This is a genomic window from Anabaena sp. FACHB-1237, from assembly GCF_014696225.1.
GTDB lineage: Bacteria > Cyanobacteriota > Cyanobacteriia > Cyanobacteriales > Nostocaceae > FACHB-1237.
In genome coordinates this window covers 1-57,671 of the sequence record NZ_JACJPV010000012.1, presented here as the reverse complement: position 1 = coordinate 57,671, position 57,671 = coordinate 1, and the positions used below count along the sequence as shown (strand labels likewise).

The 57,671-nt window shown below is 35.2% G+C and carries 59 protein-coding genes (1 of these 59 running past the window's edge); 22 read left to right on the top strand and 37 right to left on the bottom strand.

Annotated elements, in window-relative coordinates; translation table 11 throughout:
- Positions 1-232, bottom strand: the 5' end (the start) of a protein-coding gene (locus tag H6F32_RS08670; protein ID WP_190368927.1) for a serine/threonine-protein kinase. It extends 1,487 nt beyond the left edge of the window; 232 of the gene's 1,719 nt are visible here — the first part of the coding sequence; its start codon is at positions 230-232; its stop codon lies beyond the left edge, outside the window.
- Positions 233-315: 83 nt separating this feature from the next.
- Positions 316-1,170, bottom strand: a complete 855-nt coding sequence (locus H6F32_RS08665; RefSeq protein ID WP_190368926.1) for an alpha/beta fold hydrolase — start codon at positions 1,168-1,170, stop codon at positions 316-318.
- A 199-nt stretch (positions 1,171-1,369) separates the two neighbouring features.
- Between H6F32_RS08665 and H6F32_RS08660 the strand changes: the two genes are divergently transcribed.
- On the top strand, positions 1,370-2,902 hold the full coding sequence (locus H6F32_RS08660; RefSeq protein WP_190368925.1) for a SagB/ThcOx family dehydrogenase: 1,533 nt from the start codon (positions 1,370-1,372) through the stop codon (positions 2,900-2,902).
- Between the two features lie 299 nt (positions 2,903-3,201).
- Here H6F32_RS08660 and H6F32_RS08655 read toward each other — a convergent pair whose 3' ends face one another.
- From H6F32_RS08655 to H6F32_RS08615, 9 genes are all read right to left on the bottom strand, one after another.
- Positions 3,202-3,669, bottom strand: coding sequence for an EVE domain-containing protein (locus tag H6F32_RS08655; protein ID WP_242031086.1), 468 nt, complete (start codon positions 3,667-3,669; stop codon positions 3,202-3,204).
- Between the two features lie 25 nt (positions 3,670-3,694).
- A complete protein-coding gene (locus tag H6F32_RS08650; protein ID WP_190368924.1) occupies positions 3,695-4,150 on the bottom strand; it encodes a DUF1499 domain-containing protein in 456 nt (151 codons plus the stop codon).
- Positions 4,151-4,266: 116 nt separating this feature from the next.
- Positions 4,267-5,778: a threonine ammonia-lyase, biosynthetic gene (gene ilvA, locus H6F32_RS08645; protein WP_190368923.1), complete on the bottom strand. Its 1,512-nt coding sequence runs from the start codon at positions 5,776-5,778 to the stop codon at positions 4,267-4,269.
- A 306-nt stretch (positions 5,779-6,084) separates the two neighbouring features.
- Complete coding sequence (locus H6F32_RS08640) at positions 6,085-7,368, bottom strand: ankyrin repeat domain-containing protein (protein ID WP_190368922.1); 1,284 nt, start codon at positions 7,366-7,368, stop codon at positions 6,085-6,087.
- A 716-nt stretch (positions 7,369-8,084) separates the two neighbouring features.
- A complete protein-coding gene (locus H6F32_RS08635) occupies positions 8,085-8,573 on the bottom strand; it encodes a hypothetical protein (RefSeq protein WP_190368921.1) in 489 nt (162 codons plus the stop codon).
- Positions 8,574-9,338: 765 nt separating this feature from the next.
- Entirely contained in the window at positions 9,339-10,412 is a 1,074-nt protein-coding gene (gene fba, locus H6F32_RS08630) for a class II fructose-bisphosphate aldolase (RefSeq protein ID WP_190368920.1), read from the bottom strand.
- A 175-nt stretch (positions 10,413-10,587) separates the two neighbouring features.
- Positions 10,588-11,244, bottom strand: coding sequence for a peptide-methionine (S)-S-oxide reductase MsrA (gene msrA / locus H6F32_RS08625; RefSeq protein WP_190368919.1), 657 nt, complete (start codon positions 11,242-11,244; stop codon positions 10,588-10,590).
- A gap of 408 nt (positions 11,245-11,652) precedes the next feature.
- A complete protein-coding gene (locus tag H6F32_RS08620) occupies positions 11,653-12,141 on the bottom strand; it encodes a DUF29 domain-containing protein (RefSeq protein WP_190368918.1) in 489 nt (162 codons plus the stop codon).
- A gap of 577 nt (positions 12,142-12,718) precedes the next feature.
- Positions 12,719-14,449: a lipoxygenase family protein gene (locus H6F32_RS08615; protein WP_190368917.1), complete on the bottom strand. Its 1,731-nt coding sequence runs from the start codon at positions 14,447-14,449 to the stop codon at positions 12,719-12,721.
- Positions 14,450-14,648: 199 nt separating this feature from the next.
- Between H6F32_RS08615 and H6F32_RS08610 the strand changes: the two genes are divergently transcribed.
- A complete protein-coding gene (locus tag H6F32_RS08610; protein ID WP_190368916.1) occupies positions 14,649-15,602 on the top strand; it encodes an NAD(P)-dependent oxidoreductase in 954 nt (317 codons plus the stop codon).
- Between the two features lie 617 nt (positions 15,603-16,219).
- Here H6F32_RS08610 and H6F32_RS08605 read toward each other — a convergent pair.
- The 5 genes from H6F32_RS08605 to H6F32_RS08585 all read right to left on the bottom strand — a co-directional run bounded on the left by H6F32_RS08605 (position 16,220) and on the right by H6F32_RS08585 (position 23,058).
- On the bottom strand, positions 16,220-18,451 hold the full coding sequence (locus H6F32_RS08605) for a glycoside hydrolase (protein WP_190368915.1): 2,232 nt from the start codon (positions 18,449-18,451) through the stop codon (positions 16,220-16,222).
- Positions 18,452-18,576: 125 nt separating this feature from the next.
- Positions 18,577-18,807: a NifU family protein gene (locus H6F32_RS08600; RefSeq protein WP_190368914.1), complete on the bottom strand. Its 231-nt coding sequence runs from the start codon at positions 18,805-18,807 to the stop codon at positions 18,577-18,579.
- A 474-nt stretch (positions 18,808-19,281) separates the two neighbouring features.
- Positions 19,282-20,619, bottom strand: a complete 1,338-nt coding sequence (locus tag H6F32_RS08595; protein ID WP_190368980.1) for a TIGR03279 family radical SAM protein — start codon at positions 20,617-20,619, stop codon at positions 19,282-19,284.
- 327 nt (positions 20,620-20,946) lie between these two features.
- A complete protein-coding gene (locus H6F32_RS08590) occupies positions 20,947-21,642 on the bottom strand; it encodes a TrkA family potassium uptake protein (protein ID WP_190368913.1) in 696 nt (231 codons plus the stop codon).
- 81 nt (positions 21,643-21,723) lie between these two features.
- Entirely contained in the window at positions 21,724-23,058 is a 1,335-nt protein-coding gene (locus H6F32_RS08585; RefSeq protein WP_190368912.1) for a TrkH family potassium uptake protein, read from the bottom strand.
- 845 nt (positions 23,059-23,903) lie between these two features.
- On the opposite strand from H6F32_RS08585, the gene H6F32_RS08580 reads away from it, so the two are divergent.
- From H6F32_RS08580 to coaE, 5 genes are all read left to right on the top strand, one after another.
- Entirely contained in the window at positions 23,904-24,845 is a 942-nt protein-coding gene (locus tag H6F32_RS08580; protein WP_190368911.1) for a homogentisate phytyltransferase, read from the top strand.
- A 29-nt stretch (positions 24,846-24,874) separates the two neighbouring features.
- Entirely contained in the window at positions 24,875-25,336 is a 462-nt protein-coding gene (locus tag H6F32_RS08575; RefSeq protein ID WP_190368910.1) for a tetratricopeptide repeat protein, read from the top strand.
- 75 nt (positions 25,337-25,411) lie between these two features.
- Positions 25,412-26,134: a uroporphyrinogen-III C-methyltransferase gene (gene cobA / locus H6F32_RS08570; RefSeq protein ID WP_190368909.1), complete on the top strand. Its 723-nt coding sequence runs from the start codon at positions 25,412-25,414 to the stop codon at positions 26,132-26,134.
- A 67-nt stretch (positions 26,135-26,201) separates the two neighbouring features.
- A complete protein-coding gene (locus tag H6F32_RS08565; RefSeq protein ID WP_190368908.1) occupies positions 26,202-26,990 on the top strand; it encodes a uroporphyrinogen-III synthase in 789 nt (262 codons plus the stop codon).
- A gap of 265 nt (positions 26,991-27,255) precedes the next feature.
- Positions 27,256-27,873 (top strand): dephospho-CoA kinase, encoded by a 618-nt coding sequence (gene coaE, locus H6F32_RS08560; protein WP_190368907.1) that lies wholly within the window; start codon positions 27,256-27,258, stop codon positions 27,871-27,873.
- A gap of 135 nt (positions 27,874-28,008) precedes the next feature.
- Here the strand turns inward: coaE and H6F32_RS08555 are convergent, their stop codons facing one another.
- Both H6F32_RS08555 and H6F32_RS08550 read right to left on the bottom strand, forming a co-directional pair.
- Positions 28,009-29,409 (bottom strand): TldD/PmbA family protein, encoded by a 1,401-nt coding sequence (locus tag H6F32_RS08555; protein ID WP_190368906.1) that lies wholly within the window; start codon positions 29,407-29,409, stop codon positions 28,009-28,011.
- Between the two features lie 313 nt (positions 29,410-29,722).
- Entirely contained in the window at positions 29,723-31,144 is a 1,422-nt protein-coding gene (locus tag H6F32_RS08550) for an NADP-dependent isocitrate dehydrogenase (protein WP_190368905.1), read from the bottom strand.
- A gap of 392 nt (positions 31,145-31,536) precedes the next feature.
- Between H6F32_RS08550 and H6F32_RS08545 the strand changes: the two genes are divergently transcribed.
- Positions 31,537-31,896 carry an IS630 transposase-related protein gene (locus H6F32_RS08545; RefSeq protein ID WP_190368904.1) on the top strand — a complete coding sequence of 120 codons (360 nt, stop codon included), beginning with the start codon at positions 31,537-31,539 and terminating at the stop codon, positions 31,894-31,896.
- A 25-nt stretch (positions 31,897-31,921) separates the two neighbouring features.
- Entirely contained in the window at positions 31,922-32,164 is a 243-nt protein-coding gene (locus tag H6F32_RS08540; protein WP_190368903.1) for a transposase, read from the top strand.
- Between the two features lie 319 nt (positions 32,165-32,483).
- On the opposite strand, the gene H6F32_RS08535 is transcribed toward H6F32_RS08540, so the two are convergent.
- Positions 32,484-33,590: a peptidylprolyl isomerase gene (locus H6F32_RS08535; RefSeq protein ID WP_190368979.1), complete on the bottom strand. Its 1,107-nt coding sequence runs from the start codon at positions 33,588-33,590 to the stop codon at positions 32,484-32,486.
- Positions 33,591-33,740: 150 nt separating this feature from the next.
- Here H6F32_RS08535 and efp point away from each other — a divergent pair, with 150 nt between their 5' ends.
- The gene (efp, locus tag H6F32_RS08530) at positions 33,741-34,298 is read left to right on the top strand and encodes an elongation factor P (protein ID WP_190368978.1); all 558 of its coding nucleotides are present in this window, start codon (positions 33,741-33,743) and stop codon (positions 34,296-34,298) included.
- A 123-nt stretch (positions 34,299-34,421) separates the two neighbouring features.
- On the top strand, positions 34,422-34,910 hold the full coding sequence (accB, locus tag H6F32_RS08525; RefSeq protein ID WP_190368902.1) for an acetyl-CoA carboxylase biotin carboxyl carrier protein: 489 nt from the start codon (positions 34,422-34,424) through the stop codon (positions 34,908-34,910).
- 614 nt (positions 34,911-35,524) lie between these two features.
- On the opposite strand, the gene H6F32_RS08520 is transcribed toward accB, so the two are convergent.
- Complete coding sequence (locus tag H6F32_RS08520; RefSeq protein ID WP_190368901.1) at positions 35,525-36,034, bottom strand: DUF2808 domain-containing protein; 510 nt, start codon at positions 36,032-36,034, stop codon at positions 35,525-35,527.
- Between the two features lie 830 nt (positions 36,035-36,864).
- Between H6F32_RS08520 and H6F32_RS08515 the strand changes: the two genes are divergently transcribed.
- The 3 genes from H6F32_RS08515 to H6F32_RS08505 all read left to right on the top strand — a co-directional run bounded on the left by H6F32_RS08515 (position 36,865) and on the right by H6F32_RS08505 (position 39,854).
- The gene (locus H6F32_RS08515; protein ID WP_190368900.1) at positions 36,865-38,019 is read left to right on the top strand and encodes a Re/Si-specific NAD(P)(+) transhydrogenase subunit alpha; all 1,155 of its coding nucleotides are present in this window, start codon (positions 36,865-36,867) and stop codon (positions 38,017-38,019) included.
- A gap of 144 nt (positions 38,020-38,163) precedes the next feature.
- Positions 38,164-38,457 carry an NAD(P) transhydrogenase subunit alpha gene (locus H6F32_RS08510; protein WP_190368899.1) on the top strand — a complete coding sequence of 98 codons (294 nt, stop codon included), beginning with the start codon at positions 38,164-38,166 and terminating at the stop codon, positions 38,455-38,457.
- Positions 38,454-39,854, top strand: coding sequence for an NAD(P)(+) transhydrogenase (Re/Si-specific) subunit beta (locus H6F32_RS08505; RefSeq protein WP_190368898.1), 1,401 nt, complete (start codon positions 38,454-38,456; stop codon positions 39,852-39,854). Before H6F32_RS08510 ends, H6F32_RS08505 begins: the two co-directional genes overlap by 4 nt.
- Positions 39,855-40,089: 235 nt before the next feature.
- Here H6F32_RS08505 and H6F32_RS20515 read toward each other — a convergent pair whose 3' ends face one another.
- The 13 genes from H6F32_RS20515 to H6F32_RS08440 all read right to left on the bottom strand — a co-directional run bounded on the left by H6F32_RS20515 (position 40,090) and on the right by H6F32_RS08440 (position 45,239).
- Entirely contained in the window at positions 40,090-40,356 is a 267-nt protein-coding gene (locus H6F32_RS20515; protein WP_313926619.1) for a hypothetical protein, read from the bottom strand.
- A 131-nt stretch (positions 40,357-40,487) separates the two neighbouring features.
- Positions 40,488-40,628, bottom strand: coding sequence for a hypothetical protein (locus H6F32_RS08495; protein WP_190368983.1), 141 nt, complete (start codon positions 40,626-40,628; stop codon positions 40,488-40,490).
- 200 nt (positions 40,629-40,828) lie between these two features.
- Entirely contained in the window at positions 40,829-41,188 is a 360-nt protein-coding gene (locus H6F32_RS08490) for a type II toxin-antitoxin system PemK/MazF family toxin (protein ID WP_028082683.1), read from the bottom strand.
- The gene (locus tag H6F32_RS08485; protein ID WP_190368897.1) at positions 41,175-41,405 is read right to left on the bottom strand and encodes a CopG family transcriptional regulator; all 231 of its coding nucleotides are present in this window, start codon (positions 41,403-41,405) and stop codon (positions 41,175-41,177) included. The genes H6F32_RS08490 and H6F32_RS08485 overlap by 14 nt, the downstream gene beginning before the upstream one ends.
- Before the next feature lie 438 nt (positions 41,406-41,843).
- Positions 41,844-42,074, bottom strand: a complete 231-nt coding sequence (locus H6F32_RS08480) for a type II toxin-antitoxin system HicA family toxin (protein ID WP_190368896.1) — start codon at positions 42,072-42,074, stop codon at positions 41,844-41,846.
- The gene (locus H6F32_RS08475) at positions 42,052-42,324 is read right to left on the bottom strand and encodes a type II toxin-antitoxin system HicB family antitoxin (RefSeq protein ID WP_174782686.1); all 273 of its coding nucleotides are present in this window, start codon (positions 42,322-42,324) and stop codon (positions 42,052-42,054) included. The genes H6F32_RS08480 and H6F32_RS08475 overlap by 23 nt, the downstream gene beginning before the upstream one ends.
- Positions 42,325-42,594: 270 nt before the next feature.
- On the bottom strand, positions 42,595-42,939 hold the full coding sequence (locus tag H6F32_RS08470; RefSeq protein ID WP_190368895.1) for a type II toxin-antitoxin system PemK/MazF family toxin: 345 nt from the start codon (positions 42,937-42,939) through the stop codon (positions 42,595-42,597).
- Positions 42,940-42,956: 17 nt separating this feature from the next.
- Complete coding sequence (locus H6F32_RS08465) at positions 42,957-43,199, bottom strand: hypothetical protein (RefSeq protein ID WP_190368894.1); 243 nt, start codon at positions 43,197-43,199, stop codon at positions 42,957-42,959.
- Positions 43,200-43,268: 69 nt separating this feature from the next.
- Positions 43,269-43,439: a type II toxin-antitoxin system HicB family antitoxin gene (locus H6F32_RS08460; RefSeq protein WP_190368893.1), complete on the bottom strand. Its 171-nt coding sequence runs from the start codon at positions 43,437-43,439 to the stop codon at positions 43,269-43,271.
- A 262-nt stretch (positions 43,440-43,701) separates the two neighbouring features.
- Complete coding sequence (locus H6F32_RS08455) at positions 43,702-44,061, bottom strand: type II toxin-antitoxin system PemK/MazF family toxin (protein ID WP_028082683.1); 360 nt, start codon at positions 44,059-44,061, stop codon at positions 43,702-43,704.
- Positions 44,048-44,278 (bottom strand): CopG family transcriptional regulator, encoded by a 231-nt coding sequence (locus H6F32_RS08450; RefSeq protein WP_190368892.1) that lies wholly within the window; start codon positions 44,276-44,278, stop codon positions 44,048-44,050. Before H6F32_RS08450 ends, H6F32_RS08455 begins: the two co-directional genes overlap by 14 nt.
- Positions 44,279-44,510: 232 nt before the next feature.
- Positions 44,511-44,912, bottom strand: a complete 402-nt coding sequence (locus H6F32_RS08445) for a type II toxin-antitoxin system VapC family toxin (RefSeq protein WP_190368891.1) — start codon at positions 44,910-44,912, stop codon at positions 44,511-44,513.
- Between the two features lie 12 nt (positions 44,913-44,924).
- Complete coding sequence (locus H6F32_RS08440) at positions 44,925-45,239, bottom strand: hypothetical protein (protein WP_190368890.1); 315 nt, start codon at positions 45,237-45,239, stop codon at positions 44,925-44,927.
- A gap of 300 nt (positions 45,240-45,539) precedes the next feature.
- Here H6F32_RS08440 and H6F32_RS08435 point away from each other — a divergent pair, with 300 nt between their 5' ends.
- Both H6F32_RS08435 and H6F32_RS08430 read left to right on the top strand, forming a co-directional pair.
- Positions 45,540-45,791: a type II toxin-antitoxin system Phd/YefM family antitoxin gene (locus H6F32_RS08435; protein ID WP_028082685.1), complete on the top strand. Its 252-nt coding sequence runs from the start codon at positions 45,540-45,542 to the stop codon at positions 45,789-45,791.
- Positions 45,784-46,059: a type II toxin-antitoxin system RelE/ParE family toxin gene (locus tag H6F32_RS08430; protein WP_190368889.1), complete on the top strand. Its 276-nt coding sequence runs from the start codon at positions 45,784-45,786 to the stop codon at positions 46,057-46,059. Before H6F32_RS08435 ends, H6F32_RS08430 begins: the two co-directional genes overlap by 8 nt.
- A 224-nt stretch (positions 46,060-46,283) precedes the next feature.
- Here the strand turns inward: H6F32_RS08430 and H6F32_RS08425 are convergent, their stop codons facing one another.
- The 3 genes from H6F32_RS08425 to H6F32_RS08415 all read right to left on the bottom strand — a co-directional run bounded on the left by H6F32_RS08425 (position 46,284) and on the right by H6F32_RS08415 (position 48,582).
- Positions 46,284-47,009, bottom strand: coding sequence for an ABC transporter ATP-binding protein (locus H6F32_RS08425; RefSeq protein ID WP_190368888.1), 726 nt, complete (start codon positions 47,007-47,009; stop codon positions 46,284-46,286).
- Between the two features lie 110 nt (positions 47,010-47,119).
- A complete protein-coding gene (locus tag H6F32_RS08420) occupies positions 47,120-47,347 on the bottom strand; it encodes a ferredoxin family protein (protein WP_190368887.1) in 228 nt (75 codons plus the stop codon).
- Between the two features lie 26 nt (positions 47,348-47,373).
- Complete coding sequence (locus H6F32_RS08415) at positions 47,374-48,582, bottom strand: ATP phosphoribosyltransferase regulatory subunit (protein ID WP_190368886.1); 1,209 nt, start codon at positions 48,580-48,582, stop codon at positions 47,374-47,376.
- A gap of 708 nt (positions 48,583-49,290) precedes the next feature.
- On the opposite strand from H6F32_RS08415, the gene H6F32_RS08410 reads away from it, so the two are divergent.
- The 6 genes from H6F32_RS08410 (at position 49,291) to H6F32_RS08385 (ending at position 54,658) form a co-directional block, all read left to right on the top strand.
- Complete coding sequence (locus H6F32_RS08410; RefSeq protein ID WP_190368885.1) at positions 49,291-49,587, top strand: RNA-binding protein; 297 nt, start codon at positions 49,291-49,293, stop codon at positions 49,585-49,587.
- A 170-nt stretch (positions 49,588-49,757) separates the two neighbouring features.
- Positions 49,758-50,672 carry a ribonuclease D gene (locus H6F32_RS08405; protein ID WP_190368884.1) on the top strand — a complete coding sequence of 305 codons (915 nt, stop codon included), beginning with the start codon at positions 49,758-49,760 and terminating at the stop codon, positions 50,670-50,672.
- Positions 50,673-51,088: 416 nt separating this feature from the next.
- Complete coding sequence (locus H6F32_RS08400; protein WP_190368883.1) at positions 51,089-51,940, top strand: tetratricopeptide repeat protein; 852 nt, start codon at positions 51,089-51,091, stop codon at positions 51,938-51,940.
- 95 nt (positions 51,941-52,035) lie between these two features.
- Positions 52,036-52,386: a histidine triad nucleotide-binding protein gene (locus H6F32_RS08395; protein ID WP_190368882.1), complete on the top strand. Its 351-nt coding sequence runs from the start codon at positions 52,036-52,038 to the stop codon at positions 52,384-52,386.
- A 191-nt stretch (positions 52,387-52,577) separates the two neighbouring features.
- Entirely contained in the window at positions 52,578-54,092 is a 1,515-nt protein-coding gene (locus H6F32_RS08390) for an AAA family ATPase (RefSeq protein WP_190368881.1), read from the top strand.
- 38 nt (positions 54,093-54,130) lie between these two features.
- A complete protein-coding gene (locus H6F32_RS08385) occupies positions 54,131-54,658 on the top strand; it encodes a hypothetical protein (protein WP_190368880.1) in 528 nt (175 codons plus the stop codon).
- A gap of 59 nt (positions 54,659-54,717) precedes the next feature.
- Here the strand turns inward: H6F32_RS08385 and glgB are convergent, their stop codons facing one another.
- The gene (glgB, locus tag H6F32_RS08380; RefSeq protein WP_190368879.1) at positions 54,718-57,012 is read right to left on the bottom strand and encodes a 1,4-alpha-glucan branching enzyme; all 2,295 of its coding nucleotides are present in this window, start codon (positions 57,010-57,012) and stop codon (positions 54,718-54,720) included.
- Positions 57,013-57,671 lie beyond the last annotated feature (659 nt).

Sequence of the window (57,671 nt, the reverse complement as noted above, 5' to 3'; positions counted from 1 at the left end):
ATAGGGCTTTACTATTATTATTTAATTCTTCTTTGAGAACTTTTAATATTTTTGGTTGATCCTGTTGATAGGCTTCATATACATTACCAAATCCTGTTTTATCGCTTAATAACCGCAAGACTCGATAACGTTTTATTAATTCTAGTTCTGAACCACAACTTTGACAAAAACGGTTTTCATCATTATCAGGATGGTTAGGTTGAGAACAGTTGGGGTTAATACAAAGACTCATAAAAGACTCATAAATAATTGATAATTCTAAATCTTGAAGGTAATTATTCAACGCATACAAACGCAGATGCACGAGGTTATATGTTAATATTTGTGTAAGTTCTCTATTGTCATTTTGAGAAAATTAGCAACGGTTTGATTAAATTCTGTAGGGTTGGTTAAGAATGGCCAATGGTTGCCAGGAACTTTTTTGATGGTAAGATTCTTTAAGTTGGTTTTATAAGGCTGAATTTGCCAATTTTGACGGTTTACTCCTTTTTCTGGTTGTATCAATAAAGCGGGTATCTCCACAGGATGAATAAAACCTGCTACGTCTAACACCTCATCAAAAATACCATCACGGGCAGCAATGGTAAATTTACTACCCCAAGTTCCATCGGGTTTTTGTTCTATTCCTCCTTGAAAAACCTGTTGTTGTAAATTTGTCCAGGTTTGATAGTGACTGAGTCGTTTAATCTTGCTTTCTGCTTCTTCATAACTACTAAATGGTCCCATAATTTTAAGAGAGGGCAATACTTTATATAAAAGCGGAAAAGTGATTTTCAACAAGCTGGGCATTTTCCAGATGAAAATGGGATCTACAAGTGTAATACTTTTTAAACGTGATGGATTTTCTCTAGCCCAAATTGCAGCGAGTTTTCCAGTCCATGAGTGACTGACTATATGGGCATTATCCCATTGTAAATGATCCATGAGAGATTCTAGGTCAGCGATCGCGCTGGCAAAACTATAATCTTTCATGGGTTTACTACTTTCACCATGGCCACGCATATCTGGTGCAACTATGTGATAATTAGATGCTAAGTAATCTCCTAGACTTGACCATACTAAGGCATGATCACCCATACCATGTAATAGTAGTAATGGTTCTTGACCTATATTCCATTCTAGGTAAGAAATGTTTACATCACTAGTAGATAGAGTATTACGTACATTCATAATTGCAGTTAGTTAGGAGAAAATAGTTTCACAACCAATTTGTACAAGAACATCGTCCAAATTCAACAATTTTTAATGTTAAATTTTCAAGTTAAATTTTCTAGTTGAATTTTTCAGATTGTACCGATCAACACGAAATAATATATCTCAACAATGTCAAGATCAAAAATATCACTAACTTTAGGATCAAACAAATATTATGCCAGAACTACATCAATCTATAGCCCAACATTATCACGATCGCACTAAATACGATCCCCAAACCCTAGCCACTAAAACTCATCAAATAGACTGGGCTAAACAACCTGTACCCTTTAAAGAGTATAAAATCGGTACTAATATTGATCTAAAACCATATTTAGAACAACCATCAGCCACGATCAAAAATAACCCCCAGTCTCAATGGTGGTCAAGACTATCTCAATTATTATTTCACAGTTACGGCTTAACCGCAAGAATGCCATCTATGGGTAGCGCAGTTTACCTACGTTCTGCCCCTAGTGCTGGGGGTTTATACCCAGCAGAATTGTATATAGTGTCTCGTGGTACGCCGTTATTACCACCGGGATTATATAATTATCAATGTCGCACTCATTCTTTAGTGTACTATTGGGAAAGTGATGTTTGGCCTTCATTACAAGCTGCTACTTTTTGGCATCCTTCCCTAGAAAATACCCAATTAGCTATTATTACAACTGGCATTTTTTACCGTTCTGCTTGGCGTTATGAAGACCGCGCTTATCGGCGTATTCTATTAGATACTGGTCATCTTTTAGGCAATATTCAATTAGCAGCTAATATTAGTGATTATCGTTCCCATTTAATTGCTGGTTTTGTAGATGAAGCTATTAATGATTTATTGTATATTGATCCAGAAAATGAAGGAGCAACAGCCATAATTACTTTAGCTGATTTATTAGATGTGCGACAAAATCTACCTCTTAAACCTGCTGCTTTACCCTCCACTACAGAAACTACTTATCCCTTTATTCCTGATGGCCAATTATTAAAATATTTTCATAAAAATACCCAAATTGCTCCGACTACCAATGTAAATTGGAATTTATTACAAGTAGAACCAACTGTTGGTTTAAGCGATAAATATAACTTCCCCTTTTGTGATAAAATATCTACAAAAACTAAACCAATTAATTGGGGAGAAAATTTATCAGAATTATCAAATACCATTTATAAACGACGTTCTACTAGGGCTTATAGTGGAGAAAATTTAACTTTTGCCGAACTTAAAGCCTTATTAGATTTTACTTATCAACCCCAAAATTATATTGATCAAAATTTAGATCCTCATCCTGACTATCTGGACTTGAATTTAATTGAAACTTTTATTGCTGTTTCTGGAGTAGAGGGTTTAGATTCCGGTTGTTATTATTATGCCCCAAATGCTCAAGAATTACGGCAAATTCGCTTTAAAAATTTCCGTCGAGAATTGCATTTTCTCTGTTTGGGACAAGAATTAGGCCGAGATGCGGCTGTGGTATTATTTCATACGGCAGATTTAAAAACTGCCATTGCGAAATATGGCGATCGCGTATATCGTTATTTACATTTAGATGCTGGCATTCTCGGTCAAAGACTGAATTTGGCCGCTATTCGGATGAATTTAGGTGTTAGTGGTATTGGAGGTTTCTTTGATGATCAAGTTAATGAAGTTTTAGGTATTCCCATTGATGAAGCAGTATTATACATCACTACTTTGGGCAGACCTAGATAAGTTAATCAGGGTTTAGCAAGACTAAACCCCTAAATTTTTGATCCCACATTCCGCACCCTGGGGTGTCACATGGTATTATCACTTAATTTTCTCTTGATTTTTGGATATAAATTATGCCTTGCTGCCATCCTACCTCCGTTAATTTTTTGAGAATTAGTATACAATACAACCTCATGTTATCATAAAAAACGGTAAAAACCGATTGTGACAGTTGAGGGTGCGGAAGATAGGTTGTATCCCAGATTTTTGGTCAAGATATCAATTCTAAGTTATTTATCCAAAAAATATTTCAGTAATAATCAGCGATAAACTAATATTCTATTAGCTACATCCACACAGATAGGCATCACAGATAAACGATTTCCTGGCCTGACTAAAAGTAAATCATCAGCAGTAAATTGTTCTTTGAGAGTAGCTAAAGAAATAATCTCAGGAAAAGCCTCCACAAACTGCACAGTCACAGTGTGCCATCTAGGAGAATCAGAAGTGGATTTAGGATCATAATATTTACTAGTAGGTTCAAATTGTGTAAGATCAACCACATCAGTTTTAACTATCTTCATTAATCCCACAATTCCCGGAGGTGTACTATTAGAATGATAGAAAAAAGCTAAATCTCCTAATTTCATTTGTCTCAAGAAATTACGAGCTTGATAATTTCGCACACCATCCCAAATAGTATCATGTTCTCGTTGTAAATCAAGAATACTATAAACATCTGGTTCTGATTTCATTAACCAATAATTTGCCGATTTTACAGAGTTCATAGCTATCCTAACTTAGATTTCTACCTTAGATTTTCAAATCCTGCAAAGCGAGACGGATTTGTTCTAAACGTCTGCGGTTAACACCAAAATCAGACTCTCCTACACGAGAAGCAGAGCGAATATGAATCACTGACTCATTAGCAGGAAAATAAAATTCCACATCATCTACAAACTTAAAAATGCGACTTTTAGAAATAGCATGAATATAATTATCAGCTTGCTCTATTACTTCAGTACGGGGAACAACAGAAAGAACCTTTAATAAAGTGTCTTTAGCGGTTTTTTGATCAACATGATAAATTATAGGATCAATAGCATGATCCGGATCTGGATTTTGACTAACAGCACAATTAGGAGAAACGGGACAAGGTGCCAAACTTTGTATAGCATAACTGTTATTTACAGGAATAAAAAACATTAAACCTGTGAAAATAACAGCAACTAACAACTGTGATAACCGAGGAAAAACTAGAAACCGCATATAATTATCTTGATGAATTGACATATTAAAGCAAAAAATCTCACCTCTGAAACTCTTACTCTCCGTAACTCTTACTCTCTGTAACTTTGCGCCTCTGCGTGAGATAAACTATTAGTTCATCCTAAAAACAGTTTATAGGCAGGGTTATTACTTTCATCCCAATATTGATAACCTAAAGAGTGCAGAAATGATTGCCATTCTTGCATTTCATGAGGTGGAACTTGTATTCCCACTACGATTCTGCCATAATCAGAACCATTATTGCGATAATGAAATAAACTAATATTCCAATCAGGAGACATGGAAGTTACAAACTGCATTAAAGCACCCGGACGTTCAGGAAATTCAAATCTATATAATAGTTCATTGTGGGCTAAAAGTGAATGTCCTCCTACTGTATGTCTCAGATGAAGTTTTGTTAATTCATCATCGCTTAAGTCTAGGGTTTTTAAACCTTGAGATTGAAATTTATCCACCATTTTAGCCGCATCAGCACGATTTTCTATTTGTACTCCTACGAAAATATGAGCTTCTTTTTCATCCGCTATGCGATAGTTAAATTCTGTGAGGTTACGTTTACCAATACATTCGCAAAATTTTCTTAAACTTCCTCTTTCTTCAGGAATAGTTACAGCAAATATCGCTTCTCGACATTCTCCAAATTCTGCTCTTTCTGCTACAAATCGTAATCTATCAAAGTTCATATTTGCGCCACAGGCTACAGCTATTAAGGTTTGATTTGTGATTTGTTCTCTTTGGGCATAAAGTTTTGCGCCAGCGATCGCTAATGCTCCCGCAGGCTCTAAAATAGAACGAGTATCTTCAAAAACATCTTTAATTGCAGCACAAGTAGCATCGGTATCTACTAAAATAATGTCATCTACATATTGCTGACACAGGCGAAAAGTTTCTTCACCTACTTCTCTAACCGCTACACCATCAGCAAATAAACCTACTTGAGATAGTCGTATTCTTCTGCCTGCTTTTAAGGATTGGTACATGGCGTTAGCATCTACAGGTTCAACCCCGATAATTTTAATCTCAGGGCGTAACCTTTTTACATAGGCTGCAATACCCGCGATTAGTCCACCTCCTCCAATAGCCACGAATATAGCATGAATAGGTTGTTGATATTGGCGTAATATTTCCATACCTATAGTACCCTGTCCGGCTATGACATCAGGATCATCAAAGGGATGAATAAAGGTTAACCCTTTTTCTGCTTCTAGTTGACGCGCATGGGTATAAGCATCATCATAAGTATTACCGTATAAAACTACTTCTCCGCTTCGTGCTTTAACGGCATTTATTTTGACTAAAGGAGTGGTTGTAGGCATAACAATAATTGCTTTTGTGCCTAAGCAACTAGCAGCTAAAGCGACACCTTGAGCATGATTTCCAGCAGAAGCAGCAATTACACCTTGATTAAGTAAATCTGCGGGTAGGTTAGCCATTTTATTATATGCACCTCTTAGTTTAAAGGAAAACACAGATTGCATATCTTCTCGTTTGAGAAACAGCTTATTATTGATGCGGTTAGAGAGATTGGGAGCGTATTCTAATGGTGTTTCTTGGGCTACATCATAAACGCGGGCTGTCAGTATTTGTACTAGATAATCACAAAGCATGGGAGTAGGGAGTGGGGAATAAGGGAGTGTGGGGTGTTTCGGGTTTAGTAGTGTTTATTGGTGTCAATTTAAGCTATGGATGGCTTATTTGTTTGGCTGACACTCGCGCCTGGAAATTCCAGGCTAATCACTAAAGTTTACTAAAGTAAACTAAACAATTTAAAAAATGTTCTGGTTATTTAGTCATCTTGTTTATGAATTTTGCTATTAGACATAGGAATTTATTCCCAGTCAGGCTATGGGTTGTACCTTAAGTTAACACCAATGAGCACTGCTAAACCTCTACTGACGACTGACGGTTGATAGCTAATCAATAGATCCAGCTTGTCGTAAAATATTGGCAATACCTCGATAATTGTGCAATTCTGCAATCATTAAGGCTGTATAACCACCACGATTTTTGGCGTTTACATTCGCTCCGGCTTGTAATAAGGTAACTACAGCCTGAGCAAATCCTTGGGAAACTGCCCACATTAATGGTGTTGCACCATTATAATCTGGATAGTTGACATCCACTCCTTTGGTTAATAACATTTTGAATATTTCTGGATGATTACCTGTGAGTGATTTAATTAATGGTGTTGCTCCATCATCTGCTAACTTGTTCATATTAGCACCATGATCTAATAATACTTTTACTGTGTCTTGATGTCCTTGGGATATGGCTAATGTTAATGGTACTTCTCCCAAATTTTTCTCTTCTATATTTGCCCCTGCTTTAATTAATATGACTACAACATTTGCATATCCTTGAAATGCTGCTATTAATAATGGTGTATCTCCTAAGTTATTTCTGATTTCACAGTTTGCACCTCTTTGTAATAAGATTGTCACTACATCAATGTATTCTTCTACTACTGCAATGTGTAATGCTGTTTCTCCATCTTGATCTTGATGATTTATTTCTGCACCTGCATCTAATAAATTAATTACTATGTCTGTGTTTCCTGTGGCTACTGCTGCTAATAATGCTGTTTCTCCATCGCTGTTTTTTAGGTTGACATCTGCCCCTAATGATATCAATATTTGCACGATTTCTGTATATCCTAAATCGGCTGCTATCATTAAGGCTGTTTCACCTTCTTGATTTTGCTGATTCACTATATCATGATTTTCTAATAGTGCTTTGACTATTTCTGTTTGTTGATGCTTAATTGCTAATTTTAAGGCTGTGTCCTCGTCATGATCAGCAATTTCTACATCCGCACCAGCCGCTAATAAAATATTTACTATCTCAATATGCCCTTTCACAACTGCTGCCATTAATGCTGTACTACCATCTTCATTCATAGCATTAATATCTGCTCCTTGAGCAATTAATAGTTTTACTATGTCTTTTTGATTAGCTGTAGCTGCAAGCATTAAAGCTGTTAAACTATAAGTTCTCCTTTTTAAATTAATATTAGCACCTGCGTGAACGAGCGATCGCACAACTTCTGTATAACCTAAGTTAGCTGCAAACATTAACGCTGTTGTACCATGTGTATCACAAGCATCTACTTTCACACCAGTAGCCAATATTTGAGATAATTGCTGGATATTACCAGCCTTTGCTGCATTTAACAGCAAAATATCATTATTTTCAGTCATCTTGTCTATCCTAATGAAACCGATTTTTTGTGTTAATTAGCCTTGGGAAATAATGGAAAATAAATTATGAGACATTTTAAGTTCTATAATTATCGCTAACTTATGTAATTATCATGATGATATAAGGAGATAATTATCATTATCATGGGCAAGATACCCCATTACAAGATTTTTCTCTATTGAGAAATATAAATTAAAAGTTTATGCAACAGTTAATTTATACATATACGTCTTTTAGCTAAATATTAACATACTGGTGCGAAAGTTGCTGAATTTTTTTTAGGTTTAGGTATTGACATGATGGTAAAAATCTGTTGACATCAGTTTTATAAGCAAGAACTATTTTAATCGTATAAGCAGAGTTATATAACCCACATTCCGCACCCTGAACTGGCACAGATCAAAAAAGCCGAAGAAGTAGTACATAAAAACTAAAAATAAATTAAATAGAAAGAGTCTTAATGAGAAGAAGTAGCATTAAAAGGAGAGTGATGTGAGAAAGTAAAGTTTCCTAAAGATGCCGAAAGAAAAAGAAAATTCAAGATGATTAAAAAATTCATTATTTAGAAAGCAAGAAATGAGAGAATCACAATAGACAAGTAGAGGAAACTGTTGTGAAATTAAAACCTCAAGAAATAGAAATTCAGAACATAGACCATCTAGGGATAGTAGTGTCAACTATCAACTGTCCACTGTCAACTCTCAACTGTCCACTATCAACTGTCAACTGTCAACTGTCCTTTTAATGCTTGATCTAAAATTTCCCTAGCTTGTTCAGCTTTTCCTCGTGCTTCTTGATAACGTATATTAGCTTGAGCGAAATTTTTTAAAACTTTAAAACCTTCTTTTAGTTGGGTAATCTCTTCCTCAGTTACACACTGATCAGAAAATAATATATCAATAGCTTTACGCACTTCTAAAGCCTCAGTTCTTGATTCTTGTACTTTTAATTTTAAAGTTGCTAAGTTACTCAAAATTTGTACAGATTGAGTAATCTCATCTTCTTTACTACTAACATCTATTACAGGTTCTTTTACCTCAATTAATTCTTGAGGACTAAAACCTGATTCTAATTCTGTTGATAGTTTACCACTTTCCATCAACTCCATTAATTGATCCATAGCTTTATCACGAGCTTTACTAGAATCTTTCCCCGGAACTGTAATGATTAATTCTGGATTTGCTGTAAGAGTATATTGCACCATAATAGATAATCAATAAATTAACTAAACTAATTATAACACTTAGGTGAAGAAGATCCCTGAATTATTCCAGAAATCGGTGAGGGCATCTGAATAGCTACATCTTAGGTAAGCTAATGTGCAGCACTCACTGTATAATTAAAAAACCTAAAGTTACAGTAGCACAAGCATCTTGCTTGTATTAATTATTCAAGTTAAAAGCACAACAGCTTATTTGCTAAATTATTGGGATTAATTCCTTGAGAAACTAAGTAAGCTATGAATTTCTCTTTTTTCTACTCTTTCTTTAGCAATTTGTTATAAAACCCAAACTAACAAATTACCATCTTTATCCTACCATAACCAATAACTTGCCATTGAGATTACCTGTACTTGATTTCTTTAGTTCAGCAATACCAATTTTCACCCCTATGTCTAATCAAAAGACGGTCAATTGTGTTTAGTTATGGGCACAACTAAACACAAAAAACTGGGAAACTCTAACATCTCCCAGCTGATATTGGTAGGGATATAGCCTAACTCATTAGTGTCAAATATGGTTTATTTGTTTAACTTCCACATCCACCCAGAAATAAATTTCTACAGTTACTAAACTTTACTCAAGTAAACTCAAGAATTTAAAAAATATTCTGGTTATTTAGTCATTTTTAAGATGACTTTTGCTATAAGACTGGGAATTAATTCCCAGTCGGACTATGGGCTTTACATTAAGTAGACATTTATCAGTCTAGCTACACCCTAATTTATGGCTGAAAAAGATAGAGAAAATTAAACCTTAGCAGCAGCCTTCATTACCAATTCACCCTTAGCATACTTAGCAGCAAAATCTTCTAAAGAAACTTGCTTAATCTTGCTTGCATTACCAGCAGTACCAAACTGTTGATAACGATCAGCACAAACCTTTTGCATATATTTAATAGAAGGCTTGAGGAAGTGACGAGGATCAAACTCCTTGGGATTAGCAGCTAACGCTTCACGAACAGCAGCAGTAATAGCTAAACGATTATCAGTGTCAATATTGACCTTACGTACACCACTCTTAATACCTTTTTGGATTTCTTCCACAGGTACACCGTAGGTTTCAGGAATAGCACCACCAAACTGGTTAATTAACGCAATTAAATCTTCAGGAACAGAAGAAGAACCGTGCATTACCAAGTGAGTATTAGGTAAACGGCGGTGAATTTCTTCAATACGGCTAATAGCCAAAATTTCGCCTGTGGGCTTACGAGTAAACTTATAAGCACCATGACTAGTACCGATAGCCACAGCTAAAGCATCCACTTGAGTAGCTTCTACAAAGCTAACAGCTTCATCAGGATCAGTTAACAATTGAGAATGGTCTAGAGTACCTTCAAAACCGTGACCATCTTCAGCTTCACCAGCACCAGTTTCTAAAGAACCCAAACAACCTAATTCACCTTCAACGCTGACACCTAAAGAGTGGGCTACATTAACAACTTCTTTGGTAACTGCAACATTATATTCAAAACTTGCAGGAGTTTTAGCATCAGCTTGTAAAGAACCATCCATCATCACACTAGTGAAATTGTTCTTAATCGCTGAATAGCAGGTAGAAGGAGCATTACCATGATCTTGGTGCATGACAATGGGAATATGAGGATATGTTTCTACTGCTGCCAAAATCAGGTGGCGCAAGAAATTTTCCCCAGCATAATTACGAGCACCGCGAGAAGCCTGTAAAATTACCGGGCTATCAGTTTCATCCGCAGCTTTCATGATTGCTTGAATCTGCTCTAAGTTATTAACATTAAAAGCGGGAATGCCGTAACCGTGTTCAGCAGCGTGATCTAAAAGTAGCCGCATAGGTACAAGCGCCATATATCATCCTCCTAATTTGGGTATCAGCTAATCAATTTAATAGAAGCGTAATATTCATTGTAACGTAATTGTTACTTCAATCTTAAGAGTTTTTTCAACTTCTGGAAAATTATCCTAGCCAGTAGGGTGCGTTAGCGCTAGTATCACGCACCAAAGTTTATCCCAATATCTATGATTAGCTAATTGTCACACCAATAGGACAAGCCACATTAGTACCACCTAAACCACAATAACCACCGGGGTTTTTTGCTAAATATTGCTGATGATAATCTTCAGCATAGTAAAATTCAGGGGCATCTAAAATTTCTGTGGTAATTTTTCCATAACCAGCAGCAGTTAAAGCCTCTTGATAAGCAGATAAAGAACTTATTGCTAACTGCTTTTGAACATCAGAATACACATAAATACCTGAACGGTATTGAGTACCCGTATCATTACCCTGACGCATACCTTGAGTTGGGTTATGACTTTCCCAAAATACTTTTAAAAGTTGGGCATAACTAATTACTTTTGGATCAAATACAACTAATACAACCTCATTGTGACCTGTTAAACCAGTACAAACTTCGTGATAAGTCGGATTAGGAGTGTAACCAGCCGCATAACCTACAGCAGTGGTATAAACTCCTTCTTGTTGCCAAAATTTGCGTTCTGCACCCCAAAAACAACCTAAACCAAACATGGCAGTTTCTAAACCATCATTAAAAGGTGGTTGTAGAGGGTTTTTATTAACATAGTGTTTGGCAGGTACAGGCATTTTTGTAGCTCGTCCTGGTAATGCTTGTTCAGGAGTAGGCATTGTTGCTTTTTTACCAAATCCGAATAATCCCATTGTTATTGCTCTTAATTAATGATTTGTTAACTTTTATAACATTATATAGTAATAAGTTAAGAATTTGGTTATGGCAGGGAACAGAGTTAAAAGTCCTGTATGATTTCTTAGCTAAATTCTGTATATTATTCAAATGCATATCGCTATATCAGAATTAAGATATCTAGGATTTGAGGATTTAAAAGAATTAGAGAATATAGCGTTTCCCAGTCTAATGAAGTACAAAATTATCTGCGTTTATATGCGTCCATCTGCGTTCAATTATTGCTGCTTGTAACTGACTTGAATAGGAATGGTTATATATAAGATTTTATTGAAAATCAATTCACTATTAAAATTGAGGAAACTAATTTTCATCGTAGTTGAAATTTAGCTAATAAATGCGCTGAAGTGCAACTACAGCTTTTACTAACAAACCACAGGAAACCAATTTTCATCAAGAATTTGTTCTAAAGAACCAATGGGGATAATAGGAAATATATCAAGGGGTAATTGAGAGCGATAACTAACCTGTTTTCTAGCATCTTGATAACATTCATCAAAGATATCTAAAATATAAGGTTTTAAACTAGGACTATCTTGAATATATCTTTTAATTTGTCTCCGAAATTCTATAATTTCACCTTGCCAATGTCCTTGATTTCTTTCTCTTTCACTTTCCCAACATTGAAGTTTTAAAAGATGTTCAAGCAGTTTAATTAATAAACTTTCAATTGCCCTTTTTTCACTTCTACCCATAATTTCTAATTCTTCCAATAAATTATCTAAATCAACAGCAGTAAATTGTCTAGTACGCAATTGATTAATAGTAGTTTTTAACCATAGGTAATAATCTTGATCATATAGAGTTGGGATTTCTTTAGAAGTTGGTTGTAAAGTGGGTATTTCTGTTTTCATATCTTGGAGAAATTGTAACTAGACTTGCTAATATTATAGCGAAAAACTGAATAAAAATGTAGTTGAGCTTTAGCTCCTAATGGTGCTGAAGTGCAACTGCGGATACAATAAAAAATGTAGTTGAGCTTTAGCTCTTTTGCGCTGAAGCGCAACTGCGGATACAATAAAAAATGTAGTTGAGCTTTAGCTCTTTTGCGCTGAAGCGTAACTGCGAATACAATAAAAAATGTAGTTGAGCTTTAGCTCTTTTGCGCTGAAGCGTAACTGCGAATACAATAAAAAATGTAGTTGAGCTTTAGCTCTTTTGCGCTGAAGCGTAACTAGGGATACAATAAAAAATGTAGTTGAGCTTTAGCTCCTAATGGTGCTGAAATGCAACTACGGATACAATAAAAAATGTAGTTAAGCTTTAGCTCCTAATGGTGCTGAAATGCAACTACGGATACAATAAAAAATGTAGTTGAGCTTTAGCTCCTAATGGTGCTGAAATGCAACTACGGATACAATAAAAAATGTAGTTGAGCTTTAGCTCTTTTGCGGTGAAGCGCAACTACGGATATCCGCAGGAGTCAATTACCTATATTGCAATGCTTTGAGGAATAAGAGAAGGTAATAAATAGGTGTAAGGTTTCTTGATAGAACTATTGCGAATATTAATTTGATCTTCAATATCCACTAATTGAGTTTGTAATTTTTGAAATGCTGTTCTTGCTAACCCATCACGAAAAGGATTTTCTAATGTTAATAACGAGTCACTAGAATGGGGAGGAGACATAGTTAGCACCTTAACTAACACAATTTGCTGGATACTTTGGAAACGATTTGGTAATAGTTGAATAGGATCAATTTTTGTCGGACTATCTTGAAAAGTTTGATAAAGAGCAAAAGGATTATTTGGTATCCATGCTGCATAATCATATTGTCCAAAATTAACTGCTGCGTGTTGTGCTGTGGCTGTAAAAATGATATTTGTAACAACTTCAATTAAGTCTTGAATAGTGTTCAATTCATTATTTTTCTCTGGTGGAAGTAACCCCTTAATGTTACCAACGGTAATAATTTCTTGTTTCCAATTTTGGATTTGTTTGTCATGAATTACATCATCATCAGTTTTATATTTAATGTTAATCACTTCAGTAATATACTTTTTAAGAGCATTCCAAAGTAATAAAGCATCATCACGATAATAGTAATTTGGTAAATCTAAAACATCACGAGATGCTAAACTATAGGGTAATGCTAATTGATAGAATTGTAATGGTTGAATTTTATCAGCATAACCGTTATAACCTCTATCAAGTAATTTATTAGATCCTGTATAACCGAGAGAACCAGTTATATCAAAAAATCCACCTCTACCTAAAAATGTACTCCGTGCCATATTATTAATAGCAAAAGTATTAAAATAATGAGGTGTTAATAGTTGATAAATAATGTGATCTGGTGATAATTTGCGATAAGTACTAACTGCAAATGGTTCAATAATTAAATGGGTATAAAGTAGATGGGAAATAATACCTTGATAAGCTGCATCTGCACTAGATACTGCTATTTTAGCTGCTAACCATTCTTGGCGTGTTTTTGGGGTAATAATGCGATTAGTTTTGGTTGTTCTATCTTCACTTTCATACTGTACTTGAATCGCAATAGGGATTAAATCTTTTTGTTCATCTAAATATAGTAAACAAATGGGAGATTGAATATATCTACCTAATTGATCTTCAACTTCACTGTTGAGAATATCATCTAAAATAGGATATTCTAAAATATATAAACACTGGTTTTCTAAAGCTGTTTGCAGATTGACAGTTTTCTTTTGTATTGGATTAACAATTTCGTCTGTAACGGGAAATTTACCTTGAATATCAATGTCTTCAAGTTTACATTTACGGATAGAAATTGGATTTAAACCATTTAATCTTTGTCGTCCAAATTCTATATCATCTTGCCATTCATAGGAAATATCTGGTTCTTTGAAAAATGTCCAAGGTTGAAAAAAATCGTGAAACTCTTGAAAGTTATTCCAGTTATTAAATTCTGCAAAAATTGCTTTTAGTCCTAAATCTGCTGTACCTGTAAGTATTAATTCTCTGTGGGATATTTTATCCCATAAATAAGGAAATATATGCAAAAATTGCGCTGTTAATAATCCTAAAATTCCTTTAATTGTGGTAAATAAAAAAAGTAATAACTTTTGTAAACTAAACCCTTGTCCTTTGGGAACTCCTTTAATGTGTCCAGGCAGATTAGTATATGTTTTTTCCCATTGATAAGCGTTCTCTGGTTTGGTGGTTTTCTGTAAGTTCATAATATGCTATTTTTGCTGTTAAGTTTGTGTTTAAGTTTGTAAGTAATTATCGGGTTTAGGGATGGTTTTTTGGCAAATTTTAGAGATTTTTAAGATTTGGGGATAACCAGAGTCAGATCCCTAATTGATCACAGATATGAGGACATTATGGTATATTATTGTCCAAAGTGACTTAATTTTAACCAAAATTTTTACCTTTATGACTAAAAAACGAGTTTTATTAACAGGTGCAAGTGGCTGTATTGGTCATTATATCAGTGAAGTGTTAATTGCAGATCCTAATTATGAAGTATATTTATTAGTCAGAAACCCGCAAAAATTACAAGTTGATATTCATAAACGTGAGGATGTTCATGTTTTAACTGGAGATATGCAAACTATTGAACAATTTGCAGATTTATTATCAACTATTGATGTGGCTATATTAACTGCTACTGCTTGGGGAGGAGAGGAAACTTTTAATGTTAATGTCACGAAAACTAAGGTTTTAATGAATTTATTAAATCCTGAAAAATGTGAACAGGTAATATATTTTTCTACTGCGAGTGTTTTGGATAGTGAAAATCAACCATTACCGGAAGCGGGAGAAATTGGTACAGATTATATTAGTTCTAAATATAAATGTTTGCAAACTTTAGATCAATTGGCAATTTATCCGAAAATAACTACTGTTTTTCCGACTTTGGTATTAGGAGGAGATCAGCAAAAACCCTACTCTCATTTAACTTCTGGTATTCCTGAAGTCACGAAATATATTAATATTATCAGATTTTTAGCAGCAGATGGTAGTTTTCATTTTATTCATGGTAAAGATATTGCTACTGTAGTTAAACATTTAATAGAACATCCTCTAGCAAGTCAAGAACAACGGAGGTTAGTGTTAGGACAATCTCGATTAACTGCTAATGATGCTATTGCCCAAGTCTGTGAATATTTAGGTAAAAAAATCTATTTTCGTATTCCTTTATCTTTGGGTTTAGCAAATTTAATTATTGCAGTTTTCAAGATTCAAATGGCGGAATGGGATAGATTTTGTATGAATTATCGTCATTTTAGTTATGCTAATGTGGTGAATCCAAGTAAGTTTAATTTGCCTAATTATTGTGCAACGATGAGTGATGTTTTGCGGGTAAGTGGTGTGAATAAAAGATAAGATGATTGAGATATTCATCTTGTTTAAGAAGTTGGGTATCTGAGTCTTTTTAGGATTGTTAAGCTAATGTGCAGCACTCACTGTATAATTAAAAAACCTGAAGTTACAGTAGCACAAGCATCTTGCTTGTATTAATTATTCAAGTTAAAAGCACAACAGCTTATATATCCTCTTATGTTTCAAGACTTCTCATTCTGGTATTGCTGAACTCAGGTATGAAATTAAGAAATTCAAAATTTGAAACTTTGCATCTAACGCAAGTTCTTCGCTTCGCTGATGCGCGAAACCAGAGTCAAAATGTGGTTCATTTACCTGAAATAACGGGAGATTTCAGAACTACCAGTACATCTCTATCTGATCACGGTTCTGTATCACCACGCGCTTGAAAACCAAAGAAGGTACGGTTTTCTAAGCGATCGCTGTTTGGGAAGATAAGCGTGATAGCGTATTTCTGACGAGTCTCGTAGAGATGGCACTCCTTATGAATCGCTCAACTTAAACCCTTGTAGGGACAATTCATGAATTGTCCCTAGTAATTAATTTTGCAATCTTAAAAAAGAATCACCTAAAATTCTCAAATAGCAACCATAATTTTACAAGTGGCGGGTATATGGATATTAAGGAACATCAATGGGAATTAACCCATTTTCCGGTAAATAATTCTGAAAACACCCATCCTCAGATGATACCACAATTAATCTTAACGGATAATCTGGCGGTACTTGCAAATCAGCCCAAGGTACTGCTATCTCTATACAATTATTGAATGCTACTTGAGCCCGAGTTACACGAGGATACCATTGATAATGATCTCCCGCTTCTCGAAATTGTACACATTGTGTCAATAAGTCAATTTCTAAGTGATGATGGTATAAATAATTCGTTGGTGCAATATCTGGAACATCTGCTAAGGGTATGGGACTATTAATCATGGTTCTATCTGGATAATACCATAATAGATTTAATTCTCTGGGTAAGTCTTTTCCTGGGATCACTCCATTTTTTATATCTACTCGTAAGTAAAAATTCAGATGATCTACTCCATACCATAATCGCTGGATAACGCCACTACTGTGCATTGTTCCTCGCGCACCTCCAATTTCAATCCTTCCCGCTCTATCCCAGTCTTGCTCGTCACCGTAGCCGTCTATAGTTGGATGAATAAAACCCTCTGGTCGTCTGTCTGTTTTAGCAATATGCGCTTCTACTGGTTTATATAAGTATGGTGGTATCGGTTCATTCAGTGCTTGATACAGTCCTATGAGATGTTCTCTAAATAGTTTATCAAACATTGCATCTTGATTAGAAGTATGTCCTTCTCCAAACCACCAAAACCAATCTGATCCTTCTGCGGCGTATAATGCTTCCCATGCTGCGGGGTTATTTTCTTCCGTAGCTTCGGGATGATTTGCTAATACTTGTCTTGCTTGGGTTAAATAATCCCAGGCGCGGTTTTTTGCTGGATCTCCGATCCATGTGGTAAAATTGCCGTCTACCCAGGATCCGCTATGGAGTTGTTGACTGGGGATGGTAGCTTGAGGAGGGTATTTTTCCAGGTATTCGGAAACTGTGACTAGTTGGAGGTTGGGGGTATTGCTCAAGGTTTCATAGAGTGTTTCTAGGAAGTCTTTACCGTCTTGGGGGTAAAATTCCCAGCAGTTTTCTCCATCTAAAGCAATTGTGACTAACCAAGGTTGACTACTAGAACTATTATTTTGCATTTTGGCGATCGCTTGCAAATGTCCAATTAAATTTGACACGGCATTTTTGGTGGACATTGCTCCGTAGGTAAAACCGATTAAATCTGATAATCTGTGATCACGAAATACTATGGATAAATCTCCCGCAGGAGTTTCTAAACGATAGGGACGATATAATAATTCTGGTTGTTCTAGATTTCCCGCACCATCTCGATGGAAGAAATGTTTTAATGACCATCCTAATACAGCTTCATCAGAACATATCCATTTAAAACCTTGTTTAGCAATATAAGGTAATATTTCAGGACTTACAGACTGTTCTGATGGCCATAAACCTTTTGGTTCTTGTCCAAACTTATTTATATATAAATCCCAAGACTTTCGCAAATGTCGGGGAATATCTTCAGACCATTGAAAGCGATGATGGGGTAATGTCATTTGCGGCACTGCTACTCGTCCGGCGTTACTATCTGCTAATAGTGGCAAAATGGGATGGGTATATGGTGTGGTAGTAATTTCCAGTTGTCCTCTGTGTTGCATTTCCCGATGTTGGGGAATAATGCGACTGAGGATTTCTTTTTGTTTGGAATAAATGCGTTGGCGATCGCCTAAACTAAAATTACGACCTTTTTCTAACCACATTGCAATTTCTGGATCATCCCAAAACAACGGATCAATCCATGCTAAATTATGCCAAGCTAGTAAATCACCATAATCTGACAAGTCCCAATTCTGTAAACACCAACCTCGTCCTTGCTGCTGTTTTTGATGATATAGTTGAGCATAACGAGGATGAGGATCAATCAAGGTATGATGATTCGCGTCAAAGAAATGGTCAACAATAAACTCCTTTTGTTCCTGTTTTAACTTTTCCACAGGAGTTAAACTAGCAGTTAAATAGGGATCTAAAGCCGTACCTGCAATATAATCTTCTAACTGCAAAATTAAAGAGGGTACTAAATTTACAGTTTGATGCAGCTTAGGATACTTTGATAACAATAAAACTAAATCCAAATAATCCTTAGTACCATGTAATCTTACCCAAGGTAAACGATATTGTTGACTAATGCTAACAGTACCGTTTTCAGGACACTTATATAAAGGTTGATGTTGATGCCAAATAAATGCAACGTAAAGAGGATAAGACATAAGGTGTTAAAAAATAAAGTAATAGGTGGAAGTTAACAGGTAATAGGTGATAGACTAGGAAGAATTTTACCAATCACCTATCACCAATCACCTATAATCTTATTCCTAAAGCAAGATTAAATCACTTAAACAACTTGTTCTACTTCAGAAATTTCAGGAATCATTTCCTTTAAACGACGTTCTAAACCCATTCTCAAAGTCATGGTGGAACTAGGACAAGAACCACAAGCCCCTTGTAACCGTAGTTTGACAATGGGTCCGTCCAACTCCACCACTTCCACATTACCGCCATCGGACATCAGATAAGGGCGCATTTCGTCTAATACAGTTTCTACATTTTCTAGGGTTAATTCCATGATTTCACACCTACTTGATTCACAACATTTTCTGCTAAAATAACTCACTTTGGGCAAAGAAAACAGTCTGAAAACTTCTTTTTCTGTTTTCCAATCCTCTAATATACTAGACATCTTGTGATAATTAAATATGCGTTTTCTACAACCCCTGTAGAGACCTTCCATAGAACGTTCCTAGATTAATTATCGCACAGGTATACTATCCACTAGCTAGTTTAGTTATTCTTAAATGTAATAGTGTCTATATTAAATTACATAGTTTGTATTTTAATTAATTTGGATGATAGTTAGTTGACAGAGCAATACCGTACAATTCTAAAGAAATTTTAGCAAAACTCGGAAAACCTTTTGACATACTCACCGACCTAAAGGCACGGTGATTCTTGACGCTTCACTGACTGATGCTACCTAAATAGACATCTTGCTGTGTTCATAGTCTACCTCATGTAGATGGAATATGCTGTATTTCTGACTTTATGACCCTGACAAATTCACACAAGTATTAATCAGTTCTTCAACTCCAGTTACAGGGAATATTTGAGTATTTAATTTTCTAGCTACATCCTCAACTTTCAAATCATCTAAAAATACTAATTCTCCATACTTCAACATCACACTAGGTAATAATATTCCATCTCCTAAATCTTGACCAGATAAATGTAATAATAAATCATGTCCTGTAATTAAACCTGTAACACTTATTTTTTGTCCCCAATAGTCACTAGATAATGCGGCCATTTTCACTTCTAAATTGACCACATTATTTAACTGTTGTACTAAAGGTTGAAAAGCGGTTTCTACGGCATTACCTACTACCCAAGTAAATTTACGTTTTTGATGAACTTTTGCTGGTAATAATTCCTGTGCAATTTCGGTAAATTGTTTGATAAATAAACGAATTGAACCCACTCCATTATCAATTTGTGGATATTCTTCATATTCTGCTTCACTGGGTAATTCTTCCCCAGCAATTAAAAACCATTCATCTGCTAACCAAACCACACTAGAACCATATTTTTGTTTGAATTGTCCAATCAAGAATTTCACTTGAGAAATCACTTCCTTAGCTTTTTCTCGTGTTACTGGTATTAACTGATCTTCTACAGGACGGAATTTTGTTAATCCCACAGGTACAACTGCTACAGATGCGACAGTTGGTAGTTGATCATCATAAAAAGATGTTAATTCTCTCAGGGTAGTTTCTAAATATTGATCATCATTTATTCCCGGACAAACTACAACTTGAGCATGAATTTGTAATCTTCGTTCTTGAAACCATTTAATTTGTGATAATATCTCTCCTGCACGGTTATTTTTTAATAGTTTAATTCTAATTTCTGGTACCGTTGCATGAACAGAAACATATAAAGGAGATAACCTCATTTGTTCAATTCTTTCCCATTCTTTAGCACTCAAATTAGTTAATGTTATGTAAGAACCATACAAAAAACTTAATCTGTAATCATCATCTTTCAAATACAAACTTGATCGTTTTCCTGGTGGTTGTTGATCAATAAAACAAAAAGGACAACGGTTATTACATTGAATTAAACCATCAAATAATGCTGTAGAAAATTCTAAACCCAAATCTTCATCTTCGTCTTTTTCTATTTCTATATAATGGGTTTTTCCACTACTGTCTAATACTTCTAATTCCAAAAATTCATCTGCACATAAAAATTGATAGTCTATTAAATCTCGTGGTTTTGTACCATTAATAGCAACAATGGCATCGCCAATATCAAAACCAATTTCGGCAGCAATGGAGTTAGCAAGAACTTTAGTAATTTGTGCAGGTTGAATATTATTGATTGCCATATATAAACTGATAATTTTTCTAATAGTCGCCAAGAATAGATAGGTAATTATAACCCATGAGAGAATATTTGTAAAGCCATAAGCAAAAGCCATAAGTGATTATAGCACTTTTTTTGACTTTTCCCCACTCCGCACCATATCATTTAATGATCTTAAATTGGTGGCGTTGCTAAATCATCCCATTTATGCAACGCCAAATTAATAATAAGCTGTTACGCAGCTAAATCCAATAATCCTGATATTGTTATTTCTTGTGGTGCAGGCATCTTACCTGCAAGAATTATACAAATTAAATGCACAACAGCTAATCATTTAATGATCTTAAATTGGTAAACGATTAATGTCTTTATTACAACCAATTACCACCATAGCAGAGCCTTTTTCTAAACGTTGACTAGGTTCAGGATTAATAGTAAATTTACCATCGTGACTGACAGCTAACATATTTAAACCATAACGATTGCGTAATTGTAACTCAGCGATAGTTTTACCATGAAATTCATCAGGAACAATTATTTCCACAATACTATTCTCAGGATCAAGATCAAATCTTTCTAAAATTGATGGTTTGGTTAAAGTTCTAGCTAACACACAACCAGCTTCATATTCAGGAAATACAACATGATCTGCACCGACTTTTGTAAGTAATTTGCGATGCACATCACTGGAGGCCTTAGCAACTATATGAGGTACTCCAGCTTCTTTTAAATTCAAAGTAGTAATAATACTTTCCTGAATATAATTCCCAATAGCCACAATAACAGTATCAAATTCAAAAATTCCTGCTTCGTTTAATGCTACTGCTTCGGTGGAGTCTAATTGTAAAGCATGATGAACAATTTGTTCTGCTAAAGCCTCAGAAACTCTTTTTTCATCCACATCTGTGGCTAAAACTTGATAACCTAAATTATGTAATGTAGCACAAACAGCACGACCAAAACGACCTAAACCAATTACTGCAAATTGTTTATTTTCTTTGCGTAAACTGCGGAAAAATTTTAATGATGAAAGGTTCATAAGTAAATTGATAATTGATAATTGATAATTGGATAGTAAAGCTATCAATAGCTGATAGCTGACCCCTACTGCTACTGACTACTATCCCACAAGTAAGTTTTCTTCAGGATAGCTAATTCTACTGGGACGAGGATCACCTAATATTGCTGACATTAATAGTAAAACTCCCACTCTTCCTATATACATTGTCAGAATGATAATTAACTTAGCAACTGTAGAAAGATTTCCCGTAATACCTGTAGAAAGTCCCACCGTACCAAAGGCTGATACTACTTCAAATAGGATTTGAATAAACTCAAATTTGCTGTCTGTGAGACTAATAAAAATGGTGGCTATAATCACTGTAATTAATGAACCAAAGACCACTCCTATGGCTTTAAAGACTAAGGAAACTGCTATTTTGCGATCATATAGTAAAACCTCTTCTTTGCCTCTTAAAATTGCCCTAGTACAACTACTTAAAACTCTCACTGTAGTTGTTTTAATTCCTCCTCCTGTACCTCCTGGACTTGCACCAATAAACATTAAAGCAATGGTAATAAATAATCCTGCATCTGTCATTTTGCCAATATCAATACTGTTAAAACCTGCGGTTCTAGGAGTTACAGATTGAAACCAAGCTAATAAAAATTGAGTGGAAAAACTAAAATTACTAAAAGTTTCTGGGTTTCTCTGTTCTATTAGCCAAAATGCAATTGTGCCAATAATTAAGAGTAAAGCTGTTGTACTTGTAGCTACTTGAAAGTCTAGGGAAAATCTGATAGTATTTCTCCTTTTCTTGATTGTATCTCTTAACCAAAGATACATTTCTAATATTACTTGATAACCAATACCTCCAAAGATAATTAAGCCACTAATTGTCATTATGACTATCCAGGAAGATTGATAACCAATTAAGTTATCTGGAAATAGACTAAACCCGGCATTATTCCAAGCACTCACACTATGAAATATGGCTAACCACATTCCTTTTTGCCAACCATGATCAGGTACAAATGCTATCATTAATAAAAATATACCTGTGATTTCAAAAATTAGGGTTGTGGCAATAATGGAACGGATAATTTGGGCACTATCACTCATTCCTTGCCTATCTAATGCTTGCTGGATAGCTATTTTCTCTCTGAGGTCAAATTTGCGGCCAATTAATAATATTAAAAATGTGGTGGTTGTCATATATCCTAAACCACCAATTTGCGCTAATAAGGCAATAAATAATTGCCCTAAAAAGGAAAAATGAGTACCAGTATCAACTACTGCTAAACCTGTAACACAAACTGCTGATGTGGAAGTAAATAGTGCCACAATAATATCATTCCAGTTACCACTAGTAGTAGAAAATGGCATCATTAATAGGATAGTTCCTAATGTGATTACCGCTATAAATCCTAAACAAATTGTCCTAGCAACAGTCATATATTCTTGACAAATTATTGAGAAATTATGGAAACTTGAGATTACCAACTTTTTGGATAAGTTAGGGTTTTTAACTCTTGTCTGATCTAATCAAAACATAAATGGTCATATTATGAATACCTTTTTTGAAAATTTTTCCAAGATTTTAGCAAAATTCCGTACAGTGGATATTTTTTAGTTCATACATATCAAATAATTCCCTGAAAAAGTCAGTAATTCTACTGTAGCTTTTCCATCATTGGGCTGAATTTATCTATCATAGGACTTACGCAACTGTCAGACTAAAAAATTTTTTGTCGGGTGCGTCAGATATGAACAATTTGGTTATTTACATGATTTATACTGTCTGACGTGGTTGGTGAGCTTACCCTACCAATGTGCCAGTTGCGTAAGTCCTGTATAATTAGACATAGGAGCGAAAATTATCGTAGGGATAATTCATGAATTGTCCCTACTTTGGTGGTTATGATGATGGTGAGTTGTGTTGCTTTTAATTTGGATAATGGAAGCAAGATGCTTACACTAGTGTAGTTTTAGATTTTTTTACTTATACAATTTAGCTTACAATTTAGCTACACATCAGCTTAAAATTATAAAATAATGCAGTCAAATGACATCAAATTAATTTGACATTGATTTAATTGAAAATTTGTTACACTAGTAACAAGTTAAAAAAGCAAACTAATACCCATTGATATACTGCTGTTATACTTTTTGCATTTACACTTCAAGGATTTTTTGGCCGATTGTGTGCAGGTTAGAGTACAATTCAAGGAGATTTATTTTCTAGGAGTGGGAAATTAGATATTACAATTGGTATTTTCAGACATTAAAAAAGGATAGTCATGAATCAGTTTTATCAACAGAATTATTCACGAATTGTGGGAAATTGGCTAAATACTTTTTGGAGATTTTCTCGTCCTGATACTATTATTGGTACAAGTTTGAGTGTGTGGGGTCTATATTTTTTAAGTTTGGGAGTAACTGATAGTAAATTTGCAGGTTTTCATATTAATCAACTTTTGGCAACATGGATAGCTTGTTTATGTGGCAATATTTATATTGTGGGTTTAAATCAAGTTGAAGATATTGAAATTGACAAAATTAATCGGCCTGATTTACCCTTAGCATCAGGAGATTTTACTAAAGAACAGGGGCAATTAATTGTCATTATTACGGGAATTTTAGCTTTAGTAATAGCTTGGTTAACAGGACCTAGTTTATTTTGGATGGTAGCAATTAGTTTAGCAATTGGTACAGCTTATTCTTTACCTCCCGTCAGGTTAAAAAGATATCCTTTTTGGGCGGCATTATGTATTTTTTCAGTGCGGGGAACCATAATTAATTTAGGACTATTTTCTCATTTTAGTTGGGTATTCCAAAAAAGTCAGGGTATTCCTGCTGCGGTGTGGTTTTTAACGGTGTTCATTTTGGTGTTCACTTTTGCTATTGCCATTTTTAAAGATATACCAGATTTACCAGGAAATAAAACTTACAATATGACGACATTCACGATTCAACTAAGACCCAAAAGGGCATTTTATTTAGCACTTTGGATATTAATTATCTGTTATACGGGAATGATTTTAGTTGGTTGGTTGAAAATAGCCGCAGTTAATTCATTATTCTTAATTATTACCCATCTGATTATCTTGATTTCTGTATGGTGGCATGGTGCAGGGGTAAATATCCAAGATAAAAGAGAAATTAGGGGATTTTATCAACTAATTTGCAAACTATTTTTTTTGGAATATATCTTATTTCCCATTGCTTGTTTATTAGGTTAATATTAGGTGTGTAAAACTAGGTAAAAATTATGGATACATTATCAAATTCTCAAATCATTGCTGCTAGTACGATTATTTTGATTATCGGGTTTTTAGGTTATTTAGGAATTAAAACTTTGATGATCTCCAACTGGTTTAAAAAAGCAGTTTATCTCTATCAAAATAAAGATTATGAAGCAGCAGAAACAGAGTTTAGAAAAATCATAAAAATCGCTCAAAGTAATGATGTAGTCAGATTAATGTTAGGAGATTTATTAAATAGACAAGGTAGATTAATAGAAGCACGAGAAATGTTTACAGAAGTGATTAATCGCAGTCCAAAAAATCCTGATGCTTATCTGCGGTTAGCAAATATTTTAATGTTAGAAAATCAAAAACAAGCAGCAATAACTAACTTAGAAAAATCCCTGGAATTATTTGAAAAGCAAAGACAACCGCAACAAGCGCAAAAAGTGCGTCAAATACTTCAAGAAATCACAAATAAAGGTTAATTGTAGGTTGGGTTGCGAACCCAACAATTGATTTATCAGCGTATATTTACAACCATGATTTAAGATAGTTTTGAGATGATGACAAACCCAGGAAAAGTTTATTTAGTTGGTGCTGGTCCAGGAAATATTGAATATTTAACAGTGAAAGCATACCGTATCTTAGAAATAGCTGAAGTTTTGATTTATGATGCTTTAGTAGATGAGGAATTATTAAATATCGTGCCTGATAATTGTTTAAAATTCAATGTGGGCAAAAGAGGAGGAAAACCCAGTACATCTCAAACAGAGATTAACAGTTTATTGGTGGAATATTGTTTACAAGGTAAACAAGTTATTAGACTAAAATCGGGAGATCCTTTAATTTTTGGTCGCTGTATTCTAGAAATTGAAGCATTAAAACAAGCACGTTGTAATTTTGAGATGATTCCTGGTATTTCTTCGGCATTAGCAGCACCATTATTAGCAGGAATACCTTTAACAGATCCAGTTTTAAGTCGTTGTTTTGTGGTATGTACAGCACATGATACTAATGAGTTAAATTGGCAAACATTATCAAGTTTAGAAACTTTGGTAATTTTAATGGGAGGAAAAAATTTAGATGAGATAATTTATCAATTAAGAAAATATCAAAAACCAGAATTTACTCCTATAGCCATTATTCGCTGGGCGGGTACAGATTGTCAACAAATATGGGTAGGGGAAATAAGCAATATTATTGAGAAAACCGCAGGTTTATCTTTATCTCCCTCTGTTATAATTGTTGGTGAAGTTGTGAAATTACGTAACTTCATTATTTAATTTAAGATCCCGGACTTCTTCAAGAAGTCCGGGATCTGAGAAATTTCCTATTTGATAGATAAAAGTTATGTCTAATAATCTTCCGCTTGCTGGTAAAACTATCCTGGTTACTCGTTCTGTGGGACAATCTAGCGAATTTAGCGATCGCTTAACTTCCATAGGTGCTATAGTGATAGAAATGCCAGCTTTAGAAATTGGACCTCCTAGCAATTGGCAATGTTTAGATGAAGCAATTAGTAATTTATCTACCTTTGACTGGTTAATTTTGACATCTACCAATGGAGTGGAATACTTTTTTCAAAGATTACAAAAAGCAGGTAAAAATATTGAGGAATTTTGTAATTTAAAAATTGCAGTAGTAGGAGAAAAAACTGCCCAAAGTTTGCAATTACAAAATATCAAACCTGACTTTATTCCTCCTAACTTTATTGCAGATTCATTAGTGGAACATTTTCCCGAATTATTAACAGGAAAAAAGATATTGTTTCCTAGAGTTGAAACTGGAGGAAGGGAAGTATTAGTCAAGGAATTAACAGCAAAAGGTGCGGAAATAATTGAAGTTCCTGCATATCAATCTTGTTGTCCCCAAAATATTCCTCCCCAAGCAGAATTTGCCTTAATTAATGATAGAATAGATGTGATTACTTTTGCTAGTTCTAAAACAGTGCAGTTTTTCCATCAATTAACAGCAAATATCTTTAATAAATATCCTGAAAATTTAGCTAAAATTGCTATAGCATCCATTGGACCACAAACATCAAAAACTTGTCATACTGTTTTTGGTAGAGTGGATATTGAAGCGGAAGAATTTACATTAGAAGGGTTAACAAATGCCATAATTAAATGGGCAAATTAATCATAATTTGATTCAGATCCCTGATTTATTAAACAATTAAGGGATCTTGCAAACAGATTGGTAACAAAACTTATCATAGGTAATACTAATAGTACATTTTGGGGATATTTTGTATAAAAATCGCCCTTTTTAACCCTGATAATGTAATCTTTGATCACGGTAAAAATAACGTATCTTTAAAGACTGTGCTGAACTTGTTAAACTTCCTGAATAATTTAATTTACCGAACCGGAATTAAACTTAAAAAGTACAATTAATATCAAACATGAAACAACAAATAAAACCTAACGTTCACAAACATCTCATTGGTTTAACCGGAGGAATAGCTACAGGTAAAAGTACCGTTACAAATTACCTAGCTACCCAATATCAACTAACCATATTAGACGCAGATATTTACGCTAGAGAAGCAGTATCTTTAGGTTCTCCAATTCTTAACCAAATTGCCACAAAATATGGTGAAAATATCCTTTTAGCTGATGGGAACTTAAACAGAATGAAATTAGGAGAAATTATTTTTCAGAAACCACAAGAAAAAATTTGGGTAGAAAATATGATTCATCCCTATGTGAGAAATTGCTTTGAAAAAGCTATTAACGAACTATCAGCAAATATTTTAGTTTTAGCAATTCCCTTATTATTTGAAGCAAAATTACAAAGTTTAGTTAATGAAATTTGGGTAGTTTATTGTTCCCATGAACAACAATTACAAAGACTAATAGAACGCAATAATTTAAGTCCAGCACAAGCAATAGCACGAATTAACAATCAATTATCTCTCACAGAAAAAATTGCCCTCGCAGATGTAGTTTTAGATAATTCTGGTACAGTAGCATCATTATTTCAACAAATAGATATAATTATGAAAAATTACCACAAATAATCTGCGTTGTAAATTACAGAAATTACAGCAGTTTCCGTTATCATGAGGTACAAATCTTAATGATCAAACCCTTGTAACACAGGCATCTTGCTGTGTTCATAGTGTACCTCATATAGATGGAATGTACTGTATCAATTACTCCTCCATTTCTCCTCCCACAACCACATCTTTAATTCTTAAACTTGGACCACCACAACCCACTGGTAGGCCATTTTGTCCTCCTTTTCCACATCCTCCCGACTCATCCCAGTAAAAATCATCACCTATTGCTTCAATATCTGCCAAAGTCTCAAAAACATTTCCCGATAATGTAACATCTCTCACTGGTTCTGCAATTTTGCCATTTCTTATCATCCACGCTTCCCCCGCGCTAAAAGTGAACATTTCTCCATTAGTCATTCCACCTAACCAATTACGGGCATAAACCCCTTCTTTTATACCTGTGAATAAATCTGCTACTGGTGTTTTTCCTCTTTCTATCCAGGTATTAGTCATTCTTACTAGGGGTGAAAAGTGATAATTTAGACAACGGGCGTTACCTGTAGGCTTTTCTCCTAATTTACCAGCAGTTTCACGGGAATGTAAACGACCAACTAATACACCATCTTGAATTAATTGCGTAGTTGTCGCAGGTGTACCTTCATCATCGTAAAAATAGCTACCTCGATGACCTTGGGGTGCAGCACCATCAAATATTTGCAACTCTTCTGGTCCAAAACGTCTGCCAAGGGTCATCACTTCTAAGATATCTGGATTTTGATAGGCCATATCTGCTTCTGAAAGATGTCCAAATGCTTCATGAACAAATAAACCTGATAATATTGGATCTATAACTACTGTGTAGGTATTACCTTTAACTGGTGGTAAAGATAATGCTGCTAAAGCTCTTTCTCCTGCACTTTTAACTTGTGTATCTAAATTAACTAAGTCTTCGTAGGCTTTGCGTGATCCTGTGGTTTCTCTTCCTGTTTGTACGGTGTCTCCATTCCTTGCTGTAGCCGCAAAGCGCATTTCCATATCTACCCAAGATTGCTCTATTAATGTCCCTTCTGAAGTAGCAATAATTACTTTTTGGTTGCTGTCACTATATCTCACTGAGGTGGTGGTAATACGGTTATCTAGGCTTTTCAAAAGTTCAGTATAGCGATCGCACAATTCCTTTTTCTGTTTTAAACTAATATTACGCGGATCTATACCTGTCAATGGTAATTTACAAATTGCTTGTATGGGATCAATAGGTGCTAATATAGTTTCCTCATCTCCAATAATTCTAGCAGAGGCGATCGCTTCTTTAATTCTTTCTTCAATAGTTGCCAATTTATTAAAACTACTTAAACCCCAACCACCTTTATAACAAGCGCGAATATGTCCACCAATGGAAATACCCTCGCTGAGAGTTTCCACTTTATCGCTACGCAAAACAATATCTGTTCCTTCTGCTTCTTCTAAACGAATCATCAGATAATCTACAGAAGAAGCATAGCGAGAAATTAGATCCGAGAGTAAATTTTGAGCATCAATAATGATATTTGGCATATTAGTAAACGTTTATATATGAATAAATATTAGACATCTGGTGAAAATTAAATAGGCGGATCCTATAACCTTGTAGAGACGTTGCATGGAACGTCTCTACATTAATCATGTCCAAATTACTATAACAAAGATTACAAACAACAGATCCACAACTTCTTAAGCTGTTGTGCCTTTAACTTGAATAATTAATACAAGCAAGATGCTTGTGCTACTGTAACTTCAGGTTTTTTAATTATACAGTGAGTGCTGCACATTAGCTTACCTAAGCTGGGATCTATTATTTACAACACCAAAGCTGATAACTGATAGCTAACTAACCAAAATATTTGATAATAGCATCAGCAAATTCAGAACATTTCAAAGGTGCTACAGCAGGTGTCATTAACCTTGCTAAATCATAGGTTACTTGACCATGAGCGATCGCTTCACTTAACCCTTTTTTAATCAAATCTGCCGCTTCCTGCCATCCCATATACTCTAACATCATCACGCCAGAAAGAATCACAGAACCGGGGTTAATTCTATCTAAACCAGCGTGTTTTGGTGCTGTACCATGGGTAGCTTCAAAAACCGCACAAGAGTCGCCAATATTTGCACCAGGCCCCATACCTAAACCACCAACAATAGCAGCAGCAGCATCAGATAAATAGTCTCCGTTTAAATTCATTGTTGCCAAGATAGAATACTCATCTGGACGAGTTTGAATTTGTTGGAAAATACTATCAGCGATACGATCATTTACCATGATCTTATTCTGCCATTTACCATTGCCATGACTATCCCAAATTGACTTTAAAACTGCTTCAACTTCCTTAACAATTTCCGCTTTTTTCTCAGCAGTTAAAGCATCAAAACCAGGGTCAATCATTCTAGCATTATCTTCTAAAGAAATCTGAGGATTTTTTTCCTTATTGCTTAAAATCCAAGATTCTCTTTCAGTCACACATTCTTGACGAAATTCTGTTGTAGCTAATTCATAACCCCAATCACGAAAAGCACCTTCAGTGTATTTCATGATATTACCTTTATGCACCAGAGTCACCTGCTGCTTATTTTTAGGTAGTTGTAAAGCGTGCTTAATGGCACGTCTAACTAAACGTTGAGAACCCGTTTTACTAATAGGTTTAATACCTATTCCTGCATCTAAGGGAATTTGTTTTTTACCATGTTCTGGTGTCCCAGGAATTAATTCATTATTCAATAAATTAATTAACCTTGTACCTATTTCACTTCCCTGTTTCCATTCAATTCCTAAATAGATATCTTCGGTATTTTCTCGATACACAATAACATCTAATTTTTCAGGATTTTTGTGAGGAGAAGGTGTACCCGCATAATAACGACAGGGTCGAACACAAGCATACAAATCAAAGATTTGTCGTAATGCAACATTTAAAGACCGAATACCGCCCCCCACAGGAGTAGTTAAAGGTCCTTTAATTGCTACACCATATTCTTTAATTGCTGTCAAAGTATCCTGGGGTAAATACTGATATGTGCCATATAAATCACAGGCTTCATCACCAGCATACACCTTAAACCAGCTAATTTTGCGTTTACCACTGTATGCTTTTGCTACTGCTGCATCTAGTACCTTTTCGGTAGCTGGCCAAATATCAATTCCTGTACCATCACCACGAATGAAGGGAATAATAGGATTGTCAGGAACAACAGGTTCACCATTTTTGAAGGTAATTTTTGTACCAATGGTGGGGGGAGTAATCTTTTCGTACATATTTTACACATTCCAATAGAGTAGTTACGGATTTAGAGATTATCCCTTAACTTTACCTAATAGACATCTCCGGTAATGAAAATTTTGCGACAGTAGATTAGGCTTCCAGCATAATTTCTAAAAGATGTCTAGTGAAGTCCTGATTAAGTATTTCTTTCTGGCGGAAATTATTTGAACATAAGCAGGTACATTAATAGTTTAGATCAGATTGGCAAAATCTGTTTACTTAGAGGATTTACTCAAAGTGATACAATATGCTAAATGTATCACATTTATACAGATCCTCAGTTGTGGTAATACGTCTGTCTAGTTAATATAGCATTATCAAATTACAGCAATTTCCGAAGTTATGAGGTACAGTTAGTAAAGTAAGAAAAAAAGAGGATATTGTCATGAAAGCATATTCAGTGGATCTCCGAGAAAAAATAGTTGCAGCACATATTCAGGAGAAAATATCAATTAGGAAAGTAGCAATCAGATTTTCTGTTAGTAAAAGTCTAGTGCAAAAGCTGATAAAGCAACAACAAACAGATGGTAATTTAGAGCCAAAACAGCGAGGAAAGCCAAGATTTAGTTATCTGAAAAATGCCGAATTAGAGATAACCGAAGTGGTGTTAGATAATCCAGATGCAACAATAGTAGAATTATGTGAATTATTTGCGCTAAAAACTGGAAATCGGGTGAGTCCTACAGCAATGTGTCGCGCCTTAAAAAAGTTAGGATTAAATCGCAAAAAAAACATTACGGACTAGTCAAGGGCTAACAAGAGTATATGAAATGAAACCATTTTATCATGGTGCAAAAGTTACAGTAATTGGAGCAATAAGTATGAAAAAAGTGGTAGCATTAATGACGATAAATAACTCAATGGATGGTAAGGCATTTGAAGTATTTATTAAGGAGTTTCTAGTGTCTCAATTATGGTCAGGAGCGGTGGTTGTTATAGATAATTTACCTGGTCATAAATTAGCATCAATTGAACCAATGATTAAATCTGTAGGTGCGAAAGTTATTTGTTGATCTCCATACTCACCTGATTTTAATCCAATTGATTTATGGTGATCCCAACTCAAATTTTTTTACGCAGTTTTTCACCAACTACAACCGAAATTGTTGATAAAATCATCTCTTTCGCTCTTAACTTAATCGATCCTAAACATTTAAAAAACTGGTTTACTAATTGTTGTTATTGTACCTCATAACATTTTTCCGCTATAACTGATTTAGAAAACTGGTTCCAACAAAATGCTAACTAAATCATAACTAAATCATAGCTAAATCAAGTTAAATTCAGTGGTGCGTTAGGCTAAAGCCATAACACACCCTACTTTTTAAGTTTTTAACTAACTTGTGGTTGCACTAAATTTTCAATTCCTTGAATGACATTTGCTGACTCAATAACATCACCAGCTTTTAATTTATCCAAAATGTCCTCACCTTCCACTAAATAGCCAAATACAGTATAACGTCCATCTAAAAGATTACGTCCTGCGGGTGTAAGTTCCGGTTCAAATAAGAAGAAAAACACCTGAGAAGAAGCACCATTAACATCACCTTCAGGACGCGCCATAGCTAAAGCACCGAAGGATGAAAAAGGTAAAACTGGCATATCTAAATAACGTCCAGTTTCCTCTAAAGTAGTGCCATAAGTTGGTTCTTTATCGCCTTCCACCAAAATTTCTAAAGGAATGGCGCGGTATTTATTAGTAGTTGGATCAATAAAACCAACTTCTTTACCTACAGGATCTCCAGTTTGTAAAACATAGGATTCTTCAGAACGGGTAAATTCTAAACCGTTATAAAAACCTCTTTCTACTAAGTCTACAAAATTTCCCGCAGTTACAGGTGCGCTATATCCATCTACAACCACTTTTAAATCACCTTTATTAGTTTTAATTGCTATGGTGGCACGTCCTTTTAATTGAGGTAAGTTACTGTATTCTGATGGAACTTCAAAGGGAAATTCTTTGACCATAGATTCTTCTAACAAGCTGACAATATTTAGTAATTTAGATCTACCTACTAAAATTGCTTCTTTATCTTTGGTTTTTACTACTTCTAGTAATTCGCTGATACCAGTTCTTAATTCATTAATCCAAGTTTCTGCTTGAGGTTGACGCTCTTCTGGTACACTAGTAAGGATTTGTTTAGGGTTATCCAGAACCCGTGCGGCTTGTTTGAGGTCGTTATTAATTGCGCCCCATCTTTTATTAGCTCGTAATTGATTAGAAATGTCTTCTAAACTGCTTTGTAATTTTCTTACAGGTTGATTATCTATAGGTAGCGCGTAGCGTAACAATGCTTTACCGTCAGTGATGGCGTTACCAGATGGTAGTGCGGCGTTACTGGTAGGAGTCCAGCCAATTGTGGTGATGCCTAAAAATATAGTTATCAGCAATATTGCTTTTAAACAGTTCTGTACCCAGGACTTAAATAAGTTCAACAAGTTCAACATGAAATTTCTCAAATACAGGTGAAAGTGTGGTTTAGAAGTAAACATTAATTATCTTCCCATATTCAGGGCTGGTCTTAATACCATAAAATCCTGACTAAAGGTACAATGAATGCCGATTGTATTTTAATATTTGCTAATTTCATGATTTCTAGTAACGATTTTCGCCCTGGTGTTTCAATTGTATTAGATGGTTCTGTGTGGCGTGTAGTGGAGTTTCTGCACGTCAAACCAGGTAAGGGTGCTGCATTTGTCAGAACTAAACTCAAAAATGTCCAAAGTGGCAGTGTGGTAGAAAGAACCTTCCGGGCTGGAGAAACTGTACCCCAAGCAAATTTGGAGAAAAGCACAATGCAACATACTTATAAAGAAGGTGATGAGTATGTGTTTATGGATATGGAAACTTATGAGGAAGGTAGGTTAAGTGCGGCACAAATAGGCGATCGCGTGAAATACATCAAAGAAGGGATGGAAGTTAACGTTATTCGCTGGGATGATCAAGTTCTAGAAGTAGAACTACCCAACTCTGTAGTTTTAGAAATTGTGCAAACCGATCCTGGTGTGAAAGGTGATACTGCTACAGGTGGCACTAAACCAGCTACTTTAGAAACTGGGGCAGTGGTAATGGTTCCCCTATTTATTGCCCAAGGTGAACGGATCAAGATAGATACCAGAGAAGATAAATATTTAGGCAGAGAATAAATCTCATTTTTGTCAACAACAGCCTATAACATATTCAATCCCTTGTGACAAAGGGATTTGAATTTACCCAATGGAGAATAGAGTAAAAATTTTTATTTACGATGAGGTCGAGGTAAAAAAACAGTGCCATTAGATTTTAATGAGATCCGTCAATTACTAGTAACTATTGCCCAAACTGATATAGCAGAAGTTACACTCAAAAGTGATGAATTTGAGCTATCTGTGCGTAAAGCTGTCAGTTTTGTTCATCAAACTCAAGCTACAATTACTACTAATGCTAGTCCGATAGTATCAGCTTTACCTGAAGTTAGTACCACAAAAGTTTCTGAAACCACTACAACTAGTCATTCTCCCTCGGTAATTGACCAAAGATTAGTGGAGGTACCGTCACCAATGGTAGGGACATTCTACCGCGCTTCAGCCCCTGGAGAGTCGCCATTTGTGGAGGTGGGAGATCGAGTTAAAGCCGGTCAAACTGTGTGCATTATTGAAGCTATGAAATTAATGAATGAAATAGAAGCGGAAGTTTCTGGACAAGTCATGGAAATTCTGGTACAAAATGGTGAACCAGTGGAATTTGGCCAACCGTTAATGAGAATTAATCCTGATTAGATTAGTGATTGGTGATTGGTAATTGGTGATTGGTAAAAGAATTATCAATATATCAATTATCAATATATCAATTATCAGTTGGTTATCAGTTGTCTGAATCAGGATATCCAGAATTTGAGGATGTACAGGATGTTTTTTAAAAATTGATCTACATTTTTAGAAATTACGCTAATTTTAATCCCATATTCTGAATATATTGAGGCAGATTAAATAATAATAAATTGTAAGAGTGAAAAGTCAGTACCAATGTCTTTAGCTGATGCGTGTTTGGTAACCAAGACAGTATAGGCTTTTGGACGATTTAGAATAGTTGGTTTATTTACACCAAACTGTACTAGATCCCGGACTTCTAGATCCCGGACTTCTTTAAGAAGTCCGGGATCTGAAAATCATCCTAATTATCGAAATATTATCGAAAAATGCGATCGCCTACAATCATCGTTTTACAGAAAAGTGTAATTAGCTGATGGTGCTTGGAAAATTTTAACTTTGCCCCTGGAGAAGTACAAGTTACATCAAGTTGGCGTTTATAGCACAAATATATTGATAAACAACATGAAACTTAATAGGGTGCGTTACGAATAAAGCTAACGTACCCTATCTATTACTTATGCCTAATTAATACCAATAATCCAAACACCTAGAGAACGAGGTAATGGTACATCTCCAGGGGACAATACTTGACAGTTAAAATAGTGCATTCCAGGATAAGAAGGGTTTTCCACATTAGATAAAACTAATTCTACCTTCTTCCCTGCGGGTACTGGTTCTTGGGGAAATATCTCAATTACACGCGCTTCTTTATTCCACCGCGTTTCAGATATAGCAACTTTTTTGTCTCCAACTTTAATTTCCACTTTTTTAGGATCAAAACTGCCCTTGTAAGATTCTGGATAACTAATTGTAAACTGGGCAACTGCTAATTTCATTTTTTTAGCAGGTATTCTCAGGCGATAACGGTCTCTGATGTTTGTTTGTCCATCATAGTCCATGCTAAAAGGTAATTGGTTCTCTCTAGATACACCACTAAATAATACCAATCCTTGTCCACCTGCCCAAGTACTAGCAGGATATATACTTAATAAACAAGTTGTAACGGCTAATGTAGAAAGTAAACGTTTCATAATTTGGGTTTCCTGTGAAAAGTTATTTGCTTGTTAATTAGCTTAACTAGAAATTTTGTTAATTAAACTTTACTATTTTTTACTTGACAATAGACGCAATATAAGCAAAAAAGTGTCAGGAGAGTGATCAGCTATCAGCAGTCAGTTGTAGGGTGCATCAGATATCAAGAATTTGTTTATGGGCATGATTTATGCTTAAGACTTACGCAAGTGTCACACTAAAAAATCTGTTGACTGGGTGCGTCAGATATGAACAATTTGGTTATTTACATGATTTATACTGTCTGACGTAGTTGGTGAGCTTGTCGAACCACGCCCTACCAACGTGCCAGTTGCGTAAGTCCTGATACTATCTGATGCACCCTAGTAATGTCCAGTCCCCACTAAGAAAATTAAAGTTTGATGACAAAAGTTTGATGACTTAGTAGAAAAATTTCATCTCAGACAATAATAAGAAATATCAAAAATGTAACAAAAGTATATCTATAATATCGTCAGAGTATAAACTTTTCTAAAGAAATCTAAAGAACAAGATGTAAATTTTGGGGATCATCATAGAATTTTGATCATCTAATTTTTCCAGCAGATATTAGTTATTGAAAAAATATAAAGATATCTGTTAAATCTGAAATTGAGGTTAAAACTAAAACAAGGAAACTAAATAGGTAAGGTGAACAAACAGTAGAATCACTATCAGCAAGATAGCTCATAAAATCAAAAGTATGACTGTCGTAATATTTGTTGAATGCTGATATCTGAATGCTGACGTATCATGAAAACCCCGGTTGATAGTAAATGATGATGTTAAGTATTTATATCCAGGAGATGACATGAAAATAGCAGTAGCTAAAGAAATAGAAGTTTGTGAACGTCGTGTGTCATTAATTCCTGACACAGTAGCTAAATTAGTAAAACAAGGTTTAGAAATTTTAGTAGAAACTGGTGCAGGAGAAAAAGCATTTTTTACAGATGTTGACTATGAAGCAGCAGGAGCGCGAATTATCGGCAATTCTGATACATTATGGTCTCAAGCTGATATATTGCTCAAAGTTAGTCCTCCTCAAGATAGAGAAGATGGACGTTCAGAAATTAATTTGCTTAAACCTGGTGCTGTATTAATTAGCTTTCTTAATCCGTTGGGTAATCCCGAAATAGTGCAAAAATTGGCGCATCGTCAAGTTACCGCCTTAAGTATGGAATTAATTCCCCGTACTACTAGAGCGCAAAGTATGGATGCTCTATCCTCCCAAGCATCATTGGCAGGGTATAAAACCGTACTTTTAGCTGCGGCGGCTTTACCAAAATATTTCCCCATGTTAACCACTGCCGCAGGTACAATTGCTCCGGCCAAAGTATTTATTATAGGTGCTGGGGTAGCAGGATTGCAAGCGATCGCCACAGCCCGTAGACTAGGAGCAGTAGTAGAAGCCTTTGATATTCGTCCAGCCGTCAAAGAAGAAGTACAAAGTTTAGGGGCGAAATTCGTCGAAGTCAAACTAGAAGAAGAAACCGTTGCAGCAGGTGGTTACGCAAAAGAAATATCAGAAGACAGTAAAAAGCGTACCCAAGAACTACTTGCAAACCACATCAAAAACTCCGATGTAGTCATTACCACCGCCCAAGTACCAGGGAGAAAAGCACCCATCTTGGTGACAGAAGAGATGGTAAAAGCCATGAAACCCGGTTCTGTAATTGTAGACTTAGCCGCAGAACAGGGTGGAAACTGTGCTTGTACCGAACCTGGCAAAGACATAGTGTGGAACGGTGTAACCATTATCGGACCAATTAACTTACCATCATCCATGCCAGTACACGCCAGTCAACTGTATGCAAAAAATGTAACTTCATTAATGCAATTGTTGATTAAAGATAAAGAGATACAAATTAACTTAGCTGATGACATTGTTGATGCAGCTTGTGTTACTCATGGTGGGGAAATCAGAAACCAACGAGTAAAAGATGCTTTGCAAGCGGTAGCAGTGTAATCAAATATAGAGTGACTGAAGCACGAGAGCACCAAGAACACCAAGGAAGAAGAGTTTAAGAGAGATTTTTTGTTTGTGTTGTAAATCCCCTCTCTGTTCCTCTGCGTCTCTGCGTGAGCTAAAAATACAAAACCTAAAAATGACATGACAGAAACTTTACTATCGGCTTTATTTGTACTTGTTTTAGCCTCTTTTATAGGCTTTGAAGTGATTAACAAAGTTCCTCCCACACTACACACTCCTTTAATGTCCGGTTCAAATGCTATTTCTGGTATTTCGGTAATTGGTGCAATTTTGGCTGCGGGGGAGAGAAACACCAATTTATCAGTAATTCTCGGTTTAATTGCCGTAATTTTGGCAATGGTGAACGTTGTCGGTGGTTTTTTGGTGACTGACAGAATGTTGCAAATGTTTAAAAAGAAGGAAATTAAAGCATGAATAGTTTTATACCAACTGGCATTCAGCTAACTTATTTATTAGCTGCTTCATTATTTATCTTTGGTTTGAAAAAGCTGGGATCTCCTGCAACTGCTAGAAATGGTAATCTAATTGCTGCGGTGGGAATGTTGTTAGCCGTAGTTGCAACTATGCTAGATCAGCACGTTCTCAATTATGAGATGATTTTGTTAGGTTTAGTCATTGGTTCAATTATTGGGGCTGTGGTAGCTTACAAAGTGCAAATGACGGAAATGCCCCAAATGGTGGGTTTACTCAATGGTTTAGGAGGTGCTGCGTCTGCACTGGTAGCTGTGGCTGAGTTTTGGCGTTTATTAGATGCTTCTCAACCTATTCCCCTAGATGTAAACATTTCTATGTTGTTAGATGTGTTAATTGGGGGTGTAACATTTACGGGAAGTTTTCTCGCTTTTGCCAAATTACAAGGTTTAGTAAGTGGTACTCCCATTACTTTTCCTTTACAGCAACCAGTAAACCTGTTGTTATTAGGTACATATTTGGCGGGTAGTGCCTATTTAATTATATCACCGGATAGTTTACCCGTATTTTTAGCGGTGGTGACTGTTTCTTTAATATTAGGGGTGATGTTTGTACTGCCTATTGGTGGCGGTGATATGCCCGTTGTTATTTCGCTGTTAAACTCTTTATCAGGGGTGGCTGCTTCTGCGGCGGGTTTTGTGGTGATGAATAATATGTTAATCATTGCTGGTGCTTTAGTGGGTGCGTCGGGTCTGATCCTGACGGAAATTATGTGTAAGGCGATGAATCGTTCTTTGTTCAGTGTCTTATTTAGTGCTTTTGGTTCAGTTTCTACTGCTAGTGGTGCTGCGGCTGGTGCAAGTAATCAAACTGTTCGCAGTATTGATCCCGAAGAAGGGGCGATGATGTTAGGTTATGCGCGTTCTGTGGTGATTGTACCAGGATATGGTATGGCGGTTGCTCAAGCACAGCATAGCGTCCGGGAGTTGGCTGATCAATTAGAGCGCATGGGTGTGGATGTGAAATATGCGATACATCCGGTTGCTGGTAGAATGCCAGGACACATGAATGTTTTATTGGCGGAAGCTAATGTGGCTTATACGCAGTTATATGATATGGAGGATATTAATCCCCAGTTTGAACAGGCTGATGTGGCGTTAGTGATTGGTGCTAATGATGTGGTCAATCCGGCGGCGCGTAGTGATAAGAATAGTCCTATTTATGGGATGCCGATTTTAGAGGTTGATCGCGCAAAGCAAACTATTGTGATTAAGCGCGGTATGAGTGCTGGTTTTGCTGGTGTGGATAATGAGTTGTTTTATAAGGATAAGACTACTATGTTGTTTGGTAGCGCTAAGGATATGGTGGCTAAGTTGGTTAGTGAGGTGAAGCAACTTTAGGTTAATTTTAGGGGTGTAGTTTTTGACTATGCCCTTTTTTCTCTCGCAGAGACGCAGAGAGGTTTGTTTCGCGCAAAGTCGCTAAGGAGCAAAGGCGCAAAGAAGAAGAAATAAGATTAAATTCTTTCAAACCATCTACGTAAAGCTTTATATATAAAGATATTTAAACTTCGATTTTTAGAATTTTGCTTTGCAAATTCAATATCCGTTGCAGTAGTATCTACATTAATTATGTTTAGACTAAATTTTTGCGACAAATAATTTTAAACTGCAAAAAATGAAATTTTAGCTGATGATATTTTCTATCAGTATAGTTATCTCTATGAAAATTTGGAGTAACAGCAATTAAAACTATAGGAACTTGAAAATTTATATATTCAGGAAAAGGTTTTTCATCTAAAAGAGCATCATAATAACGAGTAAGTTGTTGAACAATATATCTATCTTCAGAGTTTTTTAACTCTATAATTACAAGTTCCTTGTTTTTACCAAAAGCTAAAATATCACAATATTGTCCACTAACTTGATACTGTCGCTTTAAAGGTTTATATCCAAATAGTTTTTCTAAATTATTAGGACTTACGCAAGTGTCACACTAAAAAATCTGTTGCAGGGTGCGTCAGACAGTATAAATTATGTAAATAACCAAATTGTTGATATCTGACGCACCCTACCAATGTGCCAGTTGCGTAAGTCCTGATTATTCCAAACTAAATCTTCTAAATACTTTTCGCTTTCAAATTCCCATCCGCTTGCTACTTGTCTTAATTTCATCTGTATCAATCTGTAAAACTATGAGTGTGGGTATATTTAGATATTTTACCTCAACCCGTTTCATTTGATACGATACAGTAAGCTATGTGATCGCTCTCTCTTCTCCTCTTCCTTCGTGTTCTTCGTGGTTCGTTAAAAAAGGATGTTGGAGAGTTGAGGGAGTGCGATAGCGCAAGCGCTGACTTGTCAGTTCGCTCAACTTAAACCCCAAAACCCAACACCACATCCAAAGCAGTACGAATTTCTTCCCAATATTCAGCTTCTAAAATTCCCACCAAACCTAAAACCCGACGATAATCTACAGAACGAATCTGAGCAACATCAATAAAACGATCTTTATCTAATCCATTAGTTACTGTTGCTTTGATATTGACAATATAGGGAGCTTGCTTACTTCCTGGTCGGAATGGCATCACAATAGTTAATAATCCATATTGATTCATAATATCACTTTGAACTATTAAACAAGCACGGATTTTTTGCGCTTCTGCTCCCACAGTTGGATCAAGATTTACCCAGCGAATTTCACCCCGTTTATAAGTTAAATTACCCTCTGGCATTAATACCATCTCCAGCGACATTATCCCAAGCAGAAATCTCATTTTGATATTCTAAATCTTTCGCATCTTCTTGGAGTGCGGCAATTATTTCTGCCTCTAAAATTTTGCGTCTTTGTTTTGCCAATATTGCATTAATATAAGCACTACGATTACCTTTTGCTTGTTGATCAATAAATTCAAGAATGTCTTCTTCTAAAGTAATTGTGACTTTCATCATTGTGTATGACTGATTTATCTTACCAATCAATCATATCACTTTTTTGACAATTTGCAAATACTCTGTGTCTGGAAGTAGTATGCCTACGGCACGCTACGCGAACGTAAAAAAAAAGATGTTGGGAAGTTGAGCGCAAGCGCTCCGTAGGAATCGCTGTTTGGGAGGTTGAAGGGATGCGATAGCGCAAGCGCTGACTTGTCAGTTCGCTGTTTGGGGAAGTTGGAGAGGTGCGATAGCGAAGCTCTGCTGCAAGCAGTTCGCTGTTTGGGGAAGTTGGAGAGGTGCGATAGCGAAGCTCTGCTGCAAGCAGTTCGCTGTTTGGGAAGTTGAGGAGGTGCGATAGCGTAAGCGCTGACTTGTCAGTTCGCTGTTCGGGAAGTGGAGGGGATGCGTTAGCAAAGCGCACCGAAGGTATCGCTGTATATGAAGATACTATTTCTATAAACTATTCCATTCTTCTAAAGTTATTTCCCGTTCTAAAATAACCTCTACTTCTCGAATCATCATTCGCAGTTGAGGTATAGAATACTCATCATTAGAAGGAATAGTGAGACGATTTTGAGCATAAACCATAAATTGGTGTCTTGTACCGGAAAAAGCACCCTCAAAACCTAACCCTCTTAACTTGCTAATAAAGTCTCGACGTTTACACGGTATCCAACGGCTCAAGAATCGGCTCCTGATTAAGATTAATATTATCAATTACTGGTAAGCTATGTCCAAGTTTTAAACCTAGTAAAATCCAATCTTCTAAAGTCGAGCGTAATTCATTTTGGCACTCACGTAAACTAGCACCAAAAGCAACAACACCTTGACAAACAGGAATTTTACCGAAAAATGTACCATCTTCCAACTTGTCATATATGGCTTGAGAAACTGCTCCCTCAACATAATCACTAAGAATAAATGCTGTAGTCATGGAAACCTATACTTTATTCTATTGATAAATTATATATTACAAATCTGAGCTTTAAGCAACACCTAAACCAGATTTACAAAAAATTTTATAACTGCAAAGTTATCCATTTTTTATTTTGTGAGTTTACGTGATATCAAAAAGGATGTTGGGGAAGATATGCGATAGCGAACCTGACCGAAGGTATCGCTGTTTGGGGGGTTGAAGGGGTGCGATAGCGAAGCGCTCCGTAGGAATCGCTGTTTGGGGAGTTGGGGGTATGCGATCGCTGTTTTACAGAGAAAGACTTAAAACCACAGCTAACGCTTCAGAAATCATCTGCATTTCCGATTCAGAAAGCTGACCTAATTTTCTCATTAATCTTGTTTCGGAAACCGAGCGAATTTGAAAAGTATCAACACCAGAAACCTTTGCCAAACTATTTTCTGTAGTTGGTTCTAATTTTACCATCCAAGGTCTAATAGAATATCGTTCTTTCCAATCTGTAACAGGAACAATAACCTTCAAAGGTAAAATACCAATTGCATTATCATTAACTATAACACAAGGACGTTTTTTACTAATTTCCGTTCCTACAGTCGGATCTAAATTAACTAACCAAACTTCACCTCTATACATAAATTTAACAACTTCTTTTAATCTTCATCTGAATAATCATAAAAATCTTCTCCATCTAAATCAGAGAAAACAATTAAATCACCATCATTTGCATAATCTTCAATAGCTGTAATAGCTGCTAATGCTAATTGACGTTTTTTCTGTTCTTTTGTCAGAACTTCTCGTTGTTGATTAACTAATTGTAAAGCAAATTCAGCAATTTGTAACCTTTCATTGATACTAAGATTTGATAAAGATTGAAGAATCGCTTGCGTTTTCATATTAATTCATCCTCTTGATATCATTAAACACATATTGCAAAAAATAACTAAATTAACTGTTTTTGTGGTTCATTCAATTTCTTCTTGCTGACTAGCAACTTCTAACCAACCTTGAACAGCATCTTTCAACATTTCTAATAAATGTTCATAACTTTCACCCCAGGTATGACACCCTGGTAAAGCTGGTACAGAACCACACCATACACCATCTTCTTCCCAAATAATTGCTTTTATTTTCATAGTCAATTCCTTGAACTAAGGATATTTTACCGCAGAGGGATAGGACTTACGCAAGTGTCACACCAAAAATCTGTTGTAGGGTGCGTCAGACTGCATAAATCCTGCAAATAAACAGATTGTTGATGTCTGACGCACCCTACCAATGTGCCAGTTGCGTAAGTCCTGAGGGAGTCAGACGTATCAGTTTAATAAAGATGAATAATCGCTTTTGGGAAGTTGAAGGGATGCGTTAGCGAAGTGCTGACTTGTCAGTTCGCTCAACTTAAACCCCAAACCCCAAAACCACATCCAAAGCAGTACGAATTTCTTCCCAATATTCAGCTTCTAAAATTCCCACCAAACCTAAAACCCGACGATAATCTACAGAACGAATCTGAGCAACATCAATAAAACGATCTTTATCTAATCCATTAGTTACTGTTGCTTTGATATTGACAATATAGGGAGCTTGCTTACTTCCTGGTCGGAATGGCATCACAATAGTTAATAATCCATATTGATTCATAATATCACTTTGAACTATTAAACAAGCACGGATTTTTTGCGCTTCTGCTCCCACAGTTGGATCAAGATTTACCCAGCGAATTTCACCCCGTTTATAAGTTAAATTACCCTCTGGCATTAATACCATCTCCAGCGACATTATCCCAAGCAGAAATCTCATTTTGATATTCTAAATCTTTGGCATCTTCTTGAAGTGCAGCAATTATTTCTGTCTCTAAAATTTTGCGTCTTTGTTCTGCCAATATTGCATTAATATAAGCACTACGATTACCTTTTGCTTGTTGATCAATAAATTCAAGAATGTCTTCTTCTAAAGTAATTGTGACTTTCATCATTGTGTATGACTGATTTATCTTACCAATCAATCATATCACTTTTTTGACAATTTACAAATACTCTGTGTCTGGAAGTAGTATGCCTACGGCACGCTACGCGAACGTAAAAAAAAGGATGCTGGGAAGTTGAGCGCAAGCGCTCCGTAGGAATCGCTGTTTGGGAAGTTGGAAGGATGCGTTAAGTAGGTTATTTTAGGCGTTAGCGAAGCTTACCGAAGGTATCGCTTATTTACTAAATTTCCCAATCTTCTAACTTTAAATTATCAATTCTACTAAATTCTCTAATATTATGAGTAACAAGAGTTAAATTATTAGCCATTGCAATAGCAGCAATATGTAAATCATTATTACCGATAGGAATACCTTTAGTAGCCAATTTACTACGAATTTCGCCATAAATTAAAGCACATTGATCATCAAAATACAAAGAAACAAACCTCCATAAAAATTCCTGCTGCTTTTGCAGAGTTTTTGCAGGATTATGAGTTCTCATTGCACCATAAAATAACTCAGCTTTGACAATAGAACAAACGACTATATCTATATCGGATAAATCTTGAAGACGCTGAATAATCTTTTCTGATCTTTGATTAAGATATTGAATACAAACATTACTATCTAATAAATATTTCATCAGTTTGTATCCCTAACTATTAATCATTTCTTCTAATCTATCATCTAAGCTATCATCAATTCCTAAATCATCCAGAATAATTGGATCATCAGCACAACTTCCTGCGGTTTTATTAATAAATTCTTGCCAGGATAACTGATGATTTTCTGATATTTTAATATTTTTATCATCTATGGATGTTGGTTTATTGATAACATTCTCACGAAATAACCGAACTATTTGCAGAAATTCCGGTATATATTCTTCTGGAATTTGGGCGATTTCTAATAATAGATTATAACTAGGAGTAGTTGAGGATATTTCTGTAATGGATTGTTGATTATTCATAAGTATATTGTCATTAGATATTAAAAATTTATTCATATTCTATGATATCATAAATTGTTGCGATAGCGTATCCTACGGGAAGCAAGCTGCGCGGTAGCGTCTCGTATACCTTAAGGGACAAAAGGAATAGAGATAGCGCTCGGTAGGAATTGCTGTTTGGGAAGTTGAAGGGATGCGATAGCGAAGCGCGACCTAGGAATCGCTCCCTCGTTGAAAAAGTAAATTTTGTACAAATTGCAAAAAACAGACAAATAATCTATAATCTCATGTAACCCTACCCTATAAATTTTATGAGGTGCTATGTCTGTCATCAGTGCAAGTGAAGCGCGTGCTAACTTTCCCGATATTATGAATCGTGCAGAATATCGTGGAGAAAGAATATTAATTCAACGTCATGGTAAACCTGCGGTAGCAATGATTAGTATAGAAGATTTAAAACTACTAGAAGCAATAGAAGATGCAATAGATTCGGCTAAACTGCGACGTGCAGTAGAAGAAAACACAGGATTTACCACCTTAGAAGAAATAATAGCAAAACGCCCCAATGAGTGAACGATATACATTGAGGATTGCGAAAACTGCGGAAAAAGATTTATTAGACTTACAACCAAAACAATATAAACAAGTTGTATCAAAAATTCTCTCCCTTCAAGGTAATCCTCGTCCTCAAGACTATGCAGCTTTAAAAGGTTATCAAGGTGGTTATCGTATTGATCAAGGTGAATATAGAATTTTGTACACCATTGATGATGATAATCAATTAGTTGATGTTTTTCGGGTTGGTAAACGCAATGATGATGAAGTTTATCAAAATTTGTAACTTCGTTTAGTTACCTGTTAGCAAAGTTTACCAAAGGTATCGCTTTTTGGGAGGTTGAGGAGGTGCGATCGCTATAGTAAGCTAATGTGCAGCACTGTATAATTAAAAAACCTCAAGTTACAGTAGCACAAGCATCTTGCTTGTATTAATTATTCTTTGAAGGTACAGCGTTAGTGTACTTCAGACGGGGTGGCAAATTTTCATCAAGCACCAATTCAATTATTTTAATGTCCTCCTGCACCTAAATACAATTCTCCCACTTTCGGATCATTTAATAAGTCTCTACCATGTCCAGAAATTGCATCTTTTCCTGACTCTAAAACATAACCAGTATCAGCCATTTCTAATGCTTTCCGTGCATTTTGTTCTACTAATACTATAGCTGTTCCCCCTTGATTAATTTCTTTAATTTGTGCAAATACCTGTGTTACTAAAATAGGCGATAATGCAGCTGAAGGTTCATCTAATAATAATAAATCAGGTTCTAACATTAGGGCTTTTCCCATAGCTAACATTTGTCTTTCTCCTCCTGATAGTGTACCAGCACGCTGATGACGGCGATCGCTTAATCTAGGAAACATACTAAATATCTTATCCTTCAAAGGTTTTAAATTAATATTCCTCACAAAAGCACCCATTTCTAAATTTTCTTCTATAGTTAAAGACGGGAAAACATTAGCAATTTGTGGTACATAACACATTCCCCTTTTCACAATTTGATCTGATTTTAAACCATTAATCTTTTCCCCTTTAAAAATAATTGTACCTGTGTGGGGAGTCAACAATCCGAAAATAGTTTTTGCTAACGTAGATTTACCCGCACCATTAGGACCAATTACAGTTACTAATTCTCCTGGTTCAACTCGAAAATTAATACCCTGCAAAATATCTACATCTTTAATATATCCAGCGTAGACATTTTCAACTGTTAATAAATAGTTATTAGTCATCAGTCATTAGTTATTAGTTATTAGTTATTTTTTATTTAATTATTAGCCATAGGAAATCGGTAATAGGTAAAGTGTTTTTTCCCAATCACTAATTACCCATTACCCATTACTTATTCTGGTGTTTTTTGCAATTCCGGCCTTTCTTGGGCAATAATGGCATCTGGTACTGGACAAACTTGTAGACAGATACCACAATTAATACAAGTGGCAAAATCTATCCAATACCAATCTGTACCTTTAATGTTTTTTCCCGGTCCTTCATGAATACAAGCCACCGGACAAGCACTTACGCAATCAGCAACCCCTTCACAAACTTCTGTAACAATTGTATGCGGCATTTTCCTTGATTACCTTTACTAATAACTTATTTAACACTTTCGATGATTGGCGTACCATCGCTTTGAATCCAAGCAATTTGAGATATAGAGCGATCGCTTGCATATTTGCGAATCTCTCCCTCATCCCTTCCTCCTAAATCCATTTCCACCCTTACCAAATCACTAGCACTCCGTAACTTGTGAGAATAGGCAAAAGCTGCCACCTCTGCATCTTTTGTTACCGGAACTACCAACCAATTACTTGCGGGTATGTCCTGGGGTAATTGCTTAGACGCTGCTAAAACTGTGTATAAATCATCAATATTTAGCTGAAAACCAATACCAGGAATATTTTGTTTTTGGGGATGATATAAACCTAATAATTGGTCATAACGTCCCCCACTACCTAAAACCCCCGCCAATCCATTAGTACTATTTACTACTTCAAATACTATTCCTGTATAGTAGTCAATAGTTTGAATCAGACTCAGGTCAAGGATCAGAGAAAAATCTTTTTCTGACTTTAGTAATTTTACTAAAGATTTCAGATCATTTATTGCCTCTTTCTGGTCTGGTTCTAAATGTAACTTACTTACTTTTTCCAGAACCTCTTCACTATCACCTCTTAGGTCTAACATTATTCTAGCACGATCATGTAATTCTTCACTCAAGTTTAAAGTATCAATAGTTACACGATCCAAATGAGCGATCGCCGTTCTTACTTTAGTTCTCACATCAGCAGGAAAAGCACTTAGTAAAGAACGAGTAATACTCGCTTCCCCCAAAATTATATGATACCCCGAAATACCCAAAGCTGCTAAACAGTCTATCACCAACAACAGTATTTCAGCATTAGCGCGTAAGCCATCATATCCCAACAACTCCACACCCGCTTGATAGTACTCTTGTTGAAGATTATGGCGGCCTTCCCAATTACGACGGAACACATTGGCATTATAATAAAGTCTCTGAGGATATATAGCCTCAGCCATCCTAGTAACCACAGTTCTAGCAATAGAAGCGGTTAACTCAGGACGTAAACCCAACTCTTCATCACCATTTTGTAATTGAATCACTTTATGACGTTCAATAGCTTCGCCCGCCAAAAGCGTATCCATGCGTTCCAAAGTTGAAGTAAGGATCCGATGATAACCCCAACGATGGAAGACGGCTTGTAATCTATCTTCAATCCAATGTTTTTGTGCTACATCTAAAGGTAATAAATCTCTAGCACCAGTAGCCGGTTGATACACCATTATTTTCTCAAACCATTATGAAGTCTATCTGTTTGACTGTTGTGATTGTTCGTAATCAACGTTATACAGATTTACTGCTATATAAAACCTAGACAAAGCTAGACTTTACTTTCTACTTCAACGGGGCGCATGGGAGCAGCTATCCCTCTGTAAACTTACACGCTGTAGCCCAACGCGTCTTTCTTTTACAAAGATTCTTGAAAAGACTATCACCGTCATTGCTTGGTTTTCGCTTCACTTGACAGTGTTAATTCCATACTTGATATGTTAGAATTATATATCAAGTATTTGATTTTTTCAACTAAAATATCTTGATTTTTGTCAACAAATGTATAGCTTTGTCTATAAAATTGTCAACTTAGGACTAGCTCACTACTATTTCCAGGAGACTGTACTGGATATATTTTAACAACTTTTTAGAGATTTTGCTAGATTCACCTTTAACTGTTTTCAACCCCCTCTGGCTGCGTCAGCCATAAGCTGATAACTGATAGCTGATAGCTAACTGCTGAAAGCTGACCACTATTTTTGTAAATTTTTTTGACTTATTATAGTTAACTAGAAATTATTTATGTAATAATGTAAAAGTGAGAAATAATTCGGTGACCACGTTTGTGTTGAGTATTGATAGGCTTTTTCCCCTTTGGTATTTACAGACTTTTCTCCGAAATCTAAATCTCTACAATCTTTTGATTTTGGGGACAATTTATGTCAATTTATGTAGGTAATCTCGCTTACGAAGTAAATGAGAATGATTTGAATGGTGTTTTTGCAGAATATGGAACTGTTAAGCGTGTCCAGCTGCCCACTGATCGGGAAACTGGTAAAAAAAGAGGTTTTGGTTTCGTGGAAATGAGTTCAGATGCAGAAGAAACAGCAGCTATTGAAGCACTAGATGGTGCAGAATGGATGGGACGTAGTTTGAAAGTGAACAAGGCCAGACCTAAAGAAGATAAGGGTTCTTATGGAGGTGGACGTAGTGCTGGTGGACGGAATCGCTACTAATAGTTTTAAGATAATAGAATTGAATTGATCAGAAACTCAGGTGTAATCACCTGAGTTTTTTTATATAATAGTTACCAGTTAATGCCTGTAGCTGGCCTGACAAACTAGCAAATATAGACTGAGACTACATAAACACAAATTCTAAATAATTCTAAATATTAATCGCATCTATGACTTATCTAACATCTGCAAGTGATATAACCAGCTTAATAAATAAATATACTCAGTCCAAAATTCTTTGGATAGATACAGAAGTTGCTGATTATCAAAGTCGTAATCCCAGATTATCACTAATTCAGATTTTAGATAACCCTGAAGATATGACTGGTAAAAGTATTTATTTACTAGATGTGCTGGATCAGAATAAGATAATTAATGATTTTATTGACAGAATTATGGGCAATGAAAACATTGAAAAAGTCTTTCATAATGCTAGTTATGATTTGAGATTTTTGGGAGGTAAAAATGCTAGAAATGTTACTTGTACCTTAGAATTAGCTAAGAAACTTCCTGATTATTTGTTACAGGTATCTAATTATAAATTAGCTACATTAGCGGAGGAATTGTGTAATTTTAATGATGTGAATAAAGAAGAACAAAGTAGCGATTGGGGAAGAAGACCATTAACTAATACCCAAATTGAATATGCTTATTTAGATTGCATTTATTTAGCACAGGTATATTTAAAATTAATAGATTTAGAAAAAGAAATTAATCCTGATCCTAGTCAAGAGGATCTAGTATCTTTAACGGCTAGATATCGAGAAATTGAACAGAAACAAAAATTAATCAATTCAGAATATGAATATTTAAAAGAGCGGATGAAAAAAGCCATGTTAACGCAAAACATCCTAGAAACTAAATATTGTAAAATGAGTAGTTTTGAGCGGAAAACAGTAAAAACCCAATTTCAAGACTTAGCAAATTTAGTCATTACTGAAAATATTGATTTAGATTTTTGCGTCACTTTAACTGAGGATATACGGAAAAAGTTAGGGGAAAATATCGAGAATTTACAGGTAAATGTGGAAAAAAATACCTATTGGAAAATAACTGCTAAAAATCCTGAAGACAGAGAATATTAGTGTATTTTTATTTGTTGATATTTATTTGTTGATGTTGGCCGATGATAATTTCTCATATTTGAATCAGATTTGAAGTTTATGTTAAATCTGATAGTTTTTCCATGAAGAAATTTCTAACATTTGCTACATCACAATTAAAAAATTTAGGTTAACAGTTAATAAAAGGATCATCCTCAGACAAATTTAAGTTAAATTAGCTCAGGAATATTCTCTATTCCCGACTATATGATAGTGATTTAGAGGATTTTTTAAACGTATTGGGCGAATATAATTGCCTACTACACAAGCAAAGTCCACCTGGGTAGGTAGGTTTTATCTGTGTGCAAGATGAACCGCGATTTATAATCGCCGATTCTAGTATTAATTAAGCTAAATTAAACTAAATTATACTAAATTAAACTAAATTATACTAAATTATGAAATGGCAATTATTAACCGAAAAACAACGAAGAAGACACAAAAAAAACCTAAGATTAACTATAGCAATAGTTACGGTTTTCATGAGTGTAATTGCTGTGAGTTGTGCTAAAAATCCAGATGTTTTGATTACAGAAGTGGGGGTAACTCCTCCTAATAAAATAACTCCCAAAACATCAAAATCTGGACAGTTTTATATTCAGGGGAAAATTCAACACGCAAAAAGAAATTCTCAGGCAGCGATCGCAGCTTATAGTAAATCCATAGGTTTAAATCCTGAATACGCACCAGCCTATAAAAGTCGGGGGTTAGTATATTTTGATATTGGCAAAATAGAGGCAGCGATCGCCGATTATAATCAGGCATTAAAATTAAATCCTAATGATGCAGAAACCTTGAATAATCGGGGAAATGCCCTAGCATCTGTAGGCAATTACTTAGGAGCAATTGCTGATTATAATCAAGCATTAAGTCTTGCGCCTAAATATGCCGAGGCTTATAATAACCGGGGAAATGCCAAAGCAAATCAAGGGGATAAAAATGGGGCAATTGAAGATTATACAGAAGCAATTAGAATTGACGAAAATTATGCAGTGGCCTATAATAATCGGGGAAATGCCTATGCTGCCCTGGGAGATCCGCAAAAAGCGATCGCCGATTATAATGATGCCATTCGTCTTAATTCTAACTTTGGAGTGGCCTATAATAATCGGGGAAATGCCTATGCTGTTACTGGGGATAAAAGAGGAGCATTAAAAGACTTACAAAGAGCAGCAGCCATTTTTGATAAAGAAGGAAACAAAGACCTATATCAACAAGCAATGAAGAACATTGAAGAATTGGGAAAATAGATTTACTGATGGGTGATAGGTGGTTGGTAATTGCCTAGCTAATTATAGAATATTGTGTAGATTTACAAAAATTTTGGGTTAATAACAAAACCGCTATGAATCAGAACACAGAAACCATTTTCAGTAAAATCATTCGTAAAGAAATTCCTGCTAACATAGTCTATGAAGATGATTTATGTTTAGCATTCACAGATGTTAACCCCCAAGCACCGGTTCACATTCTCCTCATCCCCAAGAAACCCATAGTTAACATAGACACAGCACAACAGGAAGATCAAGCCCTGTTAGGACACTTATTATTAACAGTGCGAAAAGTAGCAGCACAAGCAGGACTAAAAAACGGTTATCGCATAGTAATGAATACAGGTAACGATGGTGGACAAAGTGTATATCATCTGCATATTCATATATTAGGTGGACGTTCTTTGTCCTGGCCGCCAGGTTAATTTCTACGATAGGGCAACTTTGAATTACATCTCATACCTACGGATCCTACAATCAATGGTTAATAATTAAATACAGCTTAGTTAATCAAAAATGTCCTCCAGTAATGGGGGTATTTTTATTTTATGATAGTATATGATAGTATATGATTATAGCATAATTTTGGTTTGTAGCCTTTGTCTGTATTTTAATTATGAAAATAAAAGTTTCTAAGTTAGGTGTTATTGAACAGGCGGAAATAGAATTAAAACCCTTGACTGTATTTATTGGTAGAAGTGGTACTGGCAAAACTTGGACTGCTTATACCTTAGCATCTATCTTTAGTAAATATGGTTTTAAGGAATATTTAGAGGCATATAGTGAAAAAAAGAATCAAGTACAATATGAAATTTTAGAGCGAGGTATTCAAGAGTTTTTACAAGGAGGTAATTGTCAGATTAATTTAGTTGATTTTGCAGAAAAATATGCAGAAAATTATATTAATGATGTTGCGGGACTAGCTCCTAACTGGTTATCTAAATTCCTGAATACAGCCAGGGTAAATTTTCATAATCTTAATATTAATTTGACATTAGCTGAATTTAAAAAAGAATTTATTGAAAGTATCAAAAAAAGAGTATTAGAGAAAAGAATAAAATTTGGCTCTAATATTTCTATACAAATTTTAAAGCAGGAACATGATGATTACATTTATTTTTATAGAATTTCCGAAGGTGGTAAAGATAATTTAAAACTGCCTTCATTGTTGATCAAAGATTTATTTTCAGAAACAATATTAGGAATAATTCATCAATGTTTTTACTCTTATGTTTATATATTTCCCACTGAAAGAACCACTTATGCAGGATTTCCTTTTTCTGTGCAAAAAAGAGTAAAAATTACTAAGTTGGAAAAAATAATTGAAGATATACAAGAAGACAATGATCAAGATTTAGATAACCAAAGTCCAAACCAGAAACAAAAAGTTTTAACACAAGTTATAGAATTGTTAAATTCACTAGATGAAGAAGCAGACACAGAAAAATCTAACACTGATAAACAAAAAAGATCAATAGGAAAAAGTGCTGTTATTCAGAGTCTAACATCTATCATAGCAGGTGCTTCTGTGAAAACAGATGATGAAAGAAAGGAAGAAGCAGAAAAAAATCCTCAGATTTTAGAATATATTGATTTAGCTAATTTTTTACAGGAACATATTTTATCTGGTCATGTTAAGGTTGACTCATCAACAATACAAAATGAAATTATTTTTCAACCTTCTGAAGATGTAAATTTAGAAATGCAAGTTGCTTCATCAATGGTGAAAGAACTTGCACCTTTATATTTATGTTTACGTTATTTAGTAGAACCAAATGAACTATTAATTATTGATGAACCAGAAATGAATTTACACCCAGCAGCACAGGTAGAAATTACTGAGTTTTTAGCTATGTTAGTTAATGCTGGTGTCAATGTATTAATTACTACTCATAGTCCTTATATAATTGATCATCTTTCTAATTTAATAAAAGCTGCTGAGTGTGAAGACAAGGAAAGTATTAAGGAACGCTTTTATTTAGAGAGAACTGACGCTTTTATTGCTCAGGAAAATGTTTCTGTCTATTTATTTGAAGATGCTACAGCTAAAGATATATTACAAGAAAATGGGCGGATAGATTGGGGTACTTTCGCTGATATTTCTGATGATATTAGTCACATTTTTCCGTAATCAATATTTGATATCAGGAGTGAAGGAGTAATTTTAAAATGCCTTTTGATTATTTATTATTATCAGGTTGTTTATTACCAGATCAAACAAGTCATAGAGAAGATGGAGTAGAAGTAAGGTTAACTCGTGATGGTGGTGAAACAGTTTTATTTTTTCATACAGATGATCAATCAAATCCTAATTGTCAATTAAGGCAATTATTAGGATTAGATCAACAAGGTCAGCAAATGTGCGATTTAATAGTATTTTATGCGAAAGACTCTACAAGAATTATCTGTTTTGTGGAATTAAAAGGTAATAAGATTGCAGTTGCTAAAGAGCAGGTGAAAAATACATATATACATTTTAATCATAAACTAAAAGAGTCAGGTTTATCAAAAGAATTTATTTCTAAGTGTTATATTATGTCAGATGGTTCTGTACCACAAGAATATGATAAGTATAAAAAAGAGTTAAAAAGCATTTTTGGAGAAGGTAATTATGATATTAGTAGAAACTCAGATTTAGGTGCTTTTTTACGAGGTGTCAAGTTCCAACCTAAAGGAAAAAGAAAGAAAGGTAAATAATTCTTTTATTTCTCAACATAAAAAAGGGTGGAATTACCCACCCAAAACAATTAATTAAATCAACTATTCAAAGCTGCTTGAGTTGTTTCTTTATCTAATTTGAGAATTAAAACACCCAAAGGAGGTAAACACAAATCTAACGAATAAGGATGATTATGTAAAGACCAATCATCAGTCCATTTACCGCCTAAATTGCCCATATTGCTACCACCAAAATCACGAGAATCACTATTAAATAACTCCGTATAAAAACCCTTTTGTGGTACACCAATACGATAATGAGAATGGGGTTGAGGAGTGAAATTACAAACCACAACTAAAAAATTATCAGAATCTTTTTCTCGACGAATAAAAGAAACCACACTATGAGGATTATCGCTACAATCAATCCATTCAAAACCTGCTTGTTGGAAATCTTGAGTATATAACGCAGGTTCAGAACGATAAAGATGATTTAACGCTTTGAAAAATACTTTTGTTTGTGCGTGCTGTTCATATTGTAATAAATGCCATTCCAAATCTGCCCATACATTCCACTCACTCCATTGGGCAAACTCCATACTCATAAACATGGTTTTCTTACCAGGATGAGCGAACATATAACTAAATAAACAGCGTAAATTAGCGAACTTCTGCCATCTATCACCGGGCATTTTACCGATAATATTACTCTTACCATGCACTACCTCATCATGGGAAAGAGCCAACATAAAGTTTTCACTGTGGTTATACCATATACTAAAGGTGACATTATTCTGGTGGAACTGTCTAAACCAAGGATCCATGCTGAAATAATCCAACATATCGTGCATCCAACCCATATTCCACTTCAAATTAAAGCCTAAACCTCCCGTATAAGTAGGCCAGGATACCATTGGCCAAGAAGTAGACTCTTCTGCAATAGATAAAGCACCAGGGAAATAGCTAAATAACAGATGGTTTACTTGACGTAAAAAGTCCGCAGCTTCTAAATTTTCTCTACCACCGTACTCATTTGGTAACCATTCCCCAGGTTTGCGACAATAATCTAAATACAGCATGGAAGCCACAGCATCTACCCGAATACCATCAATGTGGTATTTATCAAACCAGAATAGGGCATTAGCTACCAGGAAGTTTCTCACTTCATTACGAGAATAGTTAAATACTAAAGTTCCCCATTCCTTATGTTCACCTTTGCGGGAATCAGCGTGTTCATAAAGATGTGTACCATCAAAAAACGCTAAACCATGTCCATCCTTGGGAAAATGGCCTGGAACCCAGTCCACAATCACACCAATATCATTTTTATGACATTCATCTACAAAATACATAAAGTCTTCAGGACTACCAAAGCGAGAAGTAGGTGCATAATATCCTGTGACTTGATAACCCCAAGAACCATCAAAAGGATGTTCTGCTATGGGTAATAATTCCACATGGGTATATCCCAGTTCTTTAACATAGGGAATGAGTTGTGCAGCTAATTCTCGATAGGTTAAAAATCTTGCTCCGGTTTTCAGTTCAGAAACCACCACTACAGGGGCATTTTCACCATTAGCTAATTTACCTGGTTCAGCACTTGCAGCGTGTAACCAGGAACCTAAATGCACTTCATAAACGGAAATAGGTGTAACTAGAGGATCTGTATTTCTTCTAGTTTCCATCCAATTCTGATCACTCCAGGTATAAGTATTTAAGTCTGTGACTATGGATGCTGTTTTAGGACGTGGTTCTTGTTGAAAACCGTAAGGATCTGATTTTTCGTAAATATGACCATCAAAATTCTTAATTTCATATTTATAATGTTCCCCTACTCCCAATTCAGGAATAAATAACTCCCATACTCCTGTAATACCTTTCCGCATTTGGTGTTTACGTCCATCCCAGAAGTTAAAGTCTCCTAATATCGAAACGTTGCGAGCGTTGGGAGCCCATACCGCAAAGTAAACTCCTTTGATACCATCTACTTGAGTAAGATGCGCTCCTAGTTTTTCATAAATGCGATGGTGATTACCTTCAGCAAATAGGTGTAAGTCAAATTCAGTTAAATGGGGTGAACGAAAAGCATAAGGATCATATATTACCCGTTCATGTTCTCCTTCTTTGATCCGTAATTGGTAATTTTTCAGTTCTGCGGTTTCAATAACACATTCAAAAAAGTGCGGATCATGCACTGAGGTCATGGGGTATTCTTTGCGATCTTCTGGAACTAATACCGTTGCTGTGTTAGCATGGGGAAGATATGCTCTGACTGCCCAAATATTTTTGCCATTTTGTTCTATGAGGTGTGAACCTAACACTTCAAATGGATCGTGGTGTTGATTCCATACTATACGGTTAACTTGTTCTGGTGCTACTTTACTTAAAGACATGAAACTACCTGCTGGTAATATGATGATTAACTAAATCTACTTTTTTATTTTCTATTTATATTCTTGACATTTATTTGTATTTTTGTCATTTATATTGCTAATTTTCCAGTGGAAATTGTGAAGATAGGCAAAAAAACAGCACAGAAATACAAGGACTTTGATTTTTTGGCAAAAAATACAATTAATTTGGATTAGACATTTGACTATAAATTATAATACGATTATATAGTTTAGTTAAATGTTAATTGATAGTAATAACTGTAATAATCAGTCTTTAATCACCAATATCTCAAAATTATGTTTGGGTACAATATGTATTCTACCTTAGATGACCCGGTTTTACAATCGGTTTTTTCGGATTTTTGAATACATCTGAGGATAATTTTGATACAACATAGTTTAAATCTTAAGTGGCGATAGCGAAGTGCTGCTGTCTTCGTAACGCACCACATTAAATTAAGTAAAAGCCAAATAGTAGAGTGCGTTAGCAACCAGTAACGCACCATTGGTAAAAAATTTGTGTATAGCATACCGATCGCCATACAATAGCGTAAAGCACCATTTTAAATCATTATCCCATAGATCCTTTAAGTAAGTGAACGGAAAAAAACCGACATAAGTAACGAAAAGTAAAATTGCTCAAAACCTGTTACCTGCAT

What these genes read in the sequence shown, in the direction of transcription:
- H6F32_RS08665 (WP_190368926.1), bottom strand. Translation starts at nt 1,170, where the DNA reads ATGAATGTACGTAATACTCTATCTACTAGTGATGTAAACATTTCTTAC.
- H6F32_RS08660 (WP_190368925.1), top strand. Translation starts at nt 1,370, where the DNA reads ATGCCAGAACTACATCAATCTATAGCCCAACATTATCACGATCGCACT.
- H6F32_RS08655 (WP_242031086.1), bottom strand. Translation starts at nt 3,669, where the DNA reads ATGAACTCTGTAAAATCGGCAAATTATTGGTTAATGAAATCAGAACCA.
- H6F32_RS08650 (WP_190368924.1), bottom strand. Translation starts at nt 4,150, where the DNA reads ATGCGGTTTCTAGTTTTTCCTCGGTTATCACAGTTGTTAGTTGCTGTT.
- ilvA (WP_190368923.1), bottom strand. Translation starts at nt 5,778, where the DNA reads ATGCTTTGTGATTATCTAGTACAAATACTGACAGCCCGCGTTTATGAT.
- H6F32_RS08640 (WP_190368922.1), bottom strand. Translation starts at nt 7,368, where the DNA reads ATGACTGAAAATAATGATATTTTGCTGTTAAATGCAGCAAAGGCTGGT.
- H6F32_RS08635 (WP_190368921.1), bottom strand. Translation starts at nt 8,573, where the DNA reads ATGGTGCAATATACTCTTACAGCAAATCCAGAATTAATCATTACAGTT.
- fba (WP_190368920.1), bottom strand. Translation starts at nt 10,412, where the DNA reads ATGGCGCTTGTACCTATGCGGCTACTTTTAGATCACGCTGCTGAACAC.
- msrA (WP_190368919.1), bottom strand. Translation starts at nt 11,244, where the DNA reads ATGGGATTATTCGGATTTGGTAAAAAAGCAACAATGCCTACTCCTGAA.
- H6F32_RS08620 (WP_190368918.1), bottom strand. Translation starts at nt 12,141, where the DNA reads ATGAAAACAGAAATACCCACTTTACAACCAACTTCTAAAGAAATCCCA.
- H6F32_RS08615 (WP_190368917.1), bottom strand. Translation starts at nt 14,449, where the DNA reads ATGAACTTACAGAAAACCACCAAACCAGAGAACGCTTATCAATGGGAA.
- H6F32_RS08610 (WP_190368916.1), top strand. Translation starts at nt 14,649, where the DNA reads ATGACTAAAAAACGAGTTTTATTAACAGGTGCAAGTGGCTGTATTGGT.
- H6F32_RS08605 (WP_190368915.1), bottom strand. Translation starts at nt 18,451, where the DNA reads ATGTCTTATCCTCTTTACGTTGCATTTATTTGGCATCAACATCAACCT.
- H6F32_RS08600 (WP_190368914.1), bottom strand. Translation starts at nt 18,807, where the DNA reads ATGGAATTAACCCTAGAAAATGTAGAAACTGTATTAGACGAAATGCGC.
- H6F32_RS08590 (WP_190368913.1), bottom strand. Translation starts at nt 21,642, where the DNA reads ATGAACCTTTCATCATTAAAATTTTTCCGCAGTTTACGCAAAGAAAAT.
- H6F32_RS08585 (WP_190368912.1), bottom strand. Translation starts at nt 23,058, where the DNA reads ATGACTGTTGCTAGGACAATTTGTTTAGGATTTATAGCGGTAATCACA.
- H6F32_RS08580 (WP_190368911.1), top strand. Translation starts at nt 23,904, where the DNA reads ATGAATCAGTTTTATCAACAGAATTATTCACGAATTGTGGGAAATTGG.
- H6F32_RS08575 (WP_190368910.1), top strand. Translation starts at nt 24,875, where the DNA reads ATGGATACATTATCAAATTCTCAAATCATTGCTGCTAGTACGATTATT.
- cobA (WP_190368909.1), top strand. Translation starts at nt 25,412, where the DNA reads ATGATGACAAACCCAGGAAAAGTTTATTTAGTTGGTGCTGGTCCAGGA.
- H6F32_RS08565 (WP_190368908.1), top strand. Translation starts at nt 26,202, where the DNA reads ATGTCTAATAATCTTCCGCTTGCTGGTAAAACTATCCTGGTTACTCGT.
- coaE (WP_190368907.1), top strand. Translation starts at nt 27,256, where the DNA reads ATGAAACAACAAATAAAACCTAACGTTCACAAACATCTCATTGGTTTA.
- H6F32_RS08555 (WP_190368906.1), bottom strand. Translation starts at nt 29,409, where the DNA reads ATGCCAAATATCATTATTGATGCTCAAAATTTACTCTCGGATCTAATT.
- H6F32_RS08550 (WP_190368905.1), bottom strand. Translation starts at nt 31,144, where the DNA reads ATGTACGAAAAGATTACTCCCCCCACCATTGGTACAAAAATTACCTTC.
- H6F32_RS08545 (WP_190368904.1), top strand. Translation starts at nt 31,537, where the DNA reads ATGAAAGCATATTCAGTGGATCTCCGAGAAAAAATAGTTGCAGCACAT.
- H6F32_RS08540 (WP_190368903.1), top strand. Translation starts at nt 31,922, where the DNA reads ATGAAACCATTTTATCATGGTGCAAAAGTTACAGTAATTGGAGCAATA.
- efp (WP_190368978.1), top strand. Translation starts at nt 33,741, where the DNA reads ATGATTTCTAGTAACGATTTTCGCCCTGGTGTTTCAATTGTATTAGAT.
- H6F32_RS08520 (WP_190368901.1), bottom strand. Translation starts at nt 36,034, where the DNA reads ATGAAACGTTTACTTTCTACATTAGCCGTTACAACTTGTTTATTAAGT.
- H6F32_RS08515 (WP_190368900.1), top strand. Translation starts at nt 36,865, where the DNA reads ATGAAAATAGCAGTAGCTAAAGAAATAGAAGTTTGTGAACGTCGTGTG.
- H6F32_RS08510 (WP_190368899.1), top strand. Translation starts at nt 38,164, where the DNA reads ATGACAGAAACTTTACTATCGGCTTTATTTGTACTTGTTTTAGCCTCT.
- H6F32_RS08505 (WP_190368898.1), top strand. Translation starts at nt 38,454, where the DNA reads ATGAATAGTTTTATACCAACTGGCATTCAGCTAACTTATTTATTAGCT.
- H6F32_RS08495 (WP_190368983.1), bottom strand. Translation starts at nt 40,628, where the DNA reads ATGAAATTAAGACAAGTAGCAAGCGGATGGGAATTTGAAAGCGAAAAG.
- H6F32_RS08490 (WP_028082683.1), bottom strand. Translation starts at nt 41,188, where the DNA reads ATGCCAGAGGGTAATTTAACTTATAAACGGGGTGAAATTCGCTGGGTA.
- H6F32_RS08485 (WP_190368897.1), bottom strand. Translation starts at nt 41,405, where the DNA reads ATGATGAAAGTCACAATTACTTTAGAAGAAGACATTCTTGAATTTATT.
- H6F32_RS08475 (WP_174782686.1), bottom strand. Translation starts at nt 42,324, where the DNA reads ATGACTACAGCATTTATTCTTAGTGATTATGTTGAGGGAGCAGTTTCT.
- H6F32_RS08470 (WP_190368895.1), bottom strand. Translation starts at nt 42,939, where the DNA reads ATGTATAGAGGTGAAGTTTGGTTAGTTAATTTAGATCCGACTGTAGGA.
- H6F32_RS08465 (WP_190368894.1), bottom strand. Translation starts at nt 43,199, where the DNA reads ATGAAAACGCAAGCGATTCTTCAATCTTTATCAAATCTTAGTATCAAT.
- H6F32_RS08460 (WP_190368893.1), bottom strand. Translation starts at nt 43,439, where the DNA reads ATGAAAATAAAAGCAATTATTTGGGAAGAAGATGGTGTATGGTGTGGT.
- H6F32_RS08455 (WP_028082683.1), bottom strand. Translation starts at nt 44,061, where the DNA reads ATGCCAGAGGGTAATTTAACTTATAAACGGGGTGAAATTCGCTGGGTA.
- H6F32_RS08450 (WP_190368892.1), bottom strand. Translation starts at nt 44,278, where the DNA reads ATGATGAAAGTCACAATTACTTTAGAAGAAGACATTCTTGAATTTATT.
- H6F32_RS08445 (WP_190368891.1), bottom strand. Translation starts at nt 44,912, where the DNA reads ATGAAATATTTATTAGATAGTAATGTTTGTATTCAATATCTTAATCAA.
- H6F32_RS08440 (WP_190368890.1), bottom strand. Translation starts at nt 45,239, where the DNA reads ATGAATAATCAACAATCCATTACAGAAATATCCTCAACTACTCCTAGT.
- H6F32_RS08435 (WP_028082685.1), top strand. Translation starts at nt 45,540, where the DNA reads ATGTCTGTCATCAGTGCAAGTGAAGCGCGTGCTAACTTTCCCGATATT.
- H6F32_RS08430 (WP_190368889.1), top strand. Translation starts at nt 45,784, where the DNA reads ATGAGTGAACGATATACATTGAGGATTGCGAAAACTGCGGAAAAAGAT.
- H6F32_RS08425 (WP_190368888.1), bottom strand. Translation starts at nt 47,009, where the DNA reads ATGACTAATAACTATTTATTAACAGTTGAAAATGTCTACGCTGGATAT.
- H6F32_RS08420 (WP_190368887.1), bottom strand. Translation starts at nt 47,347, where the DNA reads ATGCCGCATACAATTGTTACAGAAGTTTGTGAAGGGGTTGCTGATTGC.
- H6F32_RS08415 (WP_190368886.1), bottom strand. Translation starts at nt 48,582, where the DNA reads ATGGTGTATCAACCGGCTACTGGTGCTAGAGATTTATTACCTTTAGAT.
- H6F32_RS08410 (WP_190368885.1), top strand. Translation starts at nt 49,291, where the DNA reads ATGTCAATTTATGTAGGTAATCTCGCTTACGAAGTAAATGAGAATGAT.
- H6F32_RS08405 (WP_190368884.1), top strand. Translation starts at nt 49,758, where the DNA reads ATGACTTATCTAACATCTGCAAGTGATATAACCAGCTTAATAAATAAA.
- H6F32_RS08400 (WP_190368883.1), top strand. Translation starts at nt 51,089, where the DNA reads ATGAAATGGCAATTATTAACCGAAAAACAACGAAGAAGACACAAAAAA.
- H6F32_RS08395 (WP_190368882.1), top strand. Translation starts at nt 52,036, where the DNA reads ATGAATCAGAACACAGAAACCATTTTCAGTAAAATCATTCGTAAAGAA.
- H6F32_RS08390 (WP_190368881.1), top strand. Translation starts at nt 52,578, where the DNA reads ATGAAAATAAAAGTTTCTAAGTTAGGTGTTATTGAACAGGCGGAAATA.
- H6F32_RS08385 (WP_190368880.1), top strand. Translation starts at nt 54,131, where the DNA reads ATGCCTTTTGATTATTTATTATTATCAGGTTGTTTATTACCAGATCAA.
- glgB (WP_190368879.1), bottom strand. Translation starts at nt 57,012, where the DNA reads ATGTCTTTAAGTAAAGTAGCACCAGAACAAGTTAACCGTATAGTATGG.